Source organism: Pyrofollis japonicus, from assembly GCF_033097485.1.
GTDB lineage: Archaea > Thermoproteota > Thermoprotei_A > Sulfolobales > Pyrodictiaceae > Pyrofollis > Pyrofollis japonicus.
The window spans coordinates 1,037,803-1,095,473 of the sequence record NZ_AP028634.1 but is presented as its reverse complement, the minus strand read 5'-3'; the positions used below and the strand labels follow the sequence as shown (position 1 = coordinate 1,095,473).

Annotated in this window: 55 protein-coding genes and 2 tRNA genes (2 of these 57 only partly in view); 18 read left to right on the top strand and 39 right to left on the bottom strand. The window is 48.7% G+C overall.

The window, feature by feature from the left end:
- The 10 genes from SBG41_RS05585 to SBG41_RS05540 all read right to left on the bottom strand — a co-directional run.
- On the bottom strand, nt 1-992 hold the 5' portion of the coding sequence (locus tag SBG41_RS05585) for a transglutaminase-like domain-containing protein (protein WP_317894571.1). It extends 508 nt beyond the left edge of the window; the window shows 992 of its 1,500 coding nt (coding positions 1-992); the start codon lies at nt 990-992; its stop codon lies off the left edge, out of view.
- Between the two features lie 218 nt (nt 993-1,210).
- Complete coding sequence (locus tag SBG41_RS05580; RefSeq protein ID WP_317894570.1) at nt 1,211-1,621, bottom strand: NifB/NifX family molybdenum-iron cluster-binding protein; 411 nt, start codon at nt 1,619-1,621, stop codon at nt 1,211-1,213.
- Between the two features lie 180 nt (nt 1,622-1,801).
- Complete coding sequence (locus tag SBG41_RS05575) at nt 1,802-2,911, bottom strand: SLC13 family permease (protein WP_317894569.1); 1,110 nt, start codon at nt 2,909-2,911, stop codon at nt 1,802-1,804.
- A 13-nt stretch (nt 2,912-2,924) separates the two neighbouring features.
- Nucleotides 2,925-3,401, bottom strand: a complete 477-nt coding sequence (locus SBG41_RS05570) for a hypothetical protein (protein WP_317894568.1) — start codon at nt 3,399-3,401, stop codon at nt 2,925-2,927.
- 485 nt (nt 3,402-3,886) lie between these two features.
- Nucleotides 3,887-4,834, bottom strand: coding sequence for a hypothetical protein (locus SBG41_RS05565; protein WP_317894567.1), 948 nt, complete (start codon nt 4,832-4,834; stop codon nt 3,887-3,889).
- Nucleotides 4,835-4,839: 5 nt separating this feature from the next.
- Nucleotides 4,840-6,186 (bottom strand): hypothetical protein, encoded by a 1,347-nt coding sequence (locus tag SBG41_RS05560; protein ID WP_317894566.1) that lies wholly within the window; start codon nt 6,184-6,186, stop codon nt 4,840-4,842.
- Nucleotides 6,187-6,197: 11 nt separating this feature from the next.
- Nucleotides 6,198-6,788 carry a hypothetical protein gene (locus tag SBG41_RS05555; protein WP_317894565.1) on the bottom strand — a complete coding sequence of 197 codons (591 nt, stop codon included), beginning with the start codon at nt 6,786-6,788 and terminating at the stop codon, nt 6,198-6,200.
- A 243-nt stretch (nt 6,789-7,031) separates the two neighbouring features.
- Nucleotides 7,032-7,292 (bottom strand): type II toxin-antitoxin system RelE family toxin, encoded by a 261-nt coding sequence (locus tag SBG41_RS05550; RefSeq protein ID WP_317894564.1) that lies wholly within the window; start codon nt 7,290-7,292, stop codon nt 7,032-7,034.
- Between the two features lies 1 nt (nt 7,293).
- Nucleotides 7,294-7,509 (bottom strand): hypothetical protein, encoded by a 216-nt coding sequence (locus tag SBG41_RS05545; protein WP_317894563.1) that lies wholly within the window; start codon nt 7,507-7,509, stop codon nt 7,294-7,296.
- 206 nt (nt 7,510-7,715) lie between these two features.
- Nucleotides 7,716-7,794: transfer RNA gene (locus SBG41_RS05540), tRNA-Gly, on the bottom strand.
- Between the two features lie 124 nt (nt 7,795-7,918).
- Here SBG41_RS05540 and thpR point away from each other — a divergent pair.
- Together thpR and SBG41_RS05530 are read left to right on the top strand one after the other, a co-directional pair.
- Nucleotides 7,919-8,488: an RNA 2',3'-cyclic phosphodiesterase gene (gene thpR / locus SBG41_RS05535; protein WP_317894562.1), complete on the top strand. Its 570-nt coding sequence runs from the start codon at nt 7,919-7,921 to the stop codon at nt 8,486-8,488.
- Between the two features lie 102 nt (nt 8,489-8,590).
- Nucleotides 8,591-9,976 carry an FAD-dependent oxidoreductase gene (locus tag SBG41_RS05530; RefSeq protein ID WP_317894561.1) on the top strand — a complete coding sequence of 462 codons (1,386 nt, stop codon included), beginning with the start codon at nt 8,591-8,593 and terminating at the stop codon, nt 9,974-9,976.
- A gap of 65 nt (nt 9,977-10,041) precedes the next feature.
- Here the strand turns inward: SBG41_RS05530 and SBG41_RS05525 are convergent, their stop codons facing one another.
- On the bottom strand, nt 10,042-10,905 hold the full coding sequence (locus tag SBG41_RS05525) for a phosphatase PAP2 family protein (RefSeq protein ID WP_317894560.1): 864 nt from the start codon (nt 10,903-10,905) through the stop codon (nt 10,042-10,044).
- Nucleotides 10,906-10,992: 87 nt separating this feature from the next.
- Here SBG41_RS05525 and SBG41_RS05520 point away from each other — a divergent pair, with 87 nt between their 5' ends.
- Nucleotides 10,993-12,594: a dihydropteroate synthase-like protein gene (locus SBG41_RS05520; protein ID WP_317894559.1), complete on the top strand. Its 1,602-nt coding sequence runs from the start codon at nt 10,993-10,995 to the stop codon at nt 12,592-12,594.
- Here the strand turns inward: SBG41_RS05520 and SBG41_RS05515 are convergent.
- Together SBG41_RS05515 and SBG41_RS05510 are read right to left on the bottom strand one after the other, a co-directional pair.
- Nucleotides 12,591-12,758, bottom strand: a complete 168-nt coding sequence (locus SBG41_RS05515; protein WP_317894558.1) for a DUF7022 family protein — start codon at nt 12,756-12,758, stop codon at nt 12,591-12,593. The genes SBG41_RS05520 and SBG41_RS05515 overlap by 4 nt on opposite strands.
- Before the next feature lie 106 nt (nt 12,759-12,864).
- Nucleotides 12,865-13,602, bottom strand: a complete 738-nt coding sequence (locus tag SBG41_RS05510) for a glycerophosphodiester phosphodiesterase (RefSeq protein WP_317894557.1) — start codon at nt 13,600-13,602, stop codon at nt 12,865-12,867.
- Between the two features lie 94 nt (nt 13,603-13,696).
- Here SBG41_RS05510 and SBG41_RS05505 point away from each other — a divergent pair, with 94 nt between their 5' ends.
- Complete coding sequence (locus SBG41_RS05505; RefSeq protein ID WP_317894556.1) at nt 13,697-14,695, top strand: ABC transporter ATP-binding protein; 999 nt, start codon at nt 13,697-13,699, stop codon at nt 14,693-14,695.
- Between the two features lie 126 nt (nt 14,696-14,821).
- Nucleotides 14,822-15,667 carry a hypothetical protein gene (locus tag SBG41_RS05500; RefSeq protein WP_317894555.1) on the top strand — a complete coding sequence of 282 codons (846 nt, stop codon included), beginning with the start codon at nt 14,822-14,824 and terminating at the stop codon, nt 15,665-15,667.
- On the opposite strand, the gene SBG41_RS05495 is transcribed toward SBG41_RS05500, so the two are convergent.
- The 9 genes from SBG41_RS05495 to SBG41_RS05455 form a co-directional block, all read right to left on the bottom strand.
- Complete coding sequence (locus SBG41_RS05495) at nt 15,653-16,417, bottom strand: phosphatase PAP2 family protein (RefSeq protein ID WP_317894554.1); 765 nt, start codon at nt 16,415-16,417, stop codon at nt 15,653-15,655. The two genes, SBG41_RS05500 and SBG41_RS05495, sit on opposite strands and share 15 nt — an antisense overlap.
- A 176-nt stretch (nt 16,418-16,593) precedes the next feature.
- Complete coding sequence (locus SBG41_RS05490; protein ID WP_317894553.1) at nt 16,594-17,658, bottom strand: radical SAM protein; 1,065 nt, start codon at nt 17,656-17,658, stop codon at nt 16,594-16,596.
- Nucleotides 17,659-17,768: 110 nt separating this feature from the next.
- Nucleotides 17,769-18,428 (bottom strand): hypothetical protein, encoded by a 660-nt coding sequence (locus SBG41_RS05485; RefSeq protein WP_317894552.1) that lies wholly within the window; start codon nt 18,426-18,428, stop codon nt 17,769-17,771.
- Nucleotides 18,429-18,602: 174 nt separating this feature from the next.
- Nucleotides 18,603-19,193 (bottom strand): hypothetical protein, encoded by a 591-nt coding sequence (locus tag SBG41_RS05480; RefSeq protein WP_317894551.1) that lies wholly within the window; start codon nt 19,191-19,193, stop codon nt 18,603-18,605.
- 144 nt (nt 19,194-19,337) lie between these two features.
- Nucleotides 19,338-20,462 (bottom strand): ABC transporter ATP-binding protein, encoded by a 1,125-nt coding sequence (locus SBG41_RS05475; protein WP_317894550.1) that lies wholly within the window; start codon nt 20,460-20,462, stop codon nt 19,338-19,340.
- Nucleotides 20,463-20,469: 7 nt separating this feature from the next.
- Entirely contained in the window at nt 20,470-21,999 is a 1,530-nt protein-coding gene (locus SBG41_RS05470) for an ABC transporter permease (RefSeq protein ID WP_317894549.1), read from the bottom strand.
- 101 nt (nt 22,000-22,100) lie between these two features.
- Nucleotides 22,101-23,180: an ABC transporter permease gene (locus SBG41_RS05465; protein ID WP_317894548.1), complete on the bottom strand. Its 1,080-nt coding sequence runs from the start codon at nt 23,178-23,180 to the stop codon at nt 22,101-22,103.
- 333 nt (nt 23,181-23,513) lie between these two features.
- Entirely contained in the window at nt 23,514-26,702 is a 3,189-nt protein-coding gene (locus SBG41_RS05460) for an ABC transporter substrate-binding protein (RefSeq protein WP_317894547.1), read from the bottom strand.
- 237 nt (nt 26,703-26,939) lie between these two features.
- On the bottom strand, nt 26,940-27,728 hold the full coding sequence (locus SBG41_RS05455; protein ID WP_317894546.1) for a hypothetical protein: 789 nt from the start codon (nt 27,726-27,728) through the stop codon (nt 26,940-26,942).
- Between the two features lie 163 nt (nt 27,729-27,891).
- Between SBG41_RS05455 and SBG41_RS05450 the strand changes: the two genes are divergently transcribed.
- Complete coding sequence (locus SBG41_RS05450) at nt 27,892-28,407, top strand: hypothetical protein (protein WP_317894545.1); 516 nt, start codon at nt 27,892-27,894, stop codon at nt 28,405-28,407.
- A gap of 133 nt (nt 28,408-28,540) precedes the next feature.
- Here the strand turns inward: SBG41_RS05450 and SBG41_RS05445 are convergent, their stop codons facing one another.
- Entirely contained in the window at nt 28,541-28,978 is a 438-nt protein-coding gene (locus SBG41_RS05445) for a single stranded DNA-binding domain-containing protein (RefSeq protein WP_317894544.1), read from the bottom strand.
- Between the two features lie 174 nt (nt 28,979-29,152).
- The gene (locus SBG41_RS05440) at nt 29,153-29,578 is read right to left on the bottom strand and encodes a cytidine deaminase (RefSeq protein WP_397470750.1); all 426 of its coding nucleotides are present in this window, start codon (nt 29,576-29,578) and stop codon (nt 29,153-29,155) included.
- Nucleotides 29,579-29,747: 169 nt separating this feature from the next.
- Here SBG41_RS05440 and gatB point away from each other — a divergent pair, with 169 nt between their 5' ends.
- Nucleotides 29,748-31,193, top strand: coding sequence for an Asp-tRNA(Asn)/Glu-tRNA(Gln) amidotransferase subunit GatB (gene gatB, locus SBG41_RS05435; protein WP_397470788.1), 1,446 nt, complete (start codon nt 29,748-29,750; stop codon nt 31,191-31,193).
- Here the strand turns inward: gatB and SBG41_RS05430 are convergent.
- Nucleotides 31,182-31,622, bottom strand: a complete 441-nt coding sequence (locus SBG41_RS05430) for a hypothetical protein (RefSeq protein WP_317894541.1) — start codon at nt 31,620-31,622, stop codon at nt 31,182-31,184. The two genes, gatB and SBG41_RS05430, sit on opposite strands and share 12 nt — an antisense overlap.
- 217 nt (nt 31,623-31,839) lie before the next feature.
- Nucleotides 31,840-32,976, bottom strand: a complete 1,137-nt coding sequence (gene gcvT / locus SBG41_RS05425) for a glycine cleavage system aminomethyltransferase GcvT (protein WP_317894540.1) — start codon at nt 32,974-32,976, stop codon at nt 31,840-31,842.
- A 298-nt stretch (nt 32,977-33,274) separates the two neighbouring features.
- On the opposite strand from gcvT, the gene SBG41_RS05420 reads away from it, so the two are divergent.
- The 3 genes from SBG41_RS05420 (at nt 33,275) to SBG41_RS05410 (ending at nt 35,647) form a co-directional block, all read left to right on the top strand.
- Nucleotides 33,275-34,438: a tryptophan--tRNA ligase gene (locus SBG41_RS05420; protein WP_317894539.1), complete on the top strand. Its 1,164-nt coding sequence runs from the start codon at nt 33,275-33,277 to the stop codon at nt 34,436-34,438.
- Between the two features lie 58 nt (nt 34,439-34,496).
- A tRNA-Gln gene (locus SBG41_RS05415) sits at nt 34,497-34,611 on the top strand.
- Nucleotides 34,612-34,750: 139 nt separating this feature from the next.
- Nucleotides 34,751-35,647, top strand: a complete 897-nt coding sequence (locus SBG41_RS05410) for a coenzyme F420-0:L-glutamate ligase (protein ID WP_317894538.1) — start codon at nt 34,751-34,753, stop codon at nt 35,645-35,647.
- Here the strand turns inward: SBG41_RS05410 and SBG41_RS05405 are convergent.
- The 4 genes from SBG41_RS05405 to hemL are packed head-to-tail and all read right to left on the bottom strand — an operon-like array spanning nt 35,610 to nt 39,373.
- A complete protein-coding gene (locus tag SBG41_RS05405; protein ID WP_317894537.1) occupies nt 35,610-36,362 on the bottom strand; it encodes a uroporphyrinogen-III synthase in 753 nt (250 codons plus the stop codon). The genes SBG41_RS05410 and SBG41_RS05405 overlap by 38 nt on opposite strands.
- Entirely contained in the window at nt 36,341-37,120 is a 780-nt protein-coding gene (cobA, locus tag SBG41_RS05400; RefSeq protein ID WP_317894536.1) for a uroporphyrinogen-III C-methyltransferase, read from the bottom strand. The genes SBG41_RS05405 and cobA overlap by 22 nt, the downstream gene beginning before the upstream one ends.
- 43 nt (nt 37,121-37,163) lie before the next feature.
- A complete protein-coding gene (hemC, locus tag SBG41_RS05395; protein WP_317894535.1) occupies nt 37,164-38,081 on the bottom strand; it encodes a hydroxymethylbilane synthase in 918 nt (305 codons plus the stop codon).
- The gene (gene hemL / locus SBG41_RS05390) at nt 38,078-39,373 is read right to left on the bottom strand and encodes a glutamate-1-semialdehyde 2,1-aminomutase (protein WP_317894534.1); all 1,296 of its coding nucleotides are present in this window, start codon (nt 39,371-39,373) and stop codon (nt 38,078-38,080) included. The genes hemC and hemL overlap by 4 nt, the downstream gene beginning before the upstream one ends.
- 321 nt (nt 39,374-39,694) lie before the next feature.
- Here hemL and SBG41_RS05385 point away from each other — a divergent pair, with 321 nt between their 5' ends.
- Nucleotides 39,695-39,856, top strand: coding sequence for a hypothetical protein (locus SBG41_RS05385; RefSeq protein ID WP_317894533.1), 162 nt, complete (start codon nt 39,695-39,697; stop codon nt 39,854-39,856).
- Between the two features lie 76 nt (nt 39,857-39,932).
- Here SBG41_RS05385 and SBG41_RS05380 read toward each other — a convergent pair whose 3' ends face one another.
- Nucleotides 39,933-41,432, bottom strand: a complete 1,500-nt coding sequence (locus tag SBG41_RS05380; protein ID WP_317894532.1) for a BUD32 family EKC/KEOPS complex subunit — start codon at nt 41,430-41,432, stop codon at nt 39,933-39,935.
- Between the two features lie 174 nt (nt 41,433-41,606).
- On the opposite strand from SBG41_RS05380, the gene SBG41_RS05375 reads away from it, so the two are divergent.
- Nucleotides 41,607-42,050 (top strand): CBS domain-containing protein, encoded by a 444-nt coding sequence (locus SBG41_RS05375; RefSeq protein ID WP_317894531.1) that lies wholly within the window; start codon nt 41,607-41,609, stop codon nt 42,048-42,050.
- An 11-nt stretch (nt 42,051-42,061) separates the two neighbouring features.
- Here SBG41_RS05375 and SBG41_RS05370 read toward each other — a convergent pair whose 3' ends face one another.
- The gene (locus SBG41_RS05370) at nt 42,062-43,129 is read right to left on the bottom strand and encodes a histone deacetylase family protein (protein WP_317894530.1); all 1,068 of its coding nucleotides are present in this window, start codon (nt 43,127-43,129) and stop codon (nt 42,062-42,064) included.
- Between the two features lie 165 nt (nt 43,130-43,294).
- A complete protein-coding gene (locus SBG41_RS05365; protein ID WP_317894529.1) occupies nt 43,295-45,511 on the bottom strand; it encodes an elongation factor EF-2 in 2,217 nt (738 codons plus the stop codon).
- A gap of 230 nt (nt 45,512-45,741) precedes the next feature.
- Between SBG41_RS05365 and SBG41_RS05360 the strand changes: the two genes are divergently transcribed.
- Entirely contained in the window at nt 45,742-46,227 is a 486-nt protein-coding gene (locus SBG41_RS05360; protein ID WP_317894528.1) for a hypothetical protein, read from the top strand.
- A gap of 106 nt (nt 46,228-46,333) precedes the next feature.
- On the opposite strand, the gene SBG41_RS05355 is transcribed toward SBG41_RS05360, so the two are convergent.
- The 5 genes from SBG41_RS05355 to SBG41_RS05335 all read right to left on the bottom strand — a co-directional run bounded on the left by SBG41_RS05355 (nt 46,334) and on the right by SBG41_RS05335 (nt 52,474).
- On the bottom strand, nt 46,334-46,843 hold the full coding sequence (locus SBG41_RS05355; RefSeq protein WP_317894527.1) for a hypothetical protein: 510 nt from the start codon (nt 46,841-46,843) through the stop codon (nt 46,334-46,336).
- Nucleotides 46,844-47,246: 403 nt separating this feature from the next.
- Complete coding sequence (locus SBG41_RS05350; RefSeq protein ID WP_317894526.1) at nt 47,247-48,545, bottom strand: RsmB/NOP family class I SAM-dependent RNA methyltransferase; 1,299 nt, start codon at nt 48,543-48,545, stop codon at nt 47,247-47,249.
- 224 nt (nt 48,546-48,769) lie between these two features.
- Nucleotides 48,770-49,528: a ribonuclease HII gene (gene rnhB / locus SBG41_RS05345; protein WP_317894525.1), complete on the bottom strand. Its 759-nt coding sequence runs from the start codon at nt 49,526-49,528 to the stop codon at nt 48,770-48,772.
- Nucleotides 49,512-50,381: a hypothetical protein gene (locus SBG41_RS05340; RefSeq protein WP_317894524.1), complete on the bottom strand. Its 870-nt coding sequence runs from the start codon at nt 50,379-50,381 to the stop codon at nt 49,512-49,514. Before SBG41_RS05340 ends, rnhB begins: the two co-directional genes overlap by 17 nt.
- A 176-nt stretch (nt 50,382-50,557) precedes the next feature.
- Nucleotides 50,558-52,474 carry a chloride channel protein gene (locus SBG41_RS05335; RefSeq protein ID WP_317894523.1) on the bottom strand — a complete coding sequence of 639 codons (1,917 nt, stop codon included), beginning with the start codon at nt 52,472-52,474 and terminating at the stop codon, nt 50,558-50,560.
- An 87-nt stretch (nt 52,475-52,561) separates the two neighbouring features.
- On the opposite strand from SBG41_RS05335, the gene SBG41_RS05330 reads away from it, so the two are divergent.
- The 4 genes from SBG41_RS05330 to SBG41_RS05315 all read left to right on the top strand — a co-directional run bounded on the left by SBG41_RS05330 (nt 52,562) and on the right by SBG41_RS05315 (nt 55,931).
- On the top strand, nt 52,562-53,140 hold the full coding sequence (locus SBG41_RS05330; RefSeq protein ID WP_317894522.1) for a hypothetical protein: 579 nt from the start codon (nt 52,562-52,564) through the stop codon (nt 53,138-53,140).
- A 137-nt stretch (nt 53,141-53,277) separates the two neighbouring features.
- On the top strand, nt 53,278-53,949 hold the full coding sequence (locus tag SBG41_RS05325) for an MBL fold metallo-hydrolase (protein WP_317894521.1): 672 nt from the start codon (nt 53,278-53,280) through the stop codon (nt 53,947-53,949).
- A gap of 27 nt (nt 53,950-53,976) precedes the next feature.
- On the top strand, nt 53,977-54,723 hold the full coding sequence (locus SBG41_RS05320; RefSeq protein WP_317894520.1) for an ABC transporter ATP-binding protein: 747 nt from the start codon (nt 53,977-53,979) through the stop codon (nt 54,721-54,723).
- A gap of 2 nt (nt 54,724-54,725) precedes the next feature.
- A complete protein-coding gene (locus SBG41_RS05315; protein ID WP_317894519.1) occupies nt 54,726-55,931 on the top strand; it encodes an ABC transporter permease in 1,206 nt (401 codons plus the stop codon).
- A gap of 100 nt (nt 55,932-56,031) precedes the next feature.
- On the opposite strand, the gene SBG41_RS05310 is transcribed toward SBG41_RS05315, so the two are convergent.
- Nucleotides 56,032-56,736, bottom strand: coding sequence for an FkbM family methyltransferase (locus tag SBG41_RS05310; protein WP_317894518.1), 705 nt, complete (start codon nt 56,734-56,736; stop codon nt 56,032-56,034).
- A gap of 628 nt (nt 56,737-57,364) precedes the next feature.
- Here SBG41_RS05310 and SBG41_RS05305 point away from each other — a divergent pair.
- Nucleotides 57,365-57,671: the 5' end (the start) of a hypothetical protein gene (locus tag SBG41_RS05305; RefSeq protein WP_317894517.1), read on the top strand. 704 nt of this gene lie beyond the right edge of the window; only the first 307 of its 1,011 coding nucleotides appear in the window; the start codon lies at nt 57,365-57,367; its stop codon lies beyond the right edge, outside the window.

Genomic DNA, 57,671 nt, shown 5'->3' with positions numbered 1-57,671 from the left:
TAAGCCAGTAGCGCTAGGTCTTCGCAGTCTCCTCCACCCTTAGCTATTGTCTCGTTAAGGAGTTCCCATGTCTGATGAGTAACATGTATGTCGTAGAGGAAGGGGTCAGTTACCCTTGTATAGGAGTCTGGGAAATACCCCATGCTGCTTAGTATCCACGACCAGACGCGGAGAACCCTCTGACTAGTCTTGAGCCCACTAACTTCGTGTGTTATTGATAGTTTTCTAGCTAGCTTCGTGTCCTCTGCAAGCAGGGAGTCAAGGAACTCATTAAAATCCTCTTCATCGAGTATGTAGCCGTTCCATAGATCTGTTCTCACAACAAGTCTTGTTAATAGATCCGCATTAGCACTATAGTTTTCGAGCAGAGCCTCATACCTCTCCTTTAAGCGTCGATACTCTTTACTAAGCTCTGTATAGTTGGCTTGCAGGGTCTTGAACTCTTCTAACAACTCCTTATAGTTGCTAAAGAGCTGCTGGTACTGCGCACTAAGCCCTTCATACCTCCTCAGCAGCTCCTGGTAGGAGTTGTTCAGAGCGATTAGCCTCGACTCTATCAATGCCTTTGCCTTAACACACGCAGTATAGTTCGCCGAGAGAGCATTTACAAGGCTCTCATACTCGGCGAGCTTCCTCAAGGCCTCACTGTACTTTGCTGAGAGCCTCGAAAGGTTACCTAGAGCCTCTGCTAGCCTCGTTGCAAGCTCCTGGGCCTTGGCGCGGAGCCCCTCATAGCTGCCCAGCATAGCCGAGTAGTTCCTCTCAGTCTCCTGGAGCCTAGCAAGAAGCAAACTATAATTCCCTAGAAGCGTCTTGTAGGACTCGTTTATCTCTCGCAACTCCTCCTTCAAGGCGCCATAGCTCTCTTTAAGCTCAAGACACCAATCCGGCACAGTCTCTTCGTGGCCGCCCATATATTGTGCAACCATGTATCCGCTAAGCCAAGCAACTACCACGAGCACTACGACAACGACAAGATACACGCGCTCCACGCCTGCCTCTACCCTTCCACGTTAATCCATAAATGCGCAATGTAGGGCAGAGACTGCCTATGCTTTCCCTCTAATAAGCTCAAACTTTTATAAGCAATAGTGAGCACCATGGGCAGCAACTATTAATATTCAAAAATACTAAATATTAGATTACATACCGATTAACTGAAAGATACAACTAACAAAGATCATGGTGGCTCAGATGGGGTAAGAGTACTCTATGCTACCTCCCTGTGTTTGCACTTCTCTCTCCAGCGTCTCATAGGCTTATATTCGCGGGATTGCAGCATGCCGTCAATATAGGCCTGGATAATGTCCTTAACAGGGCCATCAGCGCCGCTGACAACTTCTATACCATATTCTTCGAAAAAGGCTGCAGCACGTCGACCAATACCCCTAACTATAACTACATTAACGCCGAGTTCGCGTAGCAAGAGAGGAATCTCCCCGGGGGCGTGATTCTCGGCAGCTGAGTTAGCCACTTTCTCTACATTGATAATTTTCCCGTCTCTTATATCAATTATTAAAAAGTATGGTGCACGGCCGAAGTGCTCAGAAATTACACTGTCAAGTCCCCTATCTTCTAGGACAGGTATCGCTATCCGAGTGCCCTGTTCACTGTTATACACGCTTCAGACCCGATCCTCGTTAAGCTGACCAAGTGGTTAATATAGCTTAGTTTATAAGCACTCATATTTTGCTTCATAATCTTTAGGCTACAAAGCTGGATAAGGGGTATTTAGGAGACAACGGCTCCCTCTACTCCTTAACTATTCTCCAAGCAGGCCGAGATACAATTAGCTTGCTTCTCAATGAGTCTTTAAGTATGTAGTACATAGCAGAGTAAGTAGAAGAGCGAGAGAATATGGGACAGCATACTTATGATAAGTATTGGCCTTGAGTCTAGAGAGCCTTGTAACTATTAGGTTGACAAGCGAGCCCGTTAGTAATAAGGTTCCACCTATATTAGTGCCGAGCGCAAGTGCCCACCACTTCTTCGGCTGCACGAGGTGGGCGAGCATAATTGTTGCTGGTACATTACTTATAACCTGGCTTAGGCCTACAGCTAGAGCTATCAAGCCTACTGCACTATCTGGCACCCTTATATAGGGGGCTAATAGTTTAGAAATTTCGCCAAAATCTATGAAGAATAAGCCAAATATTGCTAAGAGTCCTAGATCTAAAGATTTTAAGGCGCGAGGATCAGCGGATGAGATCAATGCTATTGTTAGCACAAATGCAAGATACTGGAGCCCATAATGGCTAGCTACGAATAACGCCGAGATCGAGAGTAGAGAAGCTAGGGCTAGTTTCCACTCAGTCTTAATGGGAGGAGGCAGTATGTCTAGGGAGGAGTTCGAACGATGTGCTAGAAGCCTTGAGTACATCAACAACGTGTAGGATAGCAGTAAGGTTATAGAGAGTATTGTATAGGGGAGCAAGGTGAGAACGAATTGGTGTATACTTAGTCCATAGTATTGCCAGAGATAGAGGTTTTGTGGATTTCCTATAGGGCTCATCATTGATGTAACATTGACTGAGAGTGCAATTAAGACGTATAACCATGCAAGGTTGAGGCGCAATATCCTCTCAAAAGACGCTACTAAGGGTATAAAGACGAAGAGCGCTGCGTCATTTGTTATAATCATCGAGATGAGGCCACTCCCTACGACCAGTAGCAGAATAGTAGAAGCGTCTAAGCGGCCCTGGCGCTTCACAAGCATTGAGACAGCAAGCCTAGAGACTGCACCAGAGAGGTCAAGAGCTCTAGAAGCAGCTAGGAGGGCTACGAGGCTTACATAGATACGGGGTTCTAGAAGAGCGAGACTATTCGAGGGAAGACTATGATCAAGTAGGCACAAAACCAAGTAGAGAGCGAGTAGAGCTGAGAGAAGCTTATCTGCGAGGATTCTTTTCACTAGGGCTTCCAGTTTATGGAGCCATTCTCCTAAGTTCTCTCGTAAGACCGTAGTCCGGTATAATCTCATCACCATTACTACTAACTTTAATATGAGCAACTATGAAGGGGCCCCATGCTAGAGGCACGATCCAGGCTGCTTCCGGTTCTCGATACTCTGCAGCACCTAATACACGTAGCTCAGAAACAATTGTTTTCGCGATCTCCCTGACCTCGTGTAAGTCGATCTTTCCAAGCCATACTATGGGCCTTCCCTTAGGTGATGGTCTATTCTCGCCTGGGTCGAAATGAATCTTATCCAGTGCCATGCCTTGATAAAGTAGCGGGATATCAACATGTACTTCTCCTGCTGGACCTCGATGAAGAATTATGGGCCCAGGTACTATATAGGGTAGTGCCCTACTAACAGTATCTATAGCTCTTCTCGCAGCTTCAAGCAGGTCTCGGGCGTCTATGCCTCTTCTTATAGGTGGAGGCTGAGGCGGAGACATTTTCGAAATATCCCGTGGGGCAATACAGCCTAATCCTATCCTCTTAACTCTTTAGTGAGCATTTAGAATAATGACCTATCTGCTAGGCATTCATTTATCTTGAAAATGTTCATAATTATCTATGCAGCTATAACGATGCTATTTAACCAGAAAATAGAAGAATATCACTTGCCAATAAGGTAGTGTATGCCGCCCAGCGAGCCGAGGCTAAAATAGGATCGTTGAGCGACATACTATATAGGAATAAATTAACAATGTCAACACTGTTAATTTTGAGTAAGATTACTATAAATATTATCGATTATAATAAATATTAAGGAAATAATAGAATAAAATAAAGAAAAGATGTGTTACCAAAAAGCTAATAAAATTTAATAATATAGCGAAATCGAAAAATGTGTTATCTAGCTTTTTCTTTATATCTTTATATTATAAAGATATAAACAATTATTTTATAACATAAAAACAGTGCTGAGAAAATTCTCCTATGTCTCGATGAGACGTAATACCGTGTTAATATGTTTTAGTATTGTCACAGCCGTTAACCCTCTTACGTCTAGAGGTAAATAAGCTACCTCTTCGTGCAACATAGCTAGAATTTCTTTTGATTTTATAATATTTTGTTTAATATTTGATAATATTTTTGAAACAAGATTTATATAGCTTTCTAACATATCCTTAATAGCAATATCAAGTGAAAAAATATCAAGCAAAAGCATTGGTATTAATTTACGATAATCTATAAGAGCCCTCACATATGTGTCTATAACATTATTAATATTATTTTCAACTACATATGTCAGTATAAAACCTATAAGAGTTGGCCTTGGTCTGGATCGTTTTCCTGTAACTATATTCAAACTTGTGAGATACGTATATCGAAATCGAAACTGTTTTCTCTTCTGATTTATTTCCCCCTCAAGCAATTCCAAAGGATCTGTTTCTTTAATCCAAGAGAGAATTACTACTTTTAAGCTAGTTTTAAGATCAAAATATTTTGACGAAGATAAGCAATTCAATAACAGTACCTTCTCTGGCAAAGTAAGCATTGGTGGCAAATATGCAACAGCACGTAAAGTATCTCTAGCACGTAATATGCGCAATAACTGTTCTATAAACTCTATGAGCATTTTTAACTTATTTCCCTGTAAGCCTAGCTTTTCAAAATAATAGGCTGCTATATTAGGGTCTACGAGTCTCTCAACTTCTTTTGCCCACGGCCTTTTCCGCTCATAGCCAAGCCCTTCTAATCTTTTAACAATCCAACTCTTCTCTTCCGACGAAGAAAGCTTTAATACATACTGAATATGCTCCTTTATTATGTTTGCTATTATTTGCTGGTCCTTCGTCTTAGAATATAAATAAGCTAATATCATCGTAATTCTAGGAGATTGATATATCCAAGGCCCTCGATGTAAAGTAGGAAGTTTCATAAAAATCACTCCCTACCATAAAGCTGAAGCTCTACAAGAAGCGATCTAGGTTCAAATCGTATTTCATAACTTTTCGTCAATATGTCTGCTAATTCACCTTGTATTGAAGAGAGAAGATTATCTATAGCTTGAGGCGATAATACATATACTGAACCAAGCCTCTCAAGAATGTTATAATTGCGTGCTATTCTAAGTATACTTCGAGGATCCATCGCACCACAAACCTCTATAAGGCTTTCATAGAATTTATTGTGCAGACTTCGTAAAATTTTACCAGATATAGCATCATGTACTAGAGAGCAGACGCTCTTTAACATATTAGATAGCTTTTCTTCGCTTATGGGATCAAAGATGTCTTGCCTAAGCCACGCATATGCGTAAAACAAGCATAAAAGAGATCTTTTTCTAAAACTTTTGGTTCGGAAATTATATGCAACAAGACAGAGGAATTTTATTCTTTCTGAAGCAATTTCTCTCAAATCTTTTCTTTCAAGTGCCTCGTTGACAAGACTCACAACTGCTCTAGGAACCTTAAAGTATATTCCGAGTTCTTTTAACTCATTTATAAGTTTTTCTACAAGGTGTGAAGGTGCTCTTACACGAGCAAATCTCTCAAAAAGTGCCAATAATTCTTTTTCCTCGTAAATAATCTGTGTCATGGGTTGCATCCTTGCTATAGTTTCTAAGTCTAACATGCTACGAAGTGTATGAGGAATTGAAAGCCCGACATTTGGTCTTTTTCTGTCGACAAACATAAAGAAATCTTCAAATAACTCCCCTCTAGTTCTATATCCATAGACATTTGGATTTACAATAAGTCTCTCAAATTCGTCAACAACTATATGGGCTATATGAAGTTTCTCCTCTAATATATCTATTAGGTTTAAAAGTTTTTCAAATCCTTCACCCGATATTGAAATTTTCACATCCATGAAGCGTCTAAATATATCATAGAGATCATTAAGCTTTAATTTAGCTCCGTCTCCGATACTTTCTAGCCACCTAGTAATCGCATGCCCTACTTTTTCGCCATTATTAATACTTTCATTGAGGATACCTAACACTTCCAAGGTCGGAGAAAAGGAACTAAATGATTGTTCTCTCCGTGAGCGTAAAACTGAATATGCTTCTATAACCACTGTTGGCTCACCTAGCAATGTCTTATAAAGCGAGTAAAGTAGCGATAACAAGCTCTTACCACTACCATAATAACCATATAAAGCGCCACCAGCATCAAGGCATTTAGACACGCGGCGAAGATTAGACTCAAGACCCGGATTTGCAGGCTCGTGAAGAACTATTATTTCACGCGCTATATCACGCAAAGCATACATAGCCGTTCTAGCACTCATAAATTAACACCCTATAAGAATTCGTGCACTTTTCCCTTTAGCTTGTAAAGTCTCTTATAAGCTCCTATATATGTATTGTATTTATGTGGAGTTTTTTTACCTTGAGGTGGCTGTAGCTTTATTAGAACAAGATTACGCGCAATGCCAGCAATATAATCAGCGAGCATTAGTGCAGGTGTATATTTTCCATGTATATAAACATTTAGCCCTTCTTTCCTTGCACGTCGTTTAATTATGTTAGCACATTTATTCTCTTCCGGACCTCCATCATGTATTACTACTAAAGTACTACAAATACTAGCACTTCTTATGATAATAAAATCAATAGCATCCATAAGTTTACGCACAGAGGCTAAAATAATCATTCTAGCCTGATTAAGTGCCTTAATCAGATTATGACGTATATAAGGTTCTAGACGCATATGTATACTCCACTTAAATCCCCACATGGATGCCTCTAGAAGTTCCTTGCAGTGTATAGATGCACGAGTCAAGGGAGCCCAAACTCCACATATAAGTCTCCAAAAATGTCTAATAGTATTTTCATCAAGAATTATAACACCATAACCCAATATTTGGCTCTCTTTAGAAACGTCAAGCAAAATGACACAACGATTACAGTTTGTCACTGCTTAACCCCCGAACAACTTCCGAAATTAAGACTAATAGCAAATTTAGGCAAATATCTAAGCCTTAGCTTTGGTCTTTTTTTAACAATACCATAGTGAAGTATCATAAATGAATTATTCGTGTCATTTAATTCCTGATAGCATATTCAAGTCTCTGCTTATCTTTAAGCAATTCTGATCTAATTATCAAATTATCAAATAATATTAACTAGATTTTTATTGATATGCTTGTTTTCTCGGAAGAATGGCATAGATTATTATCTTATTTGGCTTCTCTAGTTCAAATAGGACACGGTATTCACCGACGCGAAACCTGTAATGATTTTTATAGCCCTTAAGCTTCTTAATGTCAAGCCTTTGTGTAAAGCCGTAGTCTCTAAGCACTAGTAACGCTTCAAGGATTCTTTTTCTTACTTGAGGATCTAGATTATCAAGCTGTTTCTTAGCCTTTCGCGTAAGATGTACCTCGTACCTCACCTTACTCTACACTCTCCTTGATAATGTCCTCTAGCCTTAATAGCTCCACCTTACCACTCCTCTTTTCGTTTTCATACTCCTTGATTGCTTTAACTTCATCCGGTAAGGGTTCTTCAAGACCTATAAGGCGCTCTTCTAGTAAAGCTTCTATACGTTCCAGTATCGTTTTGAGGCTCCGAATCTCCTCTAGGATAGCCTTCTCAATAGCTGCTGACAATTCGCGGCGACCTCCAGCTTTCTATCTGCTTGTCTATGGACTGATTAAGTTATCGCGTAAGAAACGGGTATTACAATTAATACTGCAACATGCCGTGATTCGCTCTACGGGACGGCTACCGGTTGACCATCAAACCAGGGAATATTATACGAATAGAATGCTTCACCGAGGACTTCTTTGTTGACGGACAGCGATGAAAGAGGAGTTGGTGCGGCGGCCGGGATTTGAACCCGGGATCACCGGCTTGGGAGGCCGGCGTCCTAGTCCAGGCTAGACGACCGCCGCACCCCCGTGTATTGTGTATTTGTTTTGCCTGGGTTCCGGGTTTTATTTTGCTTGGTTCATTAACATTCATTTAGTTGGTTGCGTCTTGTTGTCCCTGGCTTGGAGCTCTGGGTTGTGGTGAGCCTTGTCCGAGACTATTAGGGCGTTTATAGCTGTGGATATAGAGGATCCTAGGGTTATTGCTAGGCTTGTTGCTATTCGTGATGCGTTTGTCGCTACTGGTGCGCCCATGAAGCCTGTTGAGGACCAGAACCTGCATATTACGATAAGGTTTCTAGGCAATATTCCAATGGGCATGGTTGACGAGATCGCGAGGGTTATTGAGTCTGCTAGGCCGAGGCGGGTGGTTATTAGGCTTAGAGGTGTCGGGGCGTTTCCAAGCACGAGTAACCCGAGGGTTATATGGGTTGGTGTGAGCGAGGGCGCTGACGAGCTTACGAGGATCTACAAGGAGATTGAGCATGGTCTTCGCCGCCTGGGGTTCCGGCCAGAGAGGGAGGAGTTTGTGCCACATGTTACTCTTGCTAGGATTAAGGGGCGGCGTAACATCGATAGGGTTGTGAAGCTTCTCCACGAGCTGGCCGAAGAGGAGGTTGGCGAGATAGTGCTTGAGTCTGTTAGGCTTAAGCAGAGCATATTGACGAGGAGTGGCCCGATTTATAAGACGCTTAGGGAGGTCAGGGCTGAGGACTAAGAGAGGTGTCTTGGTGCTAGGCCGTTACCCCTGGTTTTCTTTAGCATAGTTAAGTCTTTGTACCTTGAGGAGCCCATATAGTGTTCGTGGAGGGCATGTGTAATGGTTCTCCGGGTTGCTGTTGTGGGTGCTGGAGCGGCTGGTATGAGTGCTGCTAGTCGTGTCAAGCGCTTGCTCCGCGACAAGGCCGAGGTCGTGGTGTTCGAGAAGTCTGGGTGGGTTAGTTTCGCCCTCTGCGGCACACCCTACTATCTCGGCTGCCGCGTTAAGCGACTAGAGGAGTTACTGTACTATTCTCCGGAGGAGTTTACGAAGAAGCGCGGGATAAAGATTAACCTATACACCGAGGTCGTAGACGTTGAGGCTGATGCGAGGAGGATAAGGTACCGTACAAGGAGCGGCGAGGAAGGCGTCTACGAGTATGATTACCTCGTATTGGCTACTGGTGCTAAGCCACGTGTTCCGCGAGAGTGGCTCATGTATAAAAATGTCTTTGCGCTGCATAGTCTCGACGAGGCTGATGCTATAAGGAAGTACGTTGTCGATAACAGTGTTAAGCGAGTAGCCGTCATAGGGGGTGGCTATACCGGCATAGAGGCTGCCGACAATATTGCTGAGCTTGGTAGGGAGGTAGTCCTCATACATAGCCGTGACCACTTGGCCAACAAGGTTCTCGACCCGGAAATGGCTGAGGTTGTTGAGGAGAAGGCGAGGAGCAGGGGAGTTGAACTCGTGCTCGGCAAGAGGGCTGTGTCTATTGAAGGCGATGGTGGCGTGGCGAGGCGAGTCGTTCTAGAGGGCGGCGACTCGGTGGAGGCTGATGCCTTCATAGTGTCTCCGGGAATAGTTCCCGATACGGCGTTGGCCGAGAAGGCTGGGCTACGAATAGGCGAGACGGGCGCCATTTGGACAGATGAGAGGATGAGGACTAGCAACGAGTACATCTATGCTATCGGCGACGCCGTTGAGACGAGGGACATTATAACTGGTGGGAGGGTTTGGTGGCCGTTCGCGCCTGCCGCTAACAAGCAGGGCTACGTCGCTGGCACCAATATTGCTGGCGGGGACGCTGTGTTTCCGGGTGTATTGCGCTCAAGCGCCTTCGGCGCCTTCGGGCTCTACGTCGCGGCCACAGGTCTACGAGAAGAAGAGGCCAGCAGGTACGGGTTCAAACCAGTTGCTGCAACGCTTACTGCAAGGACGAAGGCACACTACTTCGGTGGAGGGCCAGAGATAAGGCTCAAGGTTATCGCTGACGAGGAGACTGGCAGGCTTCTCGGAGCACAAGCCGTCTCCGAGGATGCAAGCGCGTTTTGGCGCGTAAACGTTGTGGCAGCGCTTATCTGGGGCCACGGCACGGTGTGGGATCTGTTCAGCTACGATATATCCTACTGGCCGGGAGCCAACCCTGTATGGGACCCAATCGTTGTTGCTGCAAGACTGTTGCTGCGACACTTTGCGAAAAGGCCCTGGAAGACGCTAAACTAGCCCCTAGGGACCACGCTGTTTTTATATTCAACTATTTTGGTGAATAGTAGCGATAGTTGCTTTGCTCATCTCTTTTCCTCTTTACGCGCCAATACCAGGAGCAATGCTATTGGCCGAGAAGTCGTTACCAGGAACGCGAAGAGAGCAAAACCGAGCACCGAGATGGGGGAGCCAGAGGAGAGCTTCGCTGCGATGGCGCCAAGCCCTGACCACGTGAGCGCTAGGAGAGTCCCAAGGGCTCCTAGTTTCTCTACAAGGCTCTCCTTGCCTACCCCCGTGTAGAGGATTGCGAGGCCAGCCGCTAAGCCTAGGACTATCCCCATAACGTGCTGTGCAGAGCTGTAGCTGGGCGAAGCGAGCAACGCTACAGCTGCCAGGGGGGCTGAAGCCGCGACGAGCACTGTCGCGAGGCGCAGACTGCAGAGCCTCATCCTCGCAGAGAAGTAAATTAGTGCCAGAACCGAGCCGACGATTATGCCGCCAACAATGTCCCTGGAATAGTGTACGTGTAGCACGAGCCTGGAGGCCGAAACAGCTGCCACCGACAACGAGCCACCCAGCAACACTAGGGGGCTCCGGGTCTCAGCTGCAACTATGCCCCAGAACAGTGTAGACATGAGCGCGTGACCACTAGGGAATCCAGGACCGCTTGCAGGTACAAGCCACTCGGAGCTCGGAGGACGGGGCAGATTGATCAGTGTCTTTAGAAGCACGCCCGTAGATGCGCCAAGCGTGAGGCCTGAGACCAGCCTTATGCCGGCAACCCCGCTGATGAGGACGTAGACTATGAGCCCTATCGCCATATAGGCTCCCTCCCCACCGATAGCTGTTACTGCCTTGCAGCCAACTACGCCGCCAAGCAGGCATATAAGAGCCTCCACTACGCCAACGCCCAGCGCTATGGCTTCAATAGCTCTCTTCGCTGCCATAGTGTCGCGCCTCTGAACGATTCCCGGTGCTCACAGATAGTAATATTGCTTCCTTGGTGCTCCAGGTACCTGGGAGAAGGGTAGACCTTGCCGCGAATAGCCCTCGTCACCGGTAAGAGGGCGGCGCCAAGGCTGCGCGACCTAGCCTCCATGCTCTCGGAGAAGACTGGCTGGGTCTTCGAGGTCATAGAGGCGCCGGTGGAGGTTGCAGCACTTATACCTCGCGAGCTTCTTCGCAGAGTACTCATGGAGCATAAGGGGCGCTACGACCTAGTTATCGTGCCTGGGACCCTGGGCTACAGTGTAGATGAGCTAGAGGATGCAGCGGGCGCGCCCGTCGTCAAGGGGCCCGAAGAGCCTGGAACCCTCCTCCTGCTCGTCGAGCTTGGGGAACAAGGGCTGGAGGAACTGAAGCGGCTGAAGAGGCTGGAGCCGAGCCTCATGCTAGACAAGTGGTTAGAGGAGCTGCGCCGCTACCACGAGGAGTCGCCAGGCGTAGAGGTTTGCGGGGTCAAGGTGCCGTTACGCCCACCGCCACTGGTGGTGGTGGCCGAGGTTTATGTTGAGCAGGGAGAGGATCACGTAGAGGAAGCAGCTGAGAAGGCCGGTGAGCTTCTGCGCCGTGGTGCCGACATAGTTGTTGCCGGGTTCTCCTCTAGCTGGAGCACAGATGAAGCACTCAAGGCGCTAAGCCGCGTAGTCGAGGCCGTAGGCAGGCCAGTGGCCATTGATACTCCTGACCGCGTCCTCGCGGCAGAGGCAGTCTCTGAGGGCCTGGCCTGCCTCGTCTTCACCCTGGGCATGGATGACCCGTTGTTCGACGTGCTTCCACGGGGCACCGCAGTAGTCGTTGCGCCATATGGCAAGGGTTACTCGTTGCCAGCTGAGCCAAGTGAGCGGGCAGAGAAGCTGAAACACCTCGTGGAGAAGGCGCAGGAGAGGGGCCTAGTCCCAGTAGCCGACCCCGTCCTCACTGCCCCGGGATACGGATTTGGAGAAAGCATAGCGGCCTACTACATGGCTTCAAGGATTATTAAGGATACGCCGATCCTCGCAGGAATAGCGAATGTCTACGAGCTTGTCGACGCTGATAGCCCTGGCCAAGTGGCTGTGCTTACACAGCTAGTAGCCGAGCTCGGGGCAAGCATTCTGCTTGTAACAGAGGAGAGCAGGAAGACCACCATGGCCGTAACCGAGGCGGCGATAGCGGCCACTATGACGGGTATTTCTTTGCTTAAGAAGAGGCCGCCCAAAGACCTGGGAATAGACCTGCTGCTAGCCAAGGAGAAGAGGCCACAGCCACCTCCAAGGCTGCCTCGGAGGAGAGACAAGGTCTTCGATGCATCCATTCTCGCTGCCTGGCACGGCTTTCGACAAGACCTAACAGGAAGCCATCTAATCACTGTAGAGAAGGACGAGATAAGAGACATCTACATCGGGAGAAAAGGAGTAGTGGAAATACGGGGTACCCGTGGCGAAGAAATCTACAAGGCAGCAGCATTCCTAGGCCTAGCTTCTGAGCCGAGTCACTACGCCTACCTCGGCTACGAGCTTTGCAAGGCCGAGGCCGCACTAATGCTTAGAAGAAGCTATGTTCAGGAAAAACCCTTGCTTGCTCCACCGTGGACTAGGTGTAAATACTATAGTGCGGGCTCTAAGAGGGTCGTGTCCCTGCAAAAAGAGAACTAGCTAGACTGGGCTGCAGCCTCCTTAGGCTTTATTACTACGCTCTTACCGCGCCACTCGTATCTACCTTCCTTCAACGCCTCCAATAGCTCTTTTGCCTGCTTGTCGTTAGGGTGTTTGCGAAGATGCCTCTCAAGCCTCCTTATTAGGCGTAGCTTTCTCGACACGGCTGAGCCGCACCCCCTTCTTTCTTCCCGATTCGGGTGTATATGGGGCTTGGTACCCCTCCTTATTAAGAGTTAACCGGGCCGAGACCAGGCATTGAGCGGGGAGCTATGCTATACTTTTTCCTTGGGCTATGGAGTCGCGTATCCTTACGCCTATGTCTGGGTAGTCTGTCGCTATCCCGTCAACACTTCTCTTATGCATCTCATAGAATAGTTTCTCGTCATTCACGGTCCACGCGACTACTTTTAGTCCGAGGCGGTGCGCGAAGCTAACCGCCTTCGGTGTTGCTAAGGGGTACCTGGGCAGCACGATTTCGCATCCTATCTTCTTGCACTGAGTTATGAGGCCTGGCGGCTTGAAATATATTAGGCCGCCAGGTATATGGGGTTTAATCTTCTTCAGCTCAGCTATTGCTTCCTCGTGGAAGCTTATCACGGCAACATAGTCATCGGCGCCATGCTCTTCCACAAGCTCTATTAGGGGCCGAGTATCGCTTGGCTCCTTGACTTCTAGAAATAGCGCTATCTTTCCACGGGCCTCACTGATTACTTCCTCTATTCGGGGTACATGTTCGCCGCCAGGAAGCTCTACACGGGCAACTTCTTCGTAAAGAGATTCGCGGATATTTATCGCGACTCCCTCCCGGCTCCTTAATACTGGGTCGTGGCTGGCTACTAGGACTCCGTCACGCGTGCGCTGGACATCAAATTCGGCTATGTCGGCTCCAACACTTATGGCGTAGCGAAGAGCTGTTAGCGTGTTTTCGGGGGCTCTCCCCCTCGCACCCCGGTGCCCTATGACTGCGAACGGCTTACGCGAAAGCGCTGCAAGAACCTTGTTCAAGGCTATTTTAGCCTCCAGGGTTTCTCAGACCGTATAGGAGGATATCGGCCTAGGCCTTCTAAGGCTCTCGGAGCCACTCCATAGGGGCTGGGGAATGCCGCTAAGCAACAAGTGCTTCCTAGAGGTAAGAGGTCTGGCCGTAAGGCTTGGGGGCGAGGAGGTCCTTCGCGGTGTTAGCCTCTGTGTACCCAGGGGGAGCTACCTCGTCGTTCTCGGCCCCAGCGGCTCCGGTAAGACAACATTATTGAGGACTATTGCGGGCCTGGTAGAGCCTTCGAGGGGCGATATAGTTATTGATGGCAGGTCTGCTAGAGGCTTGCCCCCTTGGTCTAGGGGGGTCGCCCTTGTTCAGCAGATTCCCGGCCTGCTTCCCCACCTCTCCGTGAAGGAGAACATCATTCTCGCTATTACTACTAGGAGGAAGGTGCAGAGGAGCGTAGCCGAGGAGGAGGCAAAGAGGCTGCTTGAGAAGCTTGGGCTTAGCAGTGTCTCGCATAAGCGTCCTGGCGAGCTAAGCGGGGGGCAATTACAGCGAGCAGCACTAGCAGCAGCACTTGCAACCGAGCCTCGCATACTCCTGCTTGACGAGCCTCTAAGCCACCTCGATAGGCCTCTTGCCGAGAGGCTCAGGCTAGAGCTTATGAGCCTTCATCGCGAGCTCGGGCTAACCGTTATCCACGTTACCCACGACCAGGACGAGGCCCTTAGCCTTGCAACGAGGATGGCAATATTGGTAGAGGGCAGAATAATAGCTGAGGGAGAGCCCGCTGAAATCTACTATAGGCCTCCGAACCTTGACGCTGCCGTATTCCTCGGCCACAATATCGTTGATGCAGAGGTTCTAGGACTTGGCGAGGGTACTGCTGTATTCCCCCCAGAGGCCGTAAAGCTTGTCAGAGAAAGAGTTGAGGGTGCTTATCCAGCGAGAATTGTTCAAGTTATAAGGGAGCGTGGTAGGGCAATAGCGATTGTAAGGCTAGCTGGCACAGGCACCCTTCTTAGAGCATATGTGCCGCCGCTTGAAGCCGAGAAGCTGGAGCATAGACAAATACACATAGTTATTGATACTAGCCTTGTAACAATTCATGAATAAATCGTGGCTAAACGGAGCCATGCAACGAGGCTTCTTATGTGCAAAGGCCATAGTAGGGCCTATAGGTTTTGGCAGAGAATGCTAATACTTTTATCGCAATAATAGCGCCGCGGGGCGGTACGGGAGTTGGAGAAGAGGACGAAACTTGCAGCAACGACTATTGCCCTTATACTAGTAGCCGTGCTGGTCATGGCATTAGCATTCTTCAGTACCGGGAAAGAACACGAAGAGGGCACAGCAGAGCAGCTGAACATACTTGCCAACGGCGTATGCGAAGACATATTAGGGAATATCTTTAGGTGTCACATGTTTATTAATCCTGGCCAGGAGATCCTTGTAGAGAAAATAACTATTAGGGTTGAAAACGAGACAGTGGTTGTAAAGCCTTCAACACCCATAATGCTAGAGAAAGGAACCATGGTGGAGTACTTCTCGTCAAGCGATAGAGGGGTACTAACCATTACAAAGCCCGGCTCGGCGTCCATTCTAAGATTTTACGCTGAACGCATAGTGCCTTCGACGAGTATGTGCTCAAGCATAGAGAGAGTCCTTGACGAGAAGATTAACTTGTCTACGGGTACTGCTTTCCCCTTTGAGAGAAAAATACAGCCAAGCTTAGGAGAAGCTTTCTTTGCAAGACTCATCCTTAAAGGAACAAAGCAAGGCGGACTCAACTCCCTGGCCAGCGTTGATGTTAAGCTCTTTATGCTACAGGATACGCTTGCATGGGAGTTCTATGACTCTGAGCCCGCGCCCCTGCTTCGGACAACATATACGATACCAATGGGAGGCGTTCTTGGAGAGGATGCCTATTATACAAAGCTCACAATATTGTACAGTGCGATCGGCCCGACTGCCCCCAAAGAGATGAGAGGCGAGCTACTAGTCTATAAAACGACTCCGGTGCAAGTATACTTAAGGCTGACAAGCGGCGAAGTAGTCACAATTGTGCTGCCGCTAGTCTGCTACTAGCTTTGCAACAATCCTCTCAAGGCTATTACCAAGTCTTGGTCCGAGGTAGCGATCAGCAATTATACAGGAGACTAGGCCCAAGGCTATGCCAGCAACCACGTCTACGAAGTAGTGATTTAGTGTATACATCGTTGAGAAAGCCATCAAGGTTACCCATGTTATTGGGAGAACGAGTCTGTGCCGGAGACGGTAGTAGTAATATGCGAAGATCGTGGCCATGGCGAGGTGCATGCTAGGCATAGCCGCATAAGGGTTAGGATCTATTCGTGCCCCTGTCAGCTTCTCAAGGATTTCTAGGAGGAAGTTGGGTGGGCGCTGTACTCCGGGCAGTGCTATCCAGGGAGGAGCACTGGGCATCACTACGTACACTGTTATCGCGACAGCGCTGCTAACTATGAACGCGGCTAAGAGGTATTCGAATACACGCTTACTCTTTAACAACGCGTAGACAGCGAATAGGAAGAAGTAGATAGGGTGCAGCGCGTAGACAACTCCGGCAACAATGTCTAGGACTATGTTTCGATGAGATGCGAGAACCAGGGTGAGCGGTGTTCCAAATAACTTCTTGCTCATTTCCAGAAGGAATCCATAGTAGACTAGGCCGCGCACACTTACAACTATCGCCCTAATTGATTCGTAAAGCATGTAAGCGACTAGGAATGGTAGAAAGTACAGCGTGTAGCGAATGATTACTTGATGAACCCGGCTGCTCTGGGCACCGCTGCTCCTAGCAATCTCCCCGCTTATCACATTGCTTCACCGGAAGAGTGGCTTCAGGGCACTATTGGCCCTGCTTCCCCGCTAACTTAGCAGTATCTATCTCAGCTACATATTCGTAGTGCTCTTGTATACCAGGGCGCCGGGTATCACTGGTTTCTGCTCAATGAGCATAGAAGCCCATTAAAGGCCTTGTCTATGTTGTACGCTTACCTATTGGTGTTAGAGAGGTCTAGGAAGGGGAGGGCCTTCCTTAGGCGCTGAGGACCGAGGATTTTCTGTAGCGTAAATACGTCCAGTTTCTGCCCCGAGCGGCGCAGCTTGATGATGGCCCGGGCGCTGCGAGGACCTATACCGGGTACACGGAGGAGTTCTTGTTGACCAGCTGTGGCTATGTCTACAGGGAACCAGCCTGGATGTAGCTCTGCTATGCTTTCCTTGAGGCTTTTACCTAGCCGCGGCATGTTGCCGTCTTCCCTGATTAGCGGCTTGATGTCTTTTAGCCTAAACCCGTAGTCTCGTATGAGGACAAGGGCTTCATAGAGCTGTTTTGTCCTCCAGAGAGGGGTTGGCTTCTTCTTTTTCTCTGCGAGAGGCGTGCCAGGTATTGGTGTATAGGGGCTGAAGTGGACTATGCCTATGCCGTTAGATACGAGTACTTCTATGAGGCTTAAGACCTCGGTGTCCGTCTCGTCGCTTGCACCGAGAACTAGCTGCGTGTCAACGCGCTTCGCGCTCTTGGCTATTCTTGCCGCGTAGAGTAGCTTTGAGTAGATATCTAGACTCCAGCTACCCTTGCTAGGAGCTATCTCGGAGAAAGCTGAGGGGTTAGGAGCCTCTAGGTTTATCCCCACCCTGTCTGCTACCTCTAGCGCCCTTTTCACGAGCTGAGACGGCGTACCGGGCATTAGGCGCAGATGTATATAGCCGTTGTATCCCCTTCTGCGAAGCTCCTCTGCAACCTCGATTATATCTGTCGTAACCCTCTCGGGGTCGCCGTAGAGCGCGCTGCTAAGAAAGAGTCCGCGAACTATTCCCTCCTCGTACGCTGTGAGAAATGCCTTAACGAGCTTTTCCCGATCCCAGCGCTCGCGCGCAATTCTACAGAAACGGGCAAATGGGCAGTAGCGGCAGTCCATTCTGCAACCGCTGCTGAGAAGCGTCTTGAACAACGGCCCTCCGGTGCTATGGTAGACCGGGGCCTCGGTTTGCTCGAAGCTCTCTGCTCCCTTGAAGAGTATTGTGTGCTTGCTCCACTTCCACTCCCAGGCCATGGGTCCTAGCTTCCCCGTTTCTTGGGCAAGGATATGTTAGAGCGCTGGCCGAGCTGCTCCTCATGGGAGGCTTTGAAGAGTAATACTTGAAAAGAGTTGCTGGCATCACGTCAACGCTCTTCTAGTACGGTCTTAAGCGCTGCTTCTACCCCGCTTGTCGAGAAGAGGGTGTACTTTACTCTCAGCTCTGCGGGCCATCTAGCCGACTTCTTCTTCGCCGCCTCCCACAAGGTAAGGTGCCTCCTTGGCAAGAACACGACGAATTGCTCCAAGTAATCGGCTAGGTGCTTGACGGCCTCCGACAGCTTGCTAGTTACGAGCTCAACCAGCCCCGGGTTCGCTAGGACGAGTTGAGGTGGCACCTCGTAGCAGCAGGCCGGGTACTCCTCGGCCTGCTCGTAGGGCACGAATATCAGCAAGTCGCTGAAGTATAGCCAAACAATGCCTCGGGGCCTATTGTTTTCACTATCCCATAGGTCTAGGCGCCTTAGTAGGCCTCTTATCTTTCTGCTCGTAGGACTCTTCGTGTACGGCTTGACGTTGCTACACGGAGTTATCAGTGCCACGCTATATGGGGGCTCGTATTCGCTTAGTAGCCAGCCCCACCACTTCGCCACAGCCGGGTGCTTGAATGCTTTCTCTCCCACGAGGCCCGGGTCTATGCCGCTGTGGTGCCGTGGCACGAGGCTGCCGTCACCGTTCTTTCTTATGCTGAAGCGGGGCTTTATTATCCCGGTTGTTGGGCGCAGTGTGCTTGCTTCTGTGCTCAAATTGTCTTGCACCCTCTACGTGTGGTAATACCTATTAAGAAGCGGGTATTAAAGCGCTCAGAGAAAACCGTGCAAAGGACATGCGGCTAATAGAGAAGAAGGCGAGAGAACCAATATCAGTGCTATGAAGAGGGAGAATCCTTGGAGGTATAAAAACGCTTAACGGGCTGGCTCTTAGTATGTTCCTATGCTGAATATTGTTTCTTCATGCGATATACCGGTACGCGCTTCGTTTAGCGATAGGAAGCCAAAGCTCGCTAGCACCGCTCCTAGCAGGGCAAGGGCCTTTGCTATTGCCGCTGAGCCGCCTATCTTCTGTATAACGTTGTGTGCTGCCGCGTTTGCCCAGGAGACTCCTCCCCAGTCGATGACCGTGCCCGATGCAGCGCTAGTGGCGCTGCTTATGTCGCTGGCGCCAGCTACTGCTAGGAGCCATGAGACTGCGAGCAGCATTGCGGCAGCCTTTAGTGCTGAGTTGTTGTGCTCCGAGCCGAGCATCCATATCGCCGCGACTCCGAGGGCGAAGTAGAGTAGCAGCAGTACTCCCCCGGCGCCCTGTAGCCCGGAGAGGCTGGCCACATAGGTGCCGCTTAGTATTCCCGCAACACCTAGCAGGCCTATGAGCCCGATCATGCTCAAGTGGTTCTTGCCGGACTCGGAGCCGTAGGAGAGCCAGCCCGCGGCCGTTATTACTGCTGAGCCGGGTCCGGCAAAGGGTGCGGACAAGTATCCTATGCTTAGGAGGAGTTTACCATATCTCTGCAACATTCTCCCCGACAAGCATACTGGGTTAGGAGCTGGATAGTTGGGTTAGGAGGAAGTAACACCGTGCCAGAAGCTAGATACATTAGCCAGGGTTTGGACGTGGCGAGGAATTATCTTAAAAATTATTCCGGGTCGAGAAAAGGGCTATGCCCCGAGTTTTTCTCTCGGGGCGTGTAGCCAGCAGGCGACGTGGTGCCCTGGCTCCGCCTCGAAGAGTGGCGGTTCTTCTGAGTCGCATTTCGGTCTCACTGCTGGCGTCTGGTCGTATGCTACGCATCTCGGCCTAAACCTGCATCCTCTCGGCAAGTGAACCGCGCTTGTTACCTCGCCCTTTATCGGGACGTTTCTTACGCGGAGCCTGTTGCGCGGGTCGGGCTCAGGTACTGCTGCCATGAGCGCCCTAGTGTAGGGGTGCAGTGGCTTCGATATGACTACGTCGGTTGGTCCCATCTCGACTATCCTGCCAAGGTACATTACTGCTAATCGGTCGCACACGTGCCTCGCGAGCGCTAGGTCGTGTGTAATGAACAGCTGCGCTAGGCCGTGCTTCTCCTTCAGCTCGAACAGTATCTCGAGGATCTCTGCACGTATAGATACGTCGAGCATTGATACAGGCTCGTCGGCAACGAGGAATCTTGGGTTGAGGAGCAGTGCTCTCGCTATCACTACTCTCTGTCTCTGCCCACCGCTGAGCTGGTGCGGATACCTATCAACGAACTCCTCGGGCGGTGTAAGCTTGACGATTTCAAGGGCTCTCGCTATGATCTCTGCACGCTCCTCCGGGGTAGAACCTATGCCGTGAATTATGAGCGGCTCTTCGAGTATATCGCCTATCTTCATGCGCGGGTTGAGGCTGCCGAAGGGGTCCTGGAACACTATTTGTAGCTCCCTGCGCAGAGGCTTCATAGCCTTATCCGGTACCCGGTAGAGGTCTATGACGCCCTCCTCAACCACTGCTTGAGGAGCTAGTCGCGCAACCTCCTCGTAGACCTCCTTGCTGGGGCGGAAGTAGACGTGGCCACCACGAACATTGCTCTTGTCTATGAGGCGTAGGAGTGCCCTACCCGTCGTAGTTTTGCCGCAACCGCTTTCTCCTACAAGGCAGAATATTTCCGCCTCATGTATCTCGAACGTGACACCGTCGACTGCATGGACGAAGAGCTGGGGTCTTCCACGGAGGGCGTCAACAATGCTTCGCCTTACAGGGAACCATACTCTTAGCTCCTCCGCCTTAATTACGCCATTTTGACTCATAACTGTCTTACTCATATACACCTCACCTCCTGCGGAGCCTTGGCTCAACTACTGTTTCGAGCGCGAGTCCTAGGAACACGAATGCTACAGAGGTTATACCTATGAGTATGCCAGGCGGCAGTATCCACCACCACACCGCGTAGCTGCCACCGCTCCTAACATAGGCCTCCGCATCGCTCAATATGGCGCCCCATGTTGGCAGGCCGTGCCTTATGCCTAGGATGCTTAGACCGGCCTCGGTCAGTATTGCCGCTGGGACCGAGAACACTAGGTTAGCGAACACGTAGGGCAATATCTGCGGCACTATGTGGCGAAACATTATCCTCGTATTGCTCGCGCCAACCGCCTTCGCGGCCTCAATATATGGTTCTGACTTAATGCTGAGAACCATTGATCTGACGATTATCGTTAAGCCGCCCCAGGATACGAGAACGAGTACGCCGATAATTATGAACAAGCGCGCCCAGGGACTAATGTTCCATTCCTGTACAATAACGCCTATCAGCACCAGTATTGGGAGAAGCGGTATGTTTCCGAGGACGTCTACTGTACGCTGAATGAGTTCGTCAACCCATCCGCCATAGTAGCCGCTTATAACTCCCATAATCATGCCTATGAGTGCCGCTGTTACTGCGCCGAAGAAGCCAACGGCCAACGCGGCTGGGAATCCGAAGAGCAGGCCGAGCCAGAGGTCGTGGCCAACGTAGTCGGTGCCCATTAGTCCGTAGGCCGAGCCCTTTACTATCATCTTGACACTCTGTATGCCGGAGGTGCCCTGCTTCACAGCTTGCTCCATGGAGTGTGGGTCAACACCGCCATACATTAGTATCAAGTCTATCTTGTACGTGCCGAGCAACGGTTCAACACGGTTGCCGACCAGCTTGCCGAACAATAGCCGTATGGGCTGCGCCTGGGCCTCCGTAAGGCTTATGTTAAAAGCTGCTGCAAGAGAGGCAGCTGTCTGCGCAGGGTCAAGCCTTATGACGCCAGCCGCAATAATGTCCTTGAGGGGCTGCGGCGCAGGCGAATTAACCATGACGACGAGCCCGTCGGGCCTCTTTACAATCATGTACACCGTTACAATGGGTTGTACACCGCCAACAGGGTTCGCAGAGGCATCAACAATCTTAGCAATAATGTCTTGTGGGAACGCCTTGGCGTCAAGTCTGTAGTCTAGCGAGAAGACCTGCACAAAACCAGCAACAGGAACAGCGTTCTCAATCATTGCCGAGCTATATACTCCTTGCTGTGAAGGCTTCAGCACCTTTGCGACGTGGGGGGCAACGGGTGTCCCGAAGTAGCTGACCCAGGTAGGCGGAACTACTGATGGATTATCTTCCCACGCCTTAGGATCATTCCAAAGCTTGACTATATTTGGCGGCATCGAAACCAGCGCGTAAATTGACACAATTACTAAGAACACTATGAGTATGAGGCCCGTTTTACCCATTAGGCTCCTCCAGACCTCGTCAAGAATCTCTCTTGCCTCGCGGAATCTCTCCGACCGTGCCTTAGCCATTCTCTTCCTTACTTCTGCAGCTTTCGTGCTCAAACCCTATCCCCCAGGTAAGAGGCCTATCTCATACACATCCTTTATCAATCACTACGAAGCATGTTTAAGACAGACATGAATTGCGTAAAAACACAGTTTGGTTAGTAACGGACACGTGGATCTACGAGTATGTATAGTACCTCTAGAGTAAACCTCGCCAGTATATACACCAACGTTGTTATGTATATGAGCCCGATGAGCGTTGGTGCATCACCGCTCGTTATTGCTGCATAGTATAGTGAACCCATGCCTGGCCAGTCGAAGACTGACTCCGTGATAATGAAGCCACCTATTGAGCCGGCAAGAGCCAGTATCACTATTGTTAGCACGGGTCCCAGAATTACTCGAAGAATGTAGCGCTTGACCACTATTTCCTCTGGAAGGCCCTTAGCTTTTGCAACATAGACGTAGTCCTCGTTGACTACACGTATAGCTATTGCTCGTATACCGTAGAGCCAGCCGCCTAGAAGGCCTATCACGACCACCGTGACCGGTAGCCATGATACTTTGAGCAAACCTATCATGGCGTCGCCAGGATTGCTTGTAAACTCGTTAATATACTTAATCACTATCCTATAATCTGTCGGAGCGATGCGTAACTCGTAGCCAAACAAGAATATTGCTATAAGGCCTAGCCACCATATAGGTAGGGCATTAGTAAACGCCGCATACGCTATGACCGATTTATCGAGAAGGCTTCCACGCTTATAGGCTATCAATGGAGCAAGCCGGAGAGCTATAGCAGCACATATGAGCTCGGCGACAGTCAACATCACTATCGTTCTTGGGAGAACCGTTAGGATAGCATCCTTAACGCTAAGAGGCAACTGCTTCCCCACGACATCGGCAACCGCGCGGCTCTTTACATAGCCCAGATCAAGCTTCAGAGCACGGAACGCCATAGGAAGGACACGCGCAGTCCACGGCTTATTGAGCCCATATATTTCTATTAGTTCTTGCTTACGCTGCTCAACAAGCTTCTGAATCTCCGTCGCAGGTATATTCTGGCGTTGAAGCGACTGCCTATAAGCCTGGAGCTCGGTTCCAATAATCGCCCTTATCACTTTCTCGTCGTAACCAGAGGCACCGATAATCGCAGCAGTCAGTATCATTATCAAGATAAGTGCTATTGTGAGGAACACGGCACGCCTTGCAAGCACAGAGGCAGTCCTGCCCGCCAAGACCCGGTTACCCCTCTACACCTAAACATATGACTTGTATTAGGGTGATTTGTACAGACAACGCTTTGATATAGGAGACATGGATATTCTCGTCTGTGTCCGAGTCGTTTAGGAGAGCCAAGGGGGTACAAAAAGCCTAGCGAATCAACTGATAATAGGTAATTATTCACACAGCCTAAAACGTTAAACAAACATAACCACTATGAAGTATACTGATAAGATGATACATAAAACAATTATAACGATGCTCTGCAAATAAATAGATGAGAAACAAGAACAAAGATACAAAAACAAAAAACAGTATAGGTTTAAAACCCTAATCAGCTGCTATTCTCAGGCTTTGCGGAATAGCAGCGCTATTACTACTAGTAGCAATATTAGGTTGATCACTGATACCCATAGCGCTGCGTTGGCCTTGCTTGCCGCTGAGGATGCCTTGCTCGCCACGCTATTCACGTCGTCCTTTGTTGCTAACGTGTTCAGGCTGTTCTGTAGGTTGCTTACCTTCTTGTCGAGGTCGCTTACGCTCTTTGATACGCTGGCAAGGGTGTCGCTGAGAGTCTTTATCTGCTTATTGACCGTGTCGAAGCCCTGCGCTGTAGATGTACTTAACTTGCTTATCGTATTTGCCAGCTGTGTTAGTGACTGCTGCAACACCTGGGCTACCTGCTGGCCAAGCTGCTGCTGTAGCTGGCCGAGCTGCTGTGCTAGCTGCTGCACCTGCTGACCTAGCTGCTGTATCTCCTCAGCTTGCTGGCCAAGCTGCTTTTGGAGCTGCTGTATCTGTTTCTGTGTCTGCGATAATTGTTGACTTAATCCAGGCGACAATGTTTGTAGTAATGCCGTCTTTCCAGCAGGCAATGCAACTTGCTCGCTGTAAGCCACAATTTCGAGTTCATATACATAGTTCGGCTTCAACTTTATTGTTATTTTACCTGGCAACTTTACTATGTAACCAGTTGCAGTCTTTTGGGCCATGCCCTTTAACACAATTTCTCCTGTTGCTGGATCACGTATGATGTATATTACGTGTATCGGTTCGAGACCTTTTACAACAATCGTTATCTGGGCGTCTTGTCCCGTAACCACAGTAGGTACTACTACTGAAGTTATTTCGGTCGGAACTGGTAAGCCATATACCCATTTCTTGGGGCCAAACGGGTATGCTGGATCACGGAAGGCTTCTAATTCTAGCTCCTGGGCGTCCTTGTCGAAGCGTACTAGCTTGAACGGACCCTGGCTTATCCATGCAACACCGTACTCCTTTATGTAGTTCTTTATCTTTGATACTCTGTCACTCCACTCTTGCGGCGTCATGACGGTCTTGCCGTGTGGTAGTGTGAACCAGCTCTTGTAGTCGTCGAACTTCATCTCATCGAGGGCCTTAGCTATGTCCTCGGCGTGGTTCTTGAGTACTAGGTTGATGTGCGGTATGTTCTCCTTTTCGCTGCGGGTGTCGCTTAGCGCGTAGGTCTTCTTCACGAATGCTAGGTAGTCTTCTGCTAGGAGTAGCGGTACTGGTATTGATGGAGCTATTACTGCGTAGTCAGCTATGTAGTTGGGGTCGAAGTGCCAGTAGTTGAGGTAGACCTCTATCTTCTTCTGTCCTGGCAGGAACCTGAATGCTACGAATGTGTTGAAGCTCTGCTGTAGCTGGGAGGCCACGCTTCCCTCTATCTGGCTCTTTGTCGGGTTGTATGCTAGGTCTAGTAGCTCGGCATAGTAACCTACTATGTCTGCACAGGTTATTGTCTCGCCATCGTGCCAGTGTGTTCCTATGAGGTTGCTTAGGTCGAATACCACCTTGCTTGTTGCCTCTGTCCTGCCTAGCTCCTTAGCGAGCACCCACTTGTGATGCTTCGCGTCCCACCATACTGCGTCGTCTGGCACCTGTAATTTACCAGTTGGGCCTGCCGTCTCAACGCTGAATGTTACACGGAACGGTATTGGCTCGCCGTTGAACGGGTGTCTCCAAATCCATGGATCGTAGGTCGCCCTCATTGGATCAACGCTGTAGACATCGCTGAAACCGCCAACCGGATCCCAGATCGTACCAGCCGTGAAAACGTGTAGATGACCGACCCTTATCGTGTCGCTACCTTCCTTATACATACCACGATAGAAGAATGGATTCCTTAAACCAGCGCCAAGGTCTAATGTAACGCCCTTGACGTCACTCCTTGCAGCATAGGTATCCATTGTGGCAACTATCCAGATTCTGATACTCTCTAAGAGGCCTAGCTCAGTGCCCCTACGTAGATAAGAAATCCAGTGGTCTTTGCTTTCTATGTAAATTGTTTCACCAGGCTTTATGAATCCCTTTTGTATCCACACTAGATAGTCAACATAATTGCTCTCCTTGAGCTGATCTGCATTTATCTGTGTCTGTGCTGTTAGCATGCTGTAGTAGTCGATAGTGTAGTTCCTGTAGTTCCAGTAGCTTGGCTCGAACCATCCTGGTGACCAGCCTAGCCATGCTGCAGCGAACTGTGCTAGGTTCCATGGGTCCCACTTATCGATGGCACCCTTGCCCCAGCCCTCAGTGTAGAAGTGCCACTCAAAGTCGCGTGGATCGGTGTAGTACACCTTGGGTATGGCTTCCGTAAAGGTTACCTCTTGTTTTATCACTTGTATACCCATCTGCTCGAGGGCGTTGGCGAACATTAGGCCTATTTCGTGCCTCTCGTCCTCAACACGAATAATACCAATCACTTGTATTGGTTTACCGTTGTAGTACCAGACCTCACCTCTTTGCTCAGCACCAGCTTTTGCGAGTACCTTTGATACTATGCTCTTTGCGAGGTCGGGATTGTAGCTGAACTTGTACTTCGCTACTATATCTATTAGCTCGGTGTATACTGGGTCGTCTGGACCATAGAACGTGTACTTCGCTATTGCTAGGCCCTTGTAGATGTTCTTAACGATGTAGTCTCTATCGATGGCATAGTTGAGCGCGAACCTTATGTCTCGGAAGCAGAATGGGTTGATGTCATACTTGTCGCTCTGCCAGAGTACTTCTACGTTACCGGGGAGGCTTGCCGGCTTAGCACAAAGCTCAACGATAGTTACGTCGGTCTTGTTTATAGGTACACCAATGAAAGGCATCGAGTTCAGTATGCTTAGGTTAGCGTCAGCCGGTATGTAGGTTACCGCCGAGATTACCACGGGGTCTACGCCGAGGGCCTGGGCCGCGGCAGCCTTGCTAACCTTGCCTGGGAGCTGCACAATCATGACCGGCGCCGGGTTCAGCCCGATATCAACAAGGCCTGCGGGGGCTTGGTAGAGGGCAATGCCAGGCTTGCCTACGAGCTGCTGGGCAGCAGAGGGCCGCAGACCGAACAAGTAGACATCGATGTCGCCGCTCGTCAACGCTTGAACAGCATTCTGCAACGGGACAGCCTTCCAAATAACGTGGTCAGCTGCAGGGCCCTTCTCCGCCTGAGCCGCTGCTGGCTGTACGAAGGATGCGAAGGGAATTACGAGGAGCGCTATTACAAGGATTGGAGCTAAATACTTCTTCAAGGCATGAATCCCCCTATGTGTGCGTCCTCTTACCTTACCTCAATAAGATTAGATTTATTGTACGTCTTTAAAAAGCTTTCCTTAGAGTGGACGCTGGCTCGCATAATTGAGTCTAATACACTTTGAGTTTAAATAGCGATAACTATGTTGCTGGTGCTAGGTAGATACTAGTTTAGAACTTGGAAGAAGCAATCCGAATACTTTTGGGAAATATTCAAGCCGGGATAGGACGGGCGATCATATTGTTTTCTTTCTATTTTTGAAGTATGTTAGGATTAACGATGCGAGCAACGAAGACGCAGCCGCCTCCAGGATTAACGCTGTATCGATATATGTTCGGAGCTGCAGCGTTGTGGGACAAGCATAGCTCTCCACCTCAGCCTTTTGCACGAGGAGGCCAAGGTATTGTCTCCTAGTAAAGTCGAGCTGTATTTCGTACAAATTCTTACTACATACGAGGACTCCTATGGTCGTACCTCTTTCTTCACTAACATGCTTGGCCATGCACTGTCTTGGCGACTCGTAACCAAATAGCGGATAATCCGTGCTAATATAGGCCTTCTTCGCATACATGCCTACATATAGTAGCATTTTGAGCGATGGATAGTTCCAGGTGAAGAGGAGGGATGATCCATGCATGCCAGTGCTTTTCACGTTGGATGCTGGTAGTGTTTCGCCTGTCTCTAGCTCTGCTACTATATTGTTGAACATGCTCGGCCCGAGGACAATCGTTTTTGCGCCTTCCCGTAGATCATTTATGCTAATGCTTATTGTTGATGATGTAGAAGAGCATTCCGTGGTTGTACACTTGCTGTATATTACCACTATGTCCTTTACTTTGAGCGACGAGTTTATCTCTTGAATAGCAATGTGAAGTGTGTTGTACGGTATGAGGCAAGCGCTCACACTCTCTTTCCTTATGGTAATAGATGGTGCAAACAAGCCTACCACTATTAACGCAAGGCTGGCTAGTAGAGTGATGCGCCAGAGGAGGTACTTCCTTTTCCAAGTCTTTTGTCTAGGCATGCCTTCTCTTCCCGCTACTCTTAGGCCGGGTTTCAGGCGACTAAGTGGCTAATGCTTGTTGCCGCGACACCAAAATTAACCGATATTGCGTGACCCAGGTTCAATAATGGTGGCCCGCGAGGGAGACATAATCGGAGCGGAGCTCGGAGGGCCAGAGTGAGAAATGGCGGCCAAGTTTCTCAGTAGCTATCTTATCAGGTTCGGTGTAGTGCTCCTAGTTATCGCACTAGTTTCATCCATTGCAGCGCTTTATACGGTTACTAGTGAGGTGCATGCTAGCCGCATGATAGCTTCCAACAAGTCTTACTCCATCGTGGTGCTCAACTTGTTCCGCGAGGATAGTGGCCTCCGTGCCGAGAGGGTAAGCAGCATAGATCTCACAATACTTAATCGCGGCCCTTCAACGATTACCGTGATCTCGGCACCATATACCAATATATCGGTAAGCGTGAAGCCGGGAGAGAACATCTCGTTGCAAGGCTTATCACCGCTTGACAGCATAGTTATCAGGAGCAACAACGCGATCTATGCATCGCTTAACGCCACAGCTCACCTAGTGAGCCACCCATACCTTTCATTATCAGTTGTAGCGCTTCTAATGTTCTTAGCCGGCTCAATAATGCTCATGACGGGGGTTATTCTCAGGCTTAGCGGGGTTGAGGCAGCATTCACTGACTGAACAAATAATGCAACAGCTGAAACACGCGAAAAGGAGCTACACACTTTGAAGGATTAGCCATGTTACGTGGCTTTTGAAAAACCTACTTGTTTACGGGCAGCGCCTCTCCCACATGCATGGGGGCTATGCTGTCTTAGAAGCGCGGCTGCCTCCTGCGATAGGAGCCGCGTGCTCCTCCGGCTCCGCCACGCCTAGGCGGGCGATAACCCTCGGGCGCGCGCGGCGTCTCCTCTGGTACGTCCTCTGCTGCCGGGACCTCCTCGTCCGCAACGTGCTCTATGTTGCTCTTACCGCCAACATTGAGGACTACTTGGCCGCGGTAAGCCGTTGTCCATGCACCGTGTATCTCTACTGCCTCGCCCTGCTTGAGGCTGCCAGCCGCGTGGCCCCAGAGGGTTAAGCGTGTTCGTCCAGTCTCGTCGCCGACTACTGCTTCGCTTATAGTGCGGGGGCCTTTACGCGTGTTTATCACGCGTGGCTCTTCGGCTTCGAGGACGCGGACCTTTACGTTTACGTTGTTCATTCCGGGTTTGAGCTCGGATATTTTGGTTTCTTCTACGTTATTTTCCATTCTTACATTACACCATGCTACGCGGTTTAACATGTGAATAGGAGCTGTTTAGGGTTAAAATAGGTTTGCATGTAGATTCTCTATTTTAGAGCCTGGAGGCCATTACATATAGTCTTCTTGGGCTGTGAGGAGGCTGGCCTGTACTCGAAGACCGTTGATGAAGATGCCTGGGGGTTAGGACTGAGCCCCTCTACCTCCTTGCACTATCTCCTTTATTGAGAAGAGGTGGCCTGCGAGCTCTTCTAGCCTCCACATCTTCTTCTTGCCCGACTTAGCTGATATAGAGACCACGACTGTACCCCTATCACCGAACTCGACCAGGACCTGGAGGCACGCGCCACACGGAGGAAGTGGCTCCTCGGTAGACGAGACAATTACTACCTTTCTCAGTTTTCGCTTACCAGCTGTAACCATTGACGCTACTGCTGAGCGCTCTGCGCATATAGTTAGCCCATAGCTGGCGTTCTCAACATTTACCCCAAGGAATACTGACCCATCCTCCGCCTCAACAGCAGCCGCGACCCTTACACCGCTGTAGGGCGCGTATGCGTTATCAAGGACGCTAAGTGCGCGCTTCTCGAGCTCCTCGAGGCTAGGCAAACACCTCATCCTCCAAGAGCCGCGAAGCGAAAGCTGGTCAAGTATTGTTTTGTCTACGAGGAAGATAGTTTTATCCCCGCAGAGAGTGAAGCCACTACGGCCTAGCAGGGATATCCCAGCTTACAGGAAGAGGGCCCTGCCACTGCTAGCGGCGAGGAAGAATGCCATGATGGAGCCGCGCGCCGTAATAGGGCTCGAGATCCACGTCCAGATAACAAGCCTTAAGACCAAGCTATTCTGCGGCTGCAGCTCTGATTACCGCAGAGCACAGCCTAATACTCACGTATGCCCCGTCTGCCTTGGGCTCCCAGGAGCGTTGCCAGTAACGAATGAGGAGGCGGTCCACAAGGCCATACAGCTGTGCCTCGCCATAAACGGGAAGGTGGCGAAAGTTCTACGCTTTGATCGAAAGCACTACTTTTACCCCGATCTACCGAAGAACTACCAGATAACACAGTACTTAGAGCCAATTTGCCGCGGCGGCTACGTTGAGATAGAGACACCAAGCGGCGCCAAAAGAGTAAGGATTAGGAGAATAAACATCGAGGAAGACCCTGGCCGGATAGTATATCCTGGTGGAAGCCCTCATACGAGCCCCTATGTGCTTGTCGACTACAATCGGAGCGGGATAGCTCTACTCGAGATAGTTACCGAGCCAGATATGAGCAGCCCCGAAGAGGCAGCCGCGTTTCTCGAGAAGCTTAGGAGCATTGTTGAGCACCTAGGTATCTGCGACTGTGGCTTGGAGGGCTCAATGAGGGCTGACGCCAATATCAGCATAGAGGGGGGAGAAAGAGTAGAGATCAAGAACATTACGGGTATACAGGAGGTGAAGAGGGCTCTTGCATACGAGTATACCCGGCAACGAGACCTTGTGCTAAAAGGGCTTAAGGTAAAGAGGGAGACTAGGCACTGGGACCCTGTTAGGAAAGTAACACTACCAGCCCGGGCCAAGGAGGCAGAAGAAGACTATCGATATATGCCGGAGCCTAATCTTCCTCCGATACCTATCCCCGAAGACCTTGTCGCTAAGCTCAGAGAATCTTTGCCGGAACTACCCGATGCACGGGTAAAGAGACTCATAGAACAATATGGTCTTCGCCCGCAAACGGCGAAAGTCCTTGTTTCTAGGAAGGTCTTGGCAGACTTCTTCGAAGATGCGGCAAAGACGTACAGAGGTGACGTGGGCAGGCTTGCAAACTACATTGTTAATGATCTCCTTAACTGGTTGAAAGATGAGGATCTTAGGCCTCTTTATTCTAGAGTTAAGCCGAGCCACGTGGCGCGCGTAATGGAGCTAGTTGATAGCGGCGTGATCAGTATAAGGCAGGCAAAGGAGCTTGCCGAGCACCTTGTTAGAACAGGGGAAGAGCCCGACAAGCTTGTCGAGAAACTCGGCTATACCAGAATAGCTGATCCGGAGAAGCTGAGGCCGATTGTAGAGAAAGTGATAAGGGAAAACCCGAGGGCTGTTAGGGATGCGCTGAGGAATCCGAGGGCAATAAACTTTCTCGTTGGGATGATTATGAGGGAAACAAGGGGGAGAGCGGACCCCGTTGTTGCTAGGAGGCTGGTAGAAGAGGCGCTGAGGAAGCTTAGGAGGTCAGAGTCCTAGGTGGACTAGCTCGACCTCGATACTCTTAGCGTATCTCTCGGCGTCAAAACTGTACTCATAAGCTGCGCCTACGGGAACTACATGGTTTTCTCCCAGCTTCTCAGCTATTTCTGCCGCATCGTCAACCAATAGATCTACGTCCGGAACGTCTATGTATGGTTTCGCATATATGTAGAATACTACTCCGTCGAACCACACTATTACCCTTGCCCACATCGTCTCCGAGAACCCATAGTCCTCCACGACCCTTATGAGCCGTGCTCCCTCGAGCCTACCAGCTATTATGAATGCAGTAGTAACCGTGCGCACGTGGTCCATGAAGCGATGAGGGCTAATTATCGGAGAGGAGGTGGCTTCGTTGCTGCCCACCTCTTCGAGGCTCTCGGATAAGCTTTCAAGTGCCGCGAGCTTCTCTAGAGCCAGACTCACGGCTCCCACCAAACCAGATATTGTGAAGAGGTTAGGGTTTAGACTAGGCGAGGTAATCTATAGCACTGTATTAAGCTGGTTGGAGAAAAGGAAGACCTTCCTCGGAGTATGTCCAGTATCCGGTGCTACAGCGGTATCACTTACCTATGTTCTTCCAAGTTTTAATTAGTTAACCAATTATTGCCTCAGCTTCGACAATGAATAGGAAAAGGCTGGTTTAGGTTGGCAGGCTCGACGTTGGCGTCACTGCCGGGAAGTCTATTATCTTTGCCTTGTATCTCTTTCCGCGCCGCTCGACCTCAACATCTAAGCCCATTAATGCATGCTTTGCATCAATGTATGCCTGGGCAAGACTCCTGCCAAGCACTGGGCTATACGCGCCACTTGTGACGTACCCTATTTCCACGTCTTCGATGTACACCTTGTCTCCCTGCCGTGGTATCACTCTTGCCTTCTTGCTTAGCCTTAGTCCAACTCTAACTTTTTCAGCGCCATTGCGGAGTGCTTCGCGCAGTGCTGGACAACCTAGACATTCCGCTTTGGGGCCTGGTTTGAAGACCCACCAATAACGGGCCTCGACTGGGTTAATTTCCTCGTCTATTTCGTGGCCGTAGAGGACGAAGCCCATCTCCATTCTTAAGCTGTCACGGGCTCCTAAGCCGCACAAGCTCCCCTCAAGCTTCTTTACTAGCTCGGCTGCTTTGCGCAGTATTTTTTCGCCCTCTGAGACCTCGGCGATTATTTCGAAACCATCTTCCCCGGTCCAGCCGCTTCTCGAAACAAGTAATGCTTTTGCCCTCGCTGCCTCGAATACGACATTTCGCACGAATCTTAGGGCCTTCAGCTCAAGGACTTCGCGGGATACTCCTAGCTGTTCCATTAGCCTGGCTGCACGTGGCCCCTGGACGGCGAAGAGCACCCAGTCGAACGTCTTGTCCTCGACTTGTGCATTAGCTTTAAGCTTTCCTATCCACTCTTGGATGTGGCTCAATATCTTCTCTCTATTAGCTGCATTAGGCACTATAAGCCACCCATCAGAGCCTAGGTTATAGGTCATAATGTCGTCGCGGAAGCCAGCATTCTCATTAAGCATAGCTGTAGGCCCAACCATCATGCCCTCCTCGGAGGATATGTCACGAGGGACAAGGTAGTCTAGAACCTTTGTCGCGTCCAGCCCGCTTAGGATAAGGCGCCCCATATGGCTTAGGTCGAAGAATCCGACGGTTCGCCGTACAGCCAAGTGCTCCTCAATAACGCTTCCATAGTTTATTGGTGCCTCCCAGCCAGCAAACTCGCCGAACTCTGCCCCTAGTTCTCTATGGACATCGTATAAAGGAATACGATACTTGGCCACAATTCAGCACCACTGAGATAGAGGAGAGGGGGAGGATTGTAAGTCCTCCCACGCCCATGAATACACCCCTTTACTTGAGGTGGCTCGGGGAGGGGGCCACCTCCTCACCTCCACGGCTCCTGAGCCGTGGTCAGGCTAGGGGGATCCCCCAGGCACCCTCATTGCCACTATGTAGTTGTCCCCGGTCGCACTCTCATCTAGGTTGCCCTCGCCGCATTGTTTTATCGGAGTTGGCGACGCGTTAGCCTCTTTACCTCCCTGGCGTGTAGTGCGCTAGCCTTCCTGGTGGTCAGCTTTTGTGGCGAACGAGCAGCCAGATGTAACTCCTTGGGAAGCTGAGGCATTCGTTGACTATAATAGGCTCATAGAGATATTCGGTGCAAAGCCCCTTACTGAGCGCGAGGCAAGGCTCCTAGAGGAGGTTGTTGGCGAACAGCACTTCATGATACGGCGCCGCGTGTTTTACTCCCATAGGGACTTGGATGCCTTCCTCGAAGCTTATCGACGCGGTGAGAGAACAGCACTCTATACCGGTAGAGGTCCTTCGGGACACACGCACCTCGGCCACATACTTCCATGGGTGTTTACGAAGTGGCTTCAAGAGAAGCTCGGCATAGACTTGTTCTTCCAGATCACTGACGACGAGAAGTTCTGGCACGAAGAGGGCTACCGCTTAGAGGACACTAACCGTATGGCCTACGAGAATATTCTTGACATAATAGCCGTGGGGTTCAAGCCGGAGAAGACCCATATAGTCATAGATAGCGAGGACATTAGGTACCTCTACCCCATAGCCGCGAGGGTTGCAAAGAAGATAACGTTCTCCGTGCAGAGGGCGGCATTTGGGTTCACAGACTCAACAAACGTCGGCATGATATTCTATCCAACGCTCCAGATAGCAATGGCGTTTCTGCCCTCAGAGATCTACGGAGAACCTACATGGGTCCTAATACCTGCAGGCATAGACCAAGACCCATACTGGCGTATAGCCAGGGACATTGCGCCAAGCCTCGGCTACCCGAAACCCGCACAGATACACGGTAAGCTACTACCGGGGCTTGGGCCCGAGGGAAAGATGTCGTCCTCTAAGCCCGAGACAGCACTCTACACAACCGATCCGCCGGAAGTGGCTAAGAAGAAAATCATGAGGGCGTTCACCGGGGGGCAGCCCACCGCTGAGCTCCAGAGAAAGCTTGGAGGAAACCCGGATCGATGCCCAATATTCAAGCTATACGAGCTAATGTTTGAGCCTGATGACAAGAAGCTCGAAGAGCGCTACTGGGCCTGCAAGACAGGCAAGCTTCTCTGCGGTGAATGCAAGAGAGAACTAGCTGAGCGCGTGGCAAAATTCCTAGAAGAGCACCAGAAGCGCCGAGAGAAGGCAAAGGACATGGTTGACAAGTTCCTCATAAGGAACAAGTTCGACCCGCCGCCAGTTGAGTCTCGCGTCAAGAAGCGATAAGCCCAATAAACCCTAGCAAGCGACTACACTACTCTAAACACGGAACTAGAGACCGGGTAGCCGGGTCGTCTAGCGGCCAAGGATGCGGGGCTTTGGCCGCCCAGCGGGCTACGGGCCTTCCCGTGGGCGGAAGAACCCCCGTGACCGGGGTTCGAATCCCCGCCCGGCTACCATTCCAACCCGGCTTCTCCTCTCCTATTTTCAGGGAATGTGATATCATACTCCTCGCTTAGATGAAATAACCATGCCTTGTTTATCGGTGCAACTAATAAGTCCACGTCAGCGGCTTAAGCAATACTCATGGGCGTAACAGTGGCTAGACGTTTCGAAGTTATTGGGCTAAGCTTACCCGAGGCAAGGCCTGGAACAGATCTTGCAAAGCTCATTGTAGACACTGCCGCGAAGGAGGGTATCGGCATACATGATAGAGACGTTATAGTTGCTGCATCGAAGCTCGTAATGAAGGCACGCCGCCATCTGATTGACTTGAGAACGGTCAAGCCGTCGTTTGCCGCAAGGCTGATGTCCCTCGTTACTGGGAAGGATTCTGTAGAAGTAGAGCTTGTTTTGAGAGCCTCAAAAGACTTCATAGCATTCATTGATGTCAGGGCTCTTGGAGAGAAGCTAAGAAGGCTATCCCCTAGCCCGGAGGAGGCCGACAAGCTCATTAACACAATTTCGTCAATAATGTTCGTTGTGACTCGCCAAGGCCTTATAGCAATGGATGGTGGCGTTGATTACTCAAATGTTCCTCCGGGATACGCTGTTGCAAACATAGTCAATTTCGACGAAGAGGCTAGGAGGCTTAGGAATGAAATCGAGCAATTAACTGGTAAGAGAGTTGCGGTAGTCATAACTGATACCGAGACTAATACCAGCGGCAAAGTTGGCACAGTTGATGTCGCTGTAGGATCTTCTGGAATAGAGCCAGTTAGGCATGGTTTTGCTTCGAGAGACATTTATGGTAGGCCGAAGTTCGGTGGAGTCGATATCATCGTTGACGAGGTGGCCTCGGCTGCTGCTCTCCTAATGGGGCAGACGAGTGAAGGCATACCAGTCGTGATTGTAAGAGGTCTTGAATACCGTGAAAGCGCTGAAGGTGTATCGGATTACGCTCTGGGGTTTAAGGGATTAGGGCTTAGAGGTCTCATAAAGAACTTGTTTGCACGCATTATTTACCGCCTATTTTGGCGGCCCAGTGACTCTTGACGAGCCTAGTCACACCTGATAACGTGTATTCGTCCGGTACCAGTACCTCGGTGAATCCGTGCGATGCGAGCCTTTTTGCAGTCGTGGGCCCGATTGCAACAGGAATGAATGTTGCTTCTCTCGGTTTTTTCCCTCTGCCGTATTTAGCCATGAATGCGTCAACAACACTGGGGCTCGTGAATACTACATAGTCGAATAAGTCGGCTATTCTTGCCGCTGCTTCACATGCGTCATCTATGGGCTCAACAGTGTAAAGGGGGACCTCTATGAACTGTATATTGTTTTCTTTCAGTATTCGTGCTAGCTCTGGATTGGCTTTCTCGGATCGAGCGAGCAGCACGCATCGAGGCTTAAGGCGGACAAGTTCTCCTGCAAGCACTTTCCCCATGTACTCTCTTGGCTGAAGGACGGCTTCTAGCCCTAGTTCTTCGCGTAGTTTCTGCGCAGTTTTTGGCCCGACAACCGCTATTCTGAGCCCGCTCTTAACGACACTGCGCAGTTTGCCTAGGATAGGCTTGAGCATAGCGGGGGCACGTGGGCTAGTCAGTACAAGCCAGTCACATTTATCTAAGAGAGCGGCTATCTTCGTGATGGATTCTTCGCTTGGTACTACCCGTAGGACGGGAATCGTAGCCACTATTGCTGCCTCCGCTAGGGGGCCTGGCTCAACAGGGTGGGGTCGTAGAAGCAGGACTAGCGGCTGGTCTCTGGGCATATTTTATCCCTCAGCCAAACAACTTTTCCAACAATTATGACTGCTGGAGGCTTAACATTAGCCTCTCTTGCCTTGCTAACTATGTTTGCAAGCCTGCCTACTACAACCCGCTGGTTAGGCAGCGAGGCATTTTCAACAATAGCTACTGGTGTTGAGGGGTCTAGTCCTTCCTCGAGCAGCTCATTCACTATTTCCGATAAGCGGCCAACGCCCATCAAGACTATCATGGTGTCAACAGTCTTCGCTATCCTACCATAGTATACGCGGCGCTCCTTGCGCTCCGCCGCCTCTCTTCCAGGCACTATTGCGACACTAGAAGCGACAAGACGCGAAGTTGGAGGTATGCAGGCAAGCTCGGGGCCGGCTATGGCGCTTGTTATACCCGGGACTACTTCGCAGCTTATCCCGCGGGAAGCCAAGTATATGCATTCTTCCTCGCCCCGGCCGAATAGGAACGGGTCTCCTCCATGTATTCTTGCAACGAGTTTGCCTTCGCACGCTTTCTCTTCTAGTAGCTTGTTTATTTCATCCTGGCTCATAGCGTGTCTTCCAGGAGCCTTGCCAGCGTAAATCAGTTCTGCATCGCTCTTTGCCTCTCTCTTGATGAAGTCTGTCGGCGCCAGCCGGTCATAGACTATGACGTCGGCGCTCCTAATGATCCTCACCGCTTTCAGGGTAAGCAGCTCAGGGTCACCGGGCCCAGCACCAACTATATAGACCTTGCCTTTTCGACATCCTTCTTTCCCGGCTCCCTGCAAATCATTACCCTCTTCGCTACCCTGATCAAATAATGAGGCATCACTACATGGATCTTATCTCTATTCCCGCCTTCTCCGCCTTATCTCGGAGCTCTAGCGCAGCCAAGACGCCGAGGCTTTCTGGGTGCTCCGGACTGCCTTCAAGTACCACATCAACCCTCTTTGAGCCGTCTAGGCTAGCTACTGCGGCGTAGAGCTTCAGTTTGTTACCTTCTATCCAGGCATAACCTCCGAGCGGAACGTGACAGCCCCCGCCTGCTTTACTAAGGAATGCCCTCTCTGCGCGTGCAACGATCATGGTCTCCCTATGCGTTGCTTTTTCAAGCACGTCTAACAAGTCTAGTCGCTTCGAAACCGTGTACACACCTATAATGCCCTGGCTGGGGGCCGGTGGAAGGATTTCGGGCGGAATCCTCCAGTACTCTATATTGATGCTGAGCCTCTGTAACGCTGCCTCGGCAACTATGATCGCGTCGTAGAGTCCTTTGCGGAGCTTCTCGAGCCTTGTATCAACGTTGCCGCGCAGAGGCTTGAACACTAGGTCTCTTCTAGCATGTTTAAGCATGGCTGTTCTACGCGCACTTGATGTACCTATTACTGCCCCACTAGGAAGATCCCATATCGTTTTTGCGCCATTGCGGGATACAAGTACGTCGAATGGAGAGTCGCGAGGAGGAGTCATTCCAAGCACTAGTCCCGGCGTCACCTGGCTCGGCACATCCTTTAAGCTATGGACCGCGATATCTGCCCTGCCTTCAAGTACAGCAAGGTTTACTTCTTTCTCGAAGAGGCCCTTTCCCCCTATTGCTGTGAACGGCTTATCTTGATGTATATCCCCCTTTGTGCGAACTATGACTATTTCGAACTCAACGTCTTCTGCGACCTTTTTTATCTCGTTGAGCGCTATGTTTGTCTGTGCGAGGCTTAGCTTACTGCCACGGGTTGCTACACGTATCTTCATATCAAGCCACGCTCTCGTAGGGCCTTAAACGATTCCTCTAGGGCTTTCTTAGTTTCCTCTACAACATCTTCACTATGTACACCGCTGGTAAAGACCGCCTCCATCTGGCTCGGCGCTATGAAGACGCCTCTCTTTAGCAACTCCTCGTGAAGCGCTACATAGACTTCTTTTTTGCTCTTCTGGGCGTCCTCAGGAGAGGCTACCTCGTTTCCGGTGAAGAATATTTGGAACATGCTTTCAACATGATTTATTGTGGCCTCAATACCATATCGCTTCACCAAGTCGCCAAGTGTTTCTACAAGGGTTTTTGCCGCGTTATTTGCAACCTTGTAGGGCTCGCCGGTTTCAAGAACCTCTATTGTTGCAAGGCCAGCAGCCATCGTTACGGGGTGCGCATTGAATGTGCCAGCGTTGAATACTTTGCCGCTGGGTGTGAGCTCTTTCATAACCTCTTTACTGGCTGCAACGACGCCTATTGGCATGCCTCCTCCAACTATTTTCCCGAGAGTCGTTATGTCTCCCTTAACTCCGTAGTATTCTTGGGCTCCGCCGAGTCCGAGCCTAAACCCAGTTATAACCTCGTCCATTATGAGGAGTGCGCCATAGGTTTTCGTCAGCTCGCGGAGCCCTTGGAGGAACCCAGGTTTTGGCGGAATGACACCTGCATTACCCACAACGGGTTCAACGATTACGGCTGCTACTTTTTCTCCATGCTTCCTCATTATTTTCTCAACGCTCTCTAGGTCATTGTATTTTGCCACAAGGGTTAGCTTTGCAACATCGCTGGGCACACCCTTGCTCATAGGCACACCGTACTCTGCAGCAGCGCTTCCCGCTCCTACAAGCACGGCATCATGAGCTCCATGATAACATCCTTGAAACTTGACTACGAGGTCCCTGCCAGTAACTCCACGCGCAAGCCTAATGGCAGTCATCGTTGCCTCTGTACCCGTATTTACGAATCTTACCATGCCTCCGGGATGATAGTATTTGAGAATCTTCTCTGCTAGCTTGATCTCGAGTTCATACGGGGCTCCGTAGAGCCATCCTTTCTCAAGTTGTTCTCTCACTGCCTCGAGAACCCTTGGGTGCTTATGGCCTAGAAAGAGGGGGCCATAGGCTAGGACATAGTCAATCAGCTTCTCGCCATCTACCGTGTAGATGTAGGGGCCTTCGGCGCGCTCAACGTAGAAGGGATAAGGCTTTACAGCTGCACGGACAGGGCTATTAACGCCACCGGGGAAAATACTGAGTGCCTTCTCGTAGAGCTCTTTGCTCCTAGAACCGGGCATAGGTCTCCACCTTCCCGGGGAGGACACAAGACTGCTCTGAGTTATAACTATGTGGCCCTACACCTTTGATGAACGAAGTCCTTTATCTACCTCTAGCCAGCTATTATGCTACTGTGACGTGAGGGAGGGGATGTGGTGAGGGTCACGGGTTTGAGCCTCCCAGTGAGGCTATGATGTAAAGGCCCGTAACCGAATCCTCTACTACATACGACTATATGGTTAATTCATGTAGCAGCTGCAATACTTGTTTATCCCTCTGGCTTAGATTACTCATCTCAAACTTGGAGCAAGGTTGTGAAAAACAGTAGAAAGGTGAGAGAAATGCCGGGTGCAAGGCCATGTCCTGTGTGCGGTAAGGGAATGTTTAGGCGCAAGGCATTATTGGAACATATAAAGCATGTCCATGGCTGGTACTTTAAGGAGTTTATTGAGCCCAAAGGCAAGGGTGGAGGAGGAGGCAAGAAGAGGAAGGAGAAGAGGTAGCGCAATAATTTTCCCTAGCCTTTTTCGCTTAGGGAGCTAGCGGTTACGATTCCTGCAAAGATTCTCACCAAGTGTTTCACGTATTCCCTATTGCATTTATCAACGCCTTCCTAGCTTTCTCTAAATGCGTGAAAGGCACTGCTGTGAAGAAGGGTGCTATATATTTGTGCTTAGTGGCTTCTAGGATAGCAGTTTTATCACCGCCTCCTTCGACGTATCCTCTTGCAAATAGCGTTGCACGTTCAGCCGCCTTACTTAAGTCAAAGAGCAGGGAATAGTAGATCGCTATAGCTATATCTAGTGCTTTTTCCTCTATGTTTGATGCAAAACGTGCTTGCTCAAGATCGACTATGAAAATCTCTGAGCCATTATAGATGAAATTGCTTGGATTAGGATCCCATAAGCATATATCATTCTTATGAAGCGATGCGATGAGCCTACCAAGTTCTTCGTATAGTGGGGTATCTGGCTCTTCTTGAACTATAGATGCAAGGTTCTTGCCCTCTATATAGGTGTAGGCCGCAAGTTTTCTACGCGGATCAAGCAGTATCGGGTTGGCCACGTTATAGCCTTTTTCGCTGAGAACTCTATTAAAGAAATACTCGTTATTGAGTCTTTTAAGTGCACTGAGTATCGGCTTTGGTAGCTGAAGGGTAAGTATTGCTGCTACAAGCCATTTAACTGCTGCTATATCTGCATACTTTTTTACAACAGCTGTTCGTACTCCTTCTACTTCGACGGCTTCAGCTGCACGTATTATGCCATGCCTCCGAGTCTTGGGCTTTAGTCGGTTAATTACCTTTGATAGATTTGTAAGGCTAAACAGCTGATCATAGAAATCGATTAACGTTGTTGCAACTCTTGCTGCATCTAGGCGCACAAGGAGAAGCGGATCACGGAGAAGGGGATGAGGCTTCGACTGAATACCCTCAACAAGGAGTGAAGCAGGTATAGCCTGCAATATTGACGGGGAAGCTATGCTTGTAACGGTTTTAGTTACTGCTGTAATTCTCTCCAATGTAGTTGCTTGCCTAGTGTCCGAGGAAGCTATCTCTTCTAGGAATGATGGCGTAACAAGCACTTCACCGTTTTTATCCCGAGCTACGGATACGCATTGTCTCACTTTTTCATTAAGCCAGGCAAAGTAGAGGTTAGAGTACATGTGGTCATTGTAAATAGGTCTTAGCCATGGATAAAGAAGCTGTAGCCTTGATAGGCGCGAGAACAGTGGGTAGAGAAGCGAGATTCTAAGCCTTTCATAGTTTACTTGAAATATACGTCTTAGTTTCTTTAATTCATTATTTATTGTCTTTAAATAATAGCTGCAAAACAGTTCTGAAACAAGGTCTTCATTTCCCTTAATTATACTAGGCCTAAGCACTATCAATGAAGCTATTACTTCTCCGAATAGCGATTCGCGTACATCGAGAAACGCGCTATCGGCTCCAAGGCCTATTTTTATCTCTTCGTTTACGCGCTCGATACAATAATTTTCCTCATCAAAGAATATGAGGGTAATCCTGTGACTGCCTGCCTTGTAGCTTACCTCGGCAATACCGTTTTCTGGGCAGGTCATTCCTACGTTAACCGTGTATATCGGTAACCTTGTTCTTAGCAAAATATTGCTTCTGAGCAATACGATTAAGACTGGCCGTGTTAAGCTGTTGTGTTAAAGTATAACATGTACAGGTGCAGCCAAAACTACTATAATGTCTAGTAAACATGTTATATAAACTGGAGGCACATACACATGATTCTCCTACGTAAAAAGAGATCCATACCCCTGCGCGCCGAAGACATTATGACTCAGCCACCAGTAACCGCGTCAATGAATACCCCTCTTAGAGAAATATCGAAACTCATGATAGACAAGAGGATAGGTAGCGTACTCATAGTTGACGAGGAAGGCAAGCTTCGAGGAATAGTCACTGAGCGGGATATCGTATTTGCATGTGCCCAGGGATGGGATGCCGAGACACGGCAGGCCTGGGAGGTAATGACTGAGAACCCTATTACGGTTAAGCGCGATGAAAACATACTTGAAATAATTAAGAAGATGAGAGACCTTAATGTACGCCACATGCCCGTGGTAGATGAGGAGGGCAAGCCCGTAGGCGTTATATCGTCACGAGACATCATGGACATAGTGCTGACCATACTCGGCTTAGCAACGATGCTCAAGGAGACAGCATAGGAAAGCAAAGCCTAGTATTTCATAAGGGCTTCTTCAACATTTTTCGCGGTCTCGTTGAAGTCTCTTAGTGCTTGCTCCCAAGTCTTTTTATCACTTTGCGTCATTTCTTCGGGAGACACGTCATGTATGCCTAGAATTCCGGCAAGAAACGCTGGAAGAGCGTGACGGAGCCCAGCTGAATATCCGCCCTCAAATACTATTAGCACCTTATTACTTAGTTCTCGTAGGCGTCGCCCTATATGATAATAGGTATTGGTGGTGAGTCTTAGCAGTCCTAAGCCGTCATCGATATAGCCGTCGAACCCTGCGTCCACGACTATATAATCTGGCTTGCCGAAATAATCCAATATCATGTCAATCGCTTTATCAAATAGGCTGATGTATACATCGTCACCTGTGTCCGGGGGAACAAGTACGTTTATCTTTGTTCCCTTGGCTTCTCCTTCGCCTATTTGCCAAGGCCATCCCGTCCCGGGATATATCGTTGAGGGATCCTGGTGCAAGTCAAGGTGAATTACTTCGGGCTTATCGTATAGTATTTCCTGTGTACCGTTTCCATGGTGGAGGTCAAAGTCGACTACTAGGACACGGTTCCTCGAAAAGCTCGCAAGATGGAGCGCTGCGAGGGCCGATACGTTGAATATGCAGAAGCCTAGTGTGGGAGCCCCCATTGCGCTTCCGAAGATGCCTGCATGGTGTCCTGGCGGCCTGCCAGGCACGAAGACTATATCGTACTCGTTGCTTAGGATTCTGTTCGATGCATCAATTACTGCTTCTGCATAGCGAAGTCCCGCTTGAAAAGTATACTCGTTTGCATATGTGTCGGGGTCTACAATACCTCCTCCTTCCTCTGATATTTTCTTTATCTTCTCTACGTAGTCACAGCTATGGACTTCACACAATCTTTTCTCTCTGATACCTATTCTTCGCGGATTCTCAAACACGAAGTAGGGCCATATCCCGGCCTCACGTAGTGCACTAAATACGCGAGTTATCCTTTCTGGCGACTCCATGTGGTCGCCGAAAGGATCCTTGTGGAGTCTGAATACATCATCGTAGAGAATTAGTGCTCTACTCATGCTTTTGTTCCCTATTTTAAACTAGGCGGGACTAAGCTGTTCAAAAATAGTTTCTCGGAAAAGCGAATCAACGATTCTTCATAAATGGAGTAGACAGCATAACGGTTTTGGCCAAAAAGCCCCTTGTGTTTGGGAATTCGAGCCGGTTGGAAAGTAATATGGGCGTTAGTATGGCGATATGAACTCTTCCGGCTTCGGTGGCTCTGGTGGTAGTCCTTTCCTCTCTCTTATCTTCCGTATTAGGTCCATTAGCATGTTGTCTGGTACTGGTGCCCATCTGCTGAACTCTGTGCCCCAGAATGCTCTGCCCTGTGTCGCGCTTCTCAGTTCTGCTGCTAGGTCGAAGCTCTCGGCCACCGGTATCTCCGCTATGACTCTCATTACGACGCCGTGCTCCTTCATGTCTATTATCTTGCCGCGCTTTCTCGATATTACTGCTATCACGTTGCTGAGATACTCTTGCGGGACACGTATGTCGAGCTTCTGTATTGGCTCCAGCAGTGTCGGCTTTGCAGTCAATATGCCAGCATAGATGGCGTTTCTTACTGCTGGGTATATCTGTGCGGGGCCGCGGTGGGCTGGGTCTTCGTGGATTACTGCATCGTGTAGTATGACTTTTACGCCTCTCACGGGCTCCTTTGCGAGCGGACCTTCCCTCATTGCTAGGCGGAAGCCCTGTATGATTGTGTCTTTTACTTCTCGTAGATGCTGTACACCGGTTGTCTTGTCTATGAATATGTTGAAGTTCTCGTCTATAGCCCATATCCTCTTTGCTTCGTCGTAGTCCCAGCCAGCCTTGTCTCTCAGTATCCTTGCCCTCTCCTGGGGCTCCTGGTCTTCGCTTATCTCGCCGCTCTGTATGAGCTTAATGGTCTCCTCGTTGAGCGGCTCTACGCTTATGTAGAGCTTGTTGTGCTTGTTGGGGCTCTTGCCTTCGAATATCTGGCTCTTGGTCCTGACAGTCTCACGGTACACGACTATTGGTGGACTAGTCTTTACTTCTAGTCCATAGGTTTCTTTGAGCCACCATAGTGCTATCTCGATGTGTAGTGGGCCCATGCCACTGAGCAGGTATTCGCCGGTCTCCTGGTTTATTTTGACCTGGAGGCTCGGGTCCTCTATTGTTAGCTTGTATAGGGCGTCAATCAGCTTTGGCAGGTCCTTGGGGTTCTTTGGCTCTATTGCAACCGTCACTACTGGTTCTGATACGAATTGCAGCCTCTCGAATGGCGGCACCTTGTCCTTGAGGTCTACCGATACTACAGTCTCACCGGTGCGCGCATCTTCGAGGCCAAGCGCTGCTGCTATATTACCCGCAGGTATCTCGTCCACAACCTCTCTGTCAGGACCCATATAGATGCTTACCTGTAGTACCTTGGCTGTCTTCCTGGCGTTTATTAGCCAGACCTCGTCGCCTTGCCTCAACGTGCCGCTGAAGATTCTACCAGTCGCGACTAGGCGGCGTATGCGCGGATCAACCCTCATGAACGATATAGCGTACACGAGTGGGCCGTTCGGATCAGCATCAAGCATCGCTTTTCCTACTTCGCTATTGATATCACCCTTCCATATCTTTGGTATACGGTATCGCTGAGCTTCACGCGGATTTGGTATAAACTTGACCACTGCGTCGAGGAGGACTTCGTGGAGTGGTGCGACCTTGGATGCGAACTCTTCGACTGCGTCTTTGCCGCGTTTATAGGCCTCTATAATGTCTGAGAACTTTATGCCCTTCTTCTGGGACATTGGTATGCTTATTCCCCACTTGTCCCTAGCGCTGCCGAATATCACCATTCCGCTCATTGGGTCTAGCTGCCACTTCTTCTTGAACTCGCCGTCAGCGTATATGCTGATAAGGTAGTTGATCTCCTTTATTATCTCTACGAATCTCTGTTGTATCTGCTGAGGCGTGTACTTTAGCTCCTTTATGAGGCGGTCAACCTTGTTTATGAATAGTATTGGGCGTACACGCTCCTCAAGGCTCTGCCTGAGAACAGTCTCTGTCTGGGGCATTACTCCCTCAACGGCATCGACAACTACTATTGCGCCGTCCATTAGCCTTAGGCTTCTGGTAACGTGGCTCGAGAAGTCGACGTGGCCCGGCGTGTCTACGAGGTTGATTACATAAGGCCTGCCCTGGTATTCGTGATATAGGCTAATGTTGGCAGCCTTTACGGTTATACCTCTCTGCTGCTCTACCTTGAGGTAGTCGAGTGCTAGTGCCTCGCCTGCTATTCTCTGCGATATTATTCCGGCCGCTGCTAGTAGGCTGTCGCTTGTAGTGGTCTTGCCATGGTCTACGTGGGCGACAATACCTATGTTTCTGACTTGCTCGATATTCCTCATTATTTTGAGAATCTCATCAACATGCTTTACTCGCATAGCTTACCCCTGCACCCACTGTTGGCTCAAGCAGAGTCCCGGTTATAAGCACTGGTATTACATGGTGGTTCAGAGGAGGGAGTGCTAAGCCCAGACACGATATCGGCTACAACTGATGCTTAAACGACGCAGCAAAATATTGAAGTCTTCACACTATACTTATTATCTATGTGAAGTACATCTAGACGCAACAGCTATAATCACTCTTGTTAATCGATAGGTGGCATGCCATGTCTGAGATAAAGAACTTAGTCGCATATTTCCGCGAGGAGGCAAAGCGTGAACGAGAATACGCAAAACGCTTAGAGGAAACAGCTGCAAAGTCACACAACTTAATGCTAAAGGCAATAATGAAGGCAGTATCCATGGATTCTATAAAGCACGCCCATCTCTATGAAGCTCTTGCAGATATTATTGAGAATCCAAGACTTGTCACTGAGCAAGAATCAGAGGAAATAGCTAAAGAAATTGAACGACACATAGAAGAAGAGAGGGAAGCCATAGAGGAACTCAAGCGATTACTCGAAGACGGGCGAGTAAGGGGCAACGCAGCGGCTCGCTTCATAATAGAGATGATGCTAAAAGATGAGACCTTCCACCACGCATTACTTAGACGTATCCGTGACGCCGTAATTAAACCTCTAGTATTCAGCGAGCAAGACTATTGGGAAGCTGTATGGCGAGACGCTGTTTGGCATGGAGCACCGGGAGGATAGAGTAGACAACAGAAATAATGTGAAGAGCTAAGACACATGCCTCTATTATCATTCATATTTTTACTCCAGTAATGTTGCAAGAAAATGTATTATGAGATAATAAGGTTTAGAATAATCGTCTTCTCCTTGCCCTCGGGCGTTGGAGCATCGTAGTCAGCTCTATTTGCGCATCAAGAGCTGCGACCTTCGGCTTGTACTCTTCTATAGCGGCAGCAAGTTGCTCATAGTACTCCTTATCGAGTACCTTCTCTAAGAACTCCTTGCCCTCGCTCGTCAATCTAAGTTTCTTCGTGCGCGGATCTGTTTCCGCGAATCCTACGTAAAGAAGAGCTACTATATCCTCGTGTAGCTCCTTCGACGTTGGCACGTCTCCTATTACATAGAAGTTGTAGCCGAGATTCATCCCTTTCTCGCTCTGAAGCCAGTATACGAGGTGAGCTAGACTACGTTCATATATTCCTCCTTGGTCGTCCATAGCCTTTAGTATCATTAGGAGGCGGCGTTTTCGCTCATCCTTTTCAACCTTATCCCTGGTGACAACGGGACGTGTTATGATGACGAGTTCTTTCTTTGTACCGCTAACGGGTTCTTTCTTTTTCTTATCTGACTTGGCCATATGAGGAACCCCTCACTCTAGCCCCGTATTAGCGTGGACCCCGGGCTCTATCTGGGCACAGTATTCTATCAAAAAGCTAGCGTTGTCTTCGGTGCGCCGGGCTTTCATCACATGACGATACAACGGCCTTCAGCTTCTAGTGTATTCCACACATTTACCTTTATCATATTCAGCGACTGAGTCCTTGCTCCATATTTCAAGGAATAAGTGCATAATGGGAGGAGTAGGGGACGTGCAATTCGTCTCCCTGCTCATCCAGCCGCTCTGCGGCGGTGTCGCAGGGGTCCCCGACCCCCGCTCGCCAAGTACAATAATACACTACATAATGCAGGGAAATAGTTGTTCTTTATCCTCGTGACGCTGCTAAGGTTTTATTATAACTAATGCACTGTCATCACGGGATTCATGGGGTTCCTCTTATCCTTGCTATGAAGAAGCCTTGAGTACCATGTATATGGGGGAATAGGCGCTTAACCTTGGCGCTTATGGGCTCATATGCTTTGTAGCCGTAGTGCCCCGGTATTTTAGGCTCGTCAAGCCTATCAGCGTAAGCATCTATGATTTCCTCTCCCTCAAAGGGTAAAAGGCTGCAAACAGCGTAGACGGTATCGACTTTGTATCTTAGTGCGGAGCGAAGTAGTTCTGACTGCAGGGAGGGGAACTTAGCCACCCAGTTTATGTTCTCAAGGTGTATTTTGATAGCAGGGTCCTTTCCTATAGCACCACTACTTGTGCATGGAGCGTCTAGTATGATTTTGTCCGGTCTTCTGCTAAGGCTGAATAGCGCGGAGTCCGCGTTTACAACATGTATCTTGGATATGTCTGCGCCAAGCATTTTGAGTACTCTAAGTGTCCTCTTTGTTCGTTCTCTGGAAATATCGATGGCCACTATGTGTGCATCGTTGTTTGTTAGCTGCATTATTAGGCTGTCCTTTATTCCTGGAGCTGCTGCCATGTCGAGAATGAATTCACCTGGCTGCGGATCAAGTGCCTCTACTACAAGGGCCGATGCTTTGTCTTGGAAGACTATTTCACCGTTCCACATTTCTTCGAGGTGGTGAAGCGGCTCATTATAATCTACTACTTCAAGCATATAGGGTAGATCATTATCTTTTCTAACAAGCACGCCCTTTTCTAGGAGTCTCCGAGCTATTGTATCTACATCGGTCTTGAGGGTATTTACTCTGATCCACCACTTCTCCTCGTTAAGTGCTTTGAGGAGCTTTTCAGTCTCCTCTACTCCGACAAGTTTTACGAAGAGATCTACAAACCACTCGGGGTACGAGTATAGGAGGGATAGCCTTCGTACTGGTGTCTGCCCTATCGAGTCAATGAGCTCGTCAATACTTTCTATTCTTTTTGGCAGCGTCTTTGCAAGTCTTCTTCTCAGTCTTTCAATGCCATCAGAGATTGCGTGGAGGTAGTCCTTTTCATCTCCTCTCAAAATGAGCCAGAGCCTCACCATTCTCTTAGCACTGCCACGCGAACCGTAGACATATTGCTCTGCATAGCGCAGCGTATAGTAGTCGTTCACAACGTCTCTTGAAGCTTTGTAGAGGATCTTGAGTGGAAGCTCGTTAGCAGCCTTCTTATACTCTCTTAGCACCATTTGAAAAGCCCTATCATGGCTAATCTTCTTCTCCATGACCACATAGAGTGTTTTAGCCACAAAGTCTATGAGATATCGGACTTTCTTATCCATGCAGCCTCTACACCCTGGGCATTAATCCGTTCGGTGCTATGGATTTCGCACTACCCTCTATCTATACAGCGCTCCAGGACAATACCCTAATAATCTCCTTGAAAATCTCATTATTATTAGCTGGGCTTATACAAATATGCGCCTTGTGCAAAAATATGATGATAGGTGGGCTTACCGGAGCACATGTGTAGCGATGAAGAGTGTGGCCGTAACTGACAACGTACTCATCCCTGCTTTTGGCGAGGCTTATTGGCCCCGAGGAACTCTGTTAGAGTCCGCTGCCTAGGTCCTAAGGCTGACAGTTCCTTACGCTTCTCTATGTACCACTTAGGAGCAAGCTGCCTCAATGTGCTCCAAGTCCGCCTCACAAACCATGGAGGATTATCTGGGTTCATTTCATATGCTTCGCGCAGCCAATCTATGGTTCGCTGATCAGTAGGGTATCCAGATCCTCTTATTCCGTAGAGTTCTCTGAGCTTTTCAATCTCTTTATCACGCACTACTTTTGCAATAATACTCGCAGCCCCGACAACAACATATTTTGAGTCAGCTTTTGGCTCCACAATAAGCCTTGAGTAGCGTAGCCATGGCAGCCTTTTCCGGAGTTCGTTCCTCATCTTATTCACGGGACCTACAGCATCAATATATATTGATAAGAAGGAGGGCTCGATCCTCGTTGCTTCACGTAGTCTTTTAAGCATATATGCGATTGTCTCGTATTCAAGCTGATTGAGATTAAAGGAATCAATGACGGCTGGTGGAATAATGGTGTAAATCACATAGTTTGAACTACTAAGTATAGTTTCAAATAGTCTTCTACGCGTATAGGGCTCTAAGTCCTTGCTGTCCCGAATACCGGTTTCAGCCAGAGCGTCTAAGTCTTCACATTTAATAACAACAAGAGCAAGTACCATAGGGCCGATTAGGGGGCCACGACCAGCCTCATCAACGCCTACAGCAAAGCCCTTACACTTCTCGGTCAAATGTACACACCATGCCTTTCTTATCATAGGCTAGACATGCCGCTTCTTCTGGGAACACCATCCTTATATCATTTAGCAGTAATGCTTTCCTATCTAGTAGCATCCTTATCACATTCTGGGCAGATAGGGCCTCTGGCCAACACTCCTCATCGCTGAACATGAGTTTGCAACCAACAAGCGCGTCTACCTTATTGCCGCCCGCCGGGCTAAGGGCTACTGTTTTCACAGCGCCAGTATTGTATTCATCTAGAAGCTTTGCAGCCTCGAAGTAGAGCTTGCATCTTTCTAGCGGTTCTCGGTTCTTTGTCACTGCTCGAAATATGTCAAGTGAGCACAAATTGCCTATGGGGGCTCCTCTGTTCTCGAGCTGTATTATTAAGTCAAGGCTAAGCTCTATGATGCTCGATTTATGGGCGTCGCCGCCGCTAAACGCTGCATCAATATACCTTCTTGCCTCATCTTCGAGGACTATTCCAGCCTTTCTAAGTTCGTAGAGATGTATTATTGAGCGGAAATGCAGGGGCGAGACGAGCTTATTTGTATTAATTTCGCTTATATCGTACCCCATGTAGACTATTTTGAATGCTTCTTCGAGTAGGCTTTGTTGACCGAGCCCCTCAACTACGATGCTTTTTCCTCGACCCTCCTCGTTTATCCAAGCAAGTATGCCTAGGAGAGAGAATATTGTGGGTGAATCACGCATATCAAGAGGATATATTTCTGTCGTGATGCCTAGCGAGCTATAGAAATGTGCTCTATTAGAGGCTGTATAGGAATCCATAACTAGGAGCACGGTGTCTGCCTTTCTTGCGACTTCAGACATGGGCTCATTGTACGCAAAGTATATGGTCATATAGTTTTTACCACCCGGCGAATCATAAATGTTCAGTTAAGTATGCGGTCTTCATCAGCGCCGGTATGGCGCCTAGGCTCCCGGATTCCACATCATGCTCCTTTTATCCTATTACTAGCAATCCCTCATAAATCCTACACGAACATGGAGCTGAACCTAATTATCTTTTGCTTGTATCATTTTACTCCTCTACTGCTTAGACTATTCTGTTGGAGAGATGTCGCGATATAGGGCAATACAGCGTTTAATAGATCGGTAAACATTATGACCCCGAGGTAGCGATACTGCTTATCAACAACTATTACATAGTCCACTCCGTGGGCAACCATTTCCTCTAATACGCGTATAAGCGGATCAGTCTCCCTCACTATAGGTGCGTTAATGAGAGAGACCTCTATTACCGGCTGGCTGGACTTAATCATATAGCTAAGATCAAGACCTATATAGGCCGGGTCAAGCACACCTACAACGCGTCTATTTTCATCGATAATCGGTACTATTCTTTGGCCTGTTCTCATTATAATCGCTGCGGCATCACGAAGGGAAGCATGCCAGTCAATAGCTGTAAATCTCTTCGCGATACTAGGTATAGTTATATTAATGTTTTTGGCCCCCATGCGTCTCAATATGTTAAGCAGCGATTCAGCAGTAAAAGTTGAAGGCGGTAGAGGCTTGCGAAGCGCTGATTTTATGAATGTAACTCTCCGAGTTGCTAGCGAAGCTGTAAGAGACGCGACAAGGCCTGGAACTATGAGTGCTGGCGTACCACCTATCTCGGCGACAAAGAACGCCAAACCTATTGGAGCTTTAAAGGCCGCACCCGCCAGCGAAGCCATACCTACATACGCTAGGACCGCTGGTTGAAGACCTATATGAGGGCCAATTATAATACCTGTTACTTGTCCAACCATTGCTCCTATAAAGAGGCTTGGCGTAAGGAGGCCGCCGCTTAGCCCGCTACCTACTGTAAGGCTTGTGGCTAGCATCTTCATAACTGCAAGCAGTATTAGAATCGCTAAGATTGAGCCATGCAGCCCTACGAGTTGCCCCACTCCTTCTTGCGCGCCAAATGCACTAAGCATTTCGCCTAGGAGTTCTTCGCCGGTACCGAGGACTGCCGGCACACCTAGGCCTATAAGGCTGGCTAGGGAAGCACCAACTATGGTCTTCGTGTAAACATTTATTACACCTTTCTCTACTAAGCGATCAATTCTTTCTTTTATCGCGTAAAATATTTTAACAAAAGCATACGCGAATACTGCTTCGATTAGGCCAAGCAATATATATGCGCCAAGCGCCGCCGGGCTATACAGCGATAATAGGTCATTGATGAGAATCGAGGGCAGCTTATATTCTGGGCCCAGAATATGCAAGGATAACGCGTACGCTATAGCCGATGATAACAATGCGGGGGGCAGTGCAGAGGCTTCGAGAACTTCCTCATAGAGAATTTCGGCTGCAAAGACTGCTGCTCCTATAGGGCTCTGGAATATAAATGAGAGTGCCGCAGCTGCACCAGCAATTAGAGCAAGACGCCTCTCCTCTATGCCGAGCTTTAAAATTGAAGCTGTGAATGCGCCAACTGAGCCACCTATCTGGACCGAGGGTCCCTCAGGGCCAGCGCTTCCACCCATACCGAGTACAAGCGCAGATGCAACAGTCTTTACGGCTGCTATGCGGGCTCGAAGACTACCAGCTCTAAAATGATAAGCCTCTACAACGCTTTCTGCACCAGCTCCTTCAGCCTCCGGTTCTAATTTGTAGACAATTATTGAAGAGATAGCTGCTCCAAGTAGGAGCGTGACCACAATCATGAACTTATTGTGTGAATGAATTGCCAGCACAGAGTAATCGGTTAAACCAGTCTCTACGTGTACGCCATGGAGCATGGCGCTTATCTTTATAACTAATCGAAGCATGATGTAGAATAAACCGATGACGAGGGATGACGTTATTGCGGTAACAGTGCTTATGAATATCCACTTCTCAACATAGCTCAGTCGACCAATAGCTTCTATGAGCCAATTAATAACCCTATAGTTTCTGCCTTGCAGCGATGATATACGCGCAGCATTTTCTTGCTGGACGCTCACTTGTACGCCCCGTGATAACCGCTAACTTGAAGAAGGAGGTAGAATAAGTACATCTCCGTCAGGAAAAGAGTGGAGGAGGGGCGCGATATGCCTGAAACAATTGATGTGGCTAAACTACTAGCAGGCGAAGGCCTAGAAGAAGCCAGAAAAGCGATTGAAGCAGGAGAGGCTATCTTCAAAACCTATGCGCTTCCGAGACCTAAGCTCAAGATTAGAAGCACAAAGAAGAGACTAGTAAGCATCGATGAGGGTAAACTTAATCGACTAGAATATGCTCTTGTTTATACAGTATTGAAGGCAATTAGGGACGGGAAGAAACCAGTGTTTGAAGACTTTGCTAAAAGCGTTGGAGACTACAAGGCCGCTGCTGCGTATTTAGCCTTCCTTTGGCGTAGCGGGATAGTAAGCTTTAGTAATCCACAGGACGCCGCAAACATTTACGTAGCATCCTCAGCGCTTAGCCAGAAAACGTATGAACATAAGATTTCAAAAGCAATTAAAGCTGAATTCAGCGTAAATACCGAGAATTTAGCAAAACTTCCCAGTGATAATATAGCATGCATATACCGCGATGGGAACCTTGCATGTAGATACATCGTTGCTAACTGTGAACGCGGTCAAGCAAAGGCCCAGATAAGGGGAGTCTTTGATGCACTAATGAAGTGAATAGTGTTTTCAGGCTTACGAGGCTCTTATACCTACCCAGTCAGAAGTTTCGGGATTGAAGATGTTTTTACTTGTTCGCCTTTATTAAATACAATCTCAGCAATAACGAACTATATCATCGTAATCGGTGGACAATGATGGAGAAAAGGGTAGAGATAGTTTGGTGGGCACATGCGTGTGTGGAGATTAAATGTTGCGGGAAAAGCCTCCTCATAGATCCCCATGACGGTGGCAGTTTAGGCCCCGTTTTCAAGCCGCCTAGTACAAGCCCCGATTACATTCTAGTTACGCATGAACACTATGATCACAATGCAGTGGAGGCTGTTGCCCGTAGCGATACTATAGTGGTGCGTGAGCGTATTGGTAGTTTTGAACTAGGGCCTTTTCGTATAACAGGTCTAAGGCTCCCTCATGACGAGTTTGAGGGGAGGCTAAGAGGATACGTGGTTGCATACCGTATTGAAGTTGACGAATTAAAACTTACACATCTGAGTGACCTAGGTAGGCCTCTTACAAGTAATGAGGCTGAGAAACTGAGAGCCGATGTCGCATTTGTTCCTGCAGGAAATGTCTATACGTTGCATCCTAAGAGGGCTCTTGAGGCTGCTGATACACTTGGCGCGAAAGTTGTGGTGCCTATACATTATTGGCTTCCTGGCATGCAGTTGCCTCTAGATCCTCTAGACGTGTTGCTGCGCTATGCTAAGAAGTGGCGCGTTGTGCGACATGACGCTAATACTATAGTACTGAGTAAGGGAGACCTACCAGAGCATAAGACGATACTAGTACTAAGTCCGCCGCGGTTCTAAACGCGTATCTTATTGCAGGGTCCTACTATGCTGCAGCCACATTGCGGTGATCCTGTCCTCGTTGTTAACTCTGTGTTAAAGAAGTTTAAAAAAGGGCCAATAATAGGTCCCATCACGTTTAGCATTAATAGTGGAGAAGTTTTCGCACTTATAGGGCCTAATGGCGCCGGCAAGACTACAACAATTAGGATGATTGCCGGCATATATAGGCCGGATAGCGGGGAGGTTAAGATATGCGGGACGGAGAGACGGCAAGGGCTTATAGCATTCGTCCCTGAGGAATCAGCTGTTTATCCGCGACTAACAGGCTACGAGCATCTGTTATTCTATACGAGGCTATACTATAGTGATCCCCGTAGAGTCCAATCAATTGTAGAGAAGGCTGCAAAGATATCCGGCCTAGGAGATAATTTGAGAAGGAAGGTTAGTGAATACAGTAAAGGCATGAAGAGGAGGCTCCTTGTGGCGCTTGCTCTTGCACTTGAAACACCTCTCCTAATTCTTGACGAGCCTACTTCGGGGCTCGACGTATATAGTTCTGTTGAAGTCCGTAAACTGATTGTTGATGCTGCCAGATCTGGACGTGCTGTCTTGCTTACAAGTCATAACATGCTTGAAGTTGAACGCATAGCTGACAGAGTTGCTTTCATATCCGAAGGGAAAATTATTGACATAGATAAACCGGGAAATCTTATAGAAAAATATGGTGGACGTGATCTCGAAGAAGCTTTCGTCAATGCGGTCAAGTCGTGGAGGAGTAAGGAGGGTCCATAGCGTTGAAGCGGGCAACTACAATAGCGTGGAAAGAGGTCCTAGAATTCTTAAGGGATAAAAAGAGCATAGCATTGATGATTATTTCGGCTTTCCTATTTCCTATCCTTGGCCTTGTAGTAACAGGGCTACAAACGCATCAAGAGGCCCCCATAGCAGTACTAGTTTGCGATAAGTCTAGGCTTGCAAATATGTTCGCTAATAAGCTTGTACACGCAATTGTTGTAACTCCTGGTCTAGAACCGGTTCTAGTCAATGGCTCGGTTACAAATAATTGTAGCTTACCAAGCAATGTAGTTGCCGGAATACTTATTCCAAGAGGGTTTGGAGTAAATGCCTCAGACATAAACAAGCCAGTCTACATTTACTTCTACAGAGTAGTTGGCAAGGCTGCAGCAGACCAGGCAGCAACTATTCTAAATAATATTGCAGCAGAATTCGCTCATAACATATCAATTAGCCGCATAAGAGTCCTGGCAAAAAAAGCAGGCATTACTGTTAATCCGGACTATATCAGAAACCCCGTTTACATAGTATCTGAGAGCGTTAGTGCAGGCGGAGCACCGGTTTCTCCGGAGATAGTTGCAAAGGCAAATACTGCCAGGTTCCTTGCATTCTCAGTTTTCTTTGTCTTAAACCCCGCAGCCATAGCTATCGCTGACGCCATCGCGAGGGAGCGGGAAAGCGGCACCGGAGAATTACTCGCTATTACGCCAGTAACGGGCTTTGAGCTACTACTTGGCAAGACTGCTGGCGCTCTCGTAGCAGCGTCAATAGCTGGAGGAATAGATGCTTTGGCCGCGATAGCGTACACCTCCCTGGTTCTCGGAGGACTTGACGCTGGACTTGTAGCTGTACATGTCACCGGAGTTTTGCTCGCCGTACTGGTCACTGCGGCGTTCACAATGCTTATCACTTTGCTCGTTCCAGGCCAAAGAGCAGCAACGCTTACCGCAAGCATGATAACAGGATTCGCAACCATAATATTCCTCTCAGCGCTCTTTGTTGACTATTCAACACTACCGCTATCAATACGACTAGCATTCTACATGATACCTTACACGTATGTTGTTGCAGCAATTAAATCATATGCCCTTGGAGCTGTAACGCAGACCATATTATATCTTTTAGTGCTTTTGGTGTTAACTATTTTAGCTTTAATAGGGTCGGCGAAAGTCTATAGTCCCGAACGGCTTGTTAAGAGGAGCTAGGAAAGTATAGTAGTTAGGATGATGTATTTCTTCCTAGAACCCCCTGCGAGCCCTTCATGCCATGTATAAGGGCTGTGAGCGCGGAGGCCGGACTGACGACTCATTTTACCACGACAATTACTTGTTTCCAAGCAGGAATTAGAGGATTTATCTCAATTACTTCATACCCCTTGTCTCTAACAGCCCTTAACAAAGCAGAAAGCGTCCTCGCGACATTGTCTCTGGGATAATGTGTCTCAACGATAATAGCTCTTACACGGTTCTTTTCAAGCATATTATCTTTAAGTGCTTGTTCCAGCACATTTGCTTCTAATCCCTCAATGTCTATCTTAAGTAGATCAATTCGATCCAGTTTATGTGAGCCGAGAAGTTGTCTGAGCGTAATACATGGTAGACGGAGTTCAGCCACAATCTCTTCATTCATTTCTTTAATGTATGCAGGGTTTGTGGATGAAAGCGCCCAATATTGCGTCAAGTATAGCTTTTTCCAACCACTTGACGCACAAATAAGGCGAGGATCAACACGAGCCATGTTTTCAAAGCCATTCTCTAGCAAATTCTTATATAAATAATTCCTTGCATAAGGATTGGGTTCAACAGCTACAATTAGTCCTTCTCTCTTCATTAGGAGTCCAACATAGAGGGTAAAGAACCCGAGAAAGGCGCCCACATCAACCACGATTGAACTGGGAATCACAGTGCCTAGGAGCACTGTATTTACCAGGTAGTCATCAAAGCAAACCACGTGGAGAATATTAGCTATAGCTTCTGGTACCTGAGTGCATGGAATAATGAGCTTTAACATATTGTTTTGTACTTGGACTCCTAGGTTTATTTCGCTACGTTCGCCAATTAGGCATTCCTTGACCAAGTTATTGATTTCTTTTGTCTTTTGCTCGCCAAAGCACTTTCGAAGAGATCCTAATAACCAATTCATATAGTCTAGATCACTAGTAGACGTAGACATAGCTTTATGCACCGCTTTGAACTAGTTAATAGTACGGGGATGAGGCCTGGGGGCTCCACGAGCCCGAGAGGGCTGTGAAGTGTAGTCCCATCACCGACCCTTTTCACTGCTACACACTTATTAGACTATGCTATAGCACCTTGACGATATATAGCTACAATTGTACCGATAAGAACACATGAGGGTATGATGAGCTGGGTCCTTGCGGTTGCCCTCTGAGACTTGATGAGGGTTTCGCGCCCTGACCCAAAACCACCTTTACACTCTTATTATGTGTATAGTTGATTAGGCTCATTTCGCGCTATTATTCAGTTACTATGTTGATGTATAATAATTCCTAGGGATTTTGTAATCGGAATATAACATCTTAATAATACTAAAGTGCGATAATCGGTATTGAGGTGTTGAAGAGGGTAATTTTTAACTCTCTGACCCTATACTATCTGGTAGTTGGAGTGGTGGGAGCATGCTGTTACCACCTCTGACTCTAGAGGCTAGAGTACCTAGAAGGTTCAAAGAGCTAGCCGCTGCAGCGCAGGGTAAGCTAGGCGGTATTTCCGGGCTAATAGAGTTCTATAAGGACATGCTAACGGGTGCAGCCGAGCCAGGCCAGGCCCCGAAGAAGGTTAGCGAGATCGTCGGCGGCATTGTGAGAGTTGAGATGCTAGGCGAGAAGTACGTCGCCCTTAAGAACTTCAGCATGAACGACCTTCTATACTATCTGAGAATGCTCCAGAGCTTTGGACTAGTCAGAGTAATAGCGTATACGGAGG

Coding starts and splice junctions, on each gene's coding strand:
- SBG41_RS05570 (WP_317894568.1), bottom strand. CDS start 3,401: ATGTCTCCGCCTCAGCCTCCACCTATAAGAAGAGGCATAGACGCCCGA.
- SBG41_RS05565 (WP_317894567.1), bottom strand. CDS start 4,834: ATGAAACTTCCTACTTTACATCGAGGGCCTTGGATATATCAATCTCCT.
- SBG41_RS05560 (WP_317894566.1), bottom strand. CDS start 6,186: ATGAGTGCTAGAACGGCTATGTATGCTTTGCGTGATATAGCGCGTGAA.
- SBG41_RS05530 (WP_317894561.1), top strand. CDS start 8,591: ATGGTTCTCCGGGTTGCTGTTGTGGGTGCTGGAGCGGCTGGTATGAGT.
- SBG41_RS05525 (WP_317894560.1), bottom strand. CDS start 10,905: ATGGCAGCGAAGAGAGCTATTGAAGCCATAGCGCTGGGCGTTGGCGTA.
- SBG41_RS05505 (WP_317894556.1), top strand. CDS start 13,697: ATGCCGCTAAGCAACAAGTGCTTCCTAGAGGTAAGAGGTCTGGCCGTA.
- SBG41_RS05490 (WP_317894553.1), bottom strand. CDS start 17,658: ATGGCCTGGGAGTGGAAGTGGAGCAAGCACACAATACTCTTCAAGGGA.
- SBG41_RS05475 (WP_317894550.1), bottom strand. CDS start 20,462: ATGAGTAAGACAGTTATGAGTCAAAATGGCGTAATTAAGGCGGAGGAG.
- SBG41_RS05455 (WP_317894546.1), bottom strand. CDS start 27,728: ATGCCTAGACAAAAGACTTGGAAAAGGAAGTACCTCCTCTGGCGCATC.
- SBG41_RS05450 (WP_317894545.1), top strand. CDS start 27,892: ATGGCGGCCAAGTTTCTCAGTAGCTATCTTATCAGGTTCGGTGTAGTG.
- SBG41_RS05445 (WP_317894544.1), bottom strand. CDS start 28,978: ATGGAAAATAACGTAGAAGAAACCAAAATATCCGAGCTCAAACCCGGA.
- gatB (WP_397470788.1), top strand. CDS start 29,748: ATGGAGCCGCGCGCCGTAATAGGGCTCGAGATCCACGTCCAGATAACA.
- SBG41_RS05405 (WP_317894537.1), bottom strand. CDS start 36,362: ATGCCCAGAGACCAGCCGCTAGTCCTGCTTCTACGACCCCACCCTGTT.
- hemC (WP_317894535.1), bottom strand. CDS start 38,081: ATGAAGATACGTGTAGCAACCCGTGGCAGTAAGCTAAGCCTCGCACAG.
- hemL (WP_317894534.1), bottom strand. CDS start 39,373: ATGCCCGGTTCTAGGAGCAAAGAGCTCTACGAGAAGGCACTCAGTATT.
- SBG41_RS05385 (WP_317894533.1), top strand. CDS start 39,695: ATGCCGGGTGCAAGGCCATGTCCTGTGTGCGGTAAGGGAATGTTTAGG.
- SBG41_RS05380 (WP_317894532.1), bottom strand. CDS start 41,432: ATGACCTGCCCAGAAAACGGTATTGCCGAGGTAAGCTACAAGGCAGGC.
- SBG41_RS05375 (WP_317894531.1), top strand. CDS start 41,607: ATGATTCTCCTACGTAAAAAGAGATCCATACCCCTGCGCGCCGAAGAC.
- SBG41_RS05370 (WP_317894530.1), bottom strand. CDS start 43,129: ATGAGTAGAGCACTAATTCTCTACGATGATGTATTCAGACTCCACAAG.
- SBG41_RS05365 (WP_317894529.1), bottom strand. CDS start 45,511: ATGCGAGTAAAGCATGTTGATGAGATTCTCAAAATAATGAGGAATATC.
- SBG41_RS05360 (WP_317894528.1), top strand. CDS start 45,742: ATGTCTGAGATAAAGAACTTAGTCGCATATTTCCGCGAGGAGGCAAAG.
- SBG41_RS05355 (WP_317894527.1), bottom strand. CDS start 46,843: ATGGCCAAGTCAGATAAGAAAAAGAAAGAACCCGTTAGCGGTACAAAG.
- SBG41_RS05350 (WP_317894526.1), bottom strand. CDS start 48,545: ATGGATAAGAAAGTCCGATATCTCATAGACTTTGTGGCTAAAACACTC.
- SBG41_RS05340 (WP_317894524.1), bottom strand. CDS start 50,381: ATGACCATATACTTTGCGTACAATGAGCCCATGTCTGAAGTCGCAAGA.
- SBG41_RS05330 (WP_317894522.1), top strand. CDS start 52,562: ATGCCTGAAACAATTGATGTGGCTAAACTACTAGCAGGCGAAGGCCTA.
- SBG41_RS05325 (WP_317894521.1), top strand. CDS start 53,278: ATGGAGAAAAGGGTAGAGATAGTTTGGTGGGCACATGCGTGTGTGGAG.
- SBG41_RS05320 (WP_317894520.1), top strand. CDS start 53,977: ATGCTGCAGCCACATTGCGGTGATCCTGTCCTCGTTGTTAACTCTGTG.
- SBG41_RS05310 (WP_317894518.1), bottom strand. CDS start 56,736: ATGTTAAAGCTCATTATTCCATGCACTCAGGTACCAGAAGCTATAGCT.